Raw genomic sequence first — 53,974 nt, 5'->3', positions numbered from 1 at the left:
GCCCCGGGCGCGGGTCGCGCACACCGCGCCAGGCCACCAGCGCCAGCGCGACCAGCAGCAGCGGGGTGATCGGCAGCAGCTGCCACAGCGCCAGCCGCAGCCCGGCCGCGGCCGCGAACTGCCACGGGTGGCGGTCGACCAGCTGGAAGCGCAGCCCGGCCTCGGCATGCTGCAGGTTCCAGCCCAGCAGCGGCAGCCAGGCCAGCGCGCCGAGCGCGATCGCCAGCCACACCAGCGGCGCGCGCAGCAGTGCACGCCCCTGCCGCACCAGCAGCAGCCCGAGCAGGCCGACCGCGAGCACCGCGCCGAAGCGGTAGTGGGTCAGCCCGCCCAGCACCAGCCCCAGCGCCAGTTCGGCGGCGGCCGCGGGCGTGACCCGCCGCAGCAGGCGCAGCGCGGCGTCCAGGCACAGCAGGCTGGCCAGCAGCAGCGGTACGTCCGGCAGCGCCAGCAGGCCGAGGCTGCCGGCCAGCGGCAGCAGCAGGGCGAGGCTGCCCGCCTGCCAGCCGGCGCGCGCACCGGCCTCGCGCCGCGCGATCACCACCACCAGCCCCGGCAGCGCCAGCGCGATCAGCAGGAACGGCAGGCGCAGCGCGAACACGCTGCCCGGCGCCAGCACATCCCCGATCCGGGTCAGCCAGGCGGTCAGCCCCGGCAGGTCGGAATAGGCCCAGGCCGGATGCCGGCCCTCCTGCCAGTAGAACGCCTCGTCCACGAACAGCGGCAGGCGCGCGGCCAGCCAGACGCGCAGTGCGGCGGAGGCGACCCATAGGGCCCAGAACGCGCGTCGCGCGGATCGGATCGCGGCCTGCTCCGGCATCTTCGGGGGTCCTCGCTACACTGGGCAACCGCTTCCACCGGATCGGACCCGTGCCCGCCAAGACCGCCGCTGCCGCCGCGATCCTACCCGATGCCCTGCGTGCGGCGCTCGCCGCCGCGCAGGCGCAGGTCAACACCCTGGTGCTGGGCAAGCCGCTGCAGGTGCGGCTGGCGTTCGTGGCGCTGCTGGCCGGCGGCCACCTGCTGCTGGAGGACCTGCCGGGGCTGGGCAAGACCACCCTCGCCCACGCCCTGGCGCGCACGCTCGGGCTGGACTTCGCGCGCGTGCAGTTCACCTCCGACCTGCTGCCGGCGGACGTGCTCGGGGTCTCGGTGTACGACGCGCGCAGCGGTCGCTTCGAGTTCCACCGCGGCCCGGTGTTCACCCAGGTGCTGCTGGCCGACGAGATCAACCGCGCGCCGCCGCGCACCCAGAGCGCGCTGCTGGAGGCGATGGCCGAGCACCAGGTCAGCCTGGACGGCACCACCCATCCGCTGCCGGATCCGTTCCTGGTGATCGCCACCCAGAACCCGGTGGACCTGGCCGGCACCTATCCGCTGCCGGACTCGCAGCTCGACCGCTTCCTGCTGCGGATGGCGCTCGGCTACCCGGACGCGCAGGCCGAACGCGCCCTGCTGGCCGGGCGCGACCGCCGCGACCTGATCGCGGACGCGCCGGCCCGGCTGGATGCGGACGCGGTGCGCGCGCTGCGTACGGCCGCCGCCGAGGTGCACGCCAGCGAGGCGCTGCTGGCCTACGTGCAGGCCCTGCTGGCGCGCAGCCGGCAGCAGCCGGGCGTGCGGGTCGGGCTGTCGCCGCGCGCCGGCCTCGCGCTGCTGCGCGCGGCGCGCGCGCATGCGCTGCTGCTCGGGCGCACGCACGTGCTGCCGGAGGACGTGCAGGCACTGTTCCCGGCGGTCGCCGAGCACCGCCTGGTGGCCGAGGCGGACGTCGCGCCGGCGGCGCTGGCGCGCCAGATCCTGCACGCGGTCGCGGTGGACTGACGGGGCCAGGCATGCGGCCCGCGCGCTGGCTCCAGCGGTTCGCCCGCCCGCGCGGGCCGGAGCCGCTGCCGGTGCGGCTGGACCGGCGCCGGGTGTACGTGCTGCCGACCCGCAGCGGGCTGTTCTTCGCCCTGCTGCTGGCGGTGATGGGCCTGGGCGCGCTCAACTACAACAACAACCCGGCCCTGCTGCTGGCGCTGCTGCTGGCCGGGGCCGCGCATTCGAGCCTGCTGTATGCGCACCTGCAGCTGTCCGGGCTGGTGGTGGAGGCCATCGCCGCCGAGCCGGTGCCCGCCGGCCAGCCGCTGCCGCTGCGGGTCGCGCTGGCCAGCGGCGATGCGCGCGTGCGCCGCGGCCTGCAGCTGGCGGTCGAGGGCGCGCCGCCGGTGTACGCCGAGGTCCTGCCCGAGCGCGGCGGCAGCGCGCTGCTGCGGCTGCCGACCCGGCGGCGCGGCCTGCTGGCCCTGCCGCGGATCACCCTCGCCACGGTCCAGCCGCTCGGGCTGGCGCGCGCCTGGGCCTATGTCTGGCCGGCGCAGTCGGTGCTGGTATATCCGGCCCCGGAGGCGCCGCCGCCGCCGCTGCCGGCCACCACCGGCGCGGACGGCCGCGCGCGCCCGCAGCGCAGCGGCGACGAGCCGCACCACCTGCGCGACTACCAGCCCGGCGACGCCCCGCGCACGGTGGCGTGGAAGGCCTCCGCGCGGCGCGGCCAGCTGCTGGTGCGGCAGTACGAGCAGGCGCAGGCGCGCCAGCTGCGGCTGGCATGGGAGATGACCGCCGGACTGGGGCACGAGCAGCGCATCCAGCGCCTGGCCGCGTGGGTCGAGCAGGCCGAACGCGAGGGACGCCACTACGCCCTGGAACTGCCCGGGCAGGCAGCGATCCCCGCCGGACACGGGCCGCAGCAGCGCCACCGCTGCCTGCGCGCGCTGGCGCTGCTGCCGGGAGGCGGCGATGGCCGCGCCTAGCCCACCGCTCGGCCCGCGCGCGCACCGCCGGGTGCTGCTGGCGGCCGCCGCCTGCCTGCTGCCGCTGCTGCTGCAGTTGCCGCCGCTGCTGGGGTTCGGCTTCGGCGGGCTGGCGCTCGCGGTCGCCGCGGCGAGCTGGCGCCGCCCGTTGCCCGGCCCGCTGCGGCTGCTGCTCGGGCTCTTGGTGATCGCCGCGGTCGCGCTGGTGTTGCCGGGGCTGGGCCGCGATTCGGCCAGCGCGGTGCTGGCCGGGATGCTGGCGGTGAAGTCGGCGGAGACCCACCGCCTGCGCGACGGCCGCAGCCTGCTCGGGTTCGCCCTGTTCGCGCCGTTCGCCACCTTCCTGCTCGACCAGGGGCCGCTCAGCCTGGCGCTGGGGCTGCTCGCGCTGGGCCTGGCCGTGCTGGCGCTGCAGCAGCTGGCCGCCGACGAGGCCGGGCTGGCGGCGCCGACGCTGCCGGTGGAGCTTCGCGCGGCGCTGCGGCTCGTGCTGCTCGGGCTGCCGCTGGCGCTGGCGGCGTTCTGGCTGTTCCCGCGCCTGCCGGCCCCGCTGTGGGGCCTGCCGGAACGCAGCAGCGCGCGCCCCGGGCTGTCGGACAGCATGAGCCCCGGCCAGTGGCAGCGGCTGCTCAACGACGACCGCCCGGCGGCGCGGGTGCGCTTCGCCGGGGCCGAGCCCGCGCGCGACCAGCTGTACTGGCGCGGGCCGGTGCTGTGGGACTTCGACGGCCGCACCTGGCGCACGCTGCAGGGCAGCATCGCCGAACCTGCGACCCCGCTGCGGGCCGGCGCACCGCGCTATGCCTACGTGCTCGAACTGGAGCCGACCGAACGCCACGACCTCATCGCCCTCGACCTGCCGCTGCAGGCGCCGCCCGGCGCGCGCCTGCAGCTGGGCCGCGTGCTGCGCAGCGAGCTGCCGCTGGATGCGGTCAGCCGCTGGACGCTGCAGTCCGCGCCGCCCGGCAGCTTCGTGCAGTCGCTGCCACCCGGCCTGCGCGCGCAGGCGCTGCAGCTGCCGGCCGGCTACAACCCGCGCACGCTCGCCCTCGGCCGCCAGTGGCGGCGCGAGGCCGGGCAGGATGCGGACGGCCGCGCCGACGCGGCGATCGTGGCGCGCGCGCTGGCGATGATCCACCGCGACTTCGCCTACACCCTGGACGTGCCCCTGGCCGGCCGCAACGAGGTGGACGACTTCCTGTTCGACCGCCGCGCCGGCTACTGCGAGCACTTCAGCTCCGCGTTCGCGGTGCTGATGCGCGCCGCCGGCATCCCGACCCGGGTGGTGACCGGCTATGCCGGCGGCTACCGCAACCCGCTCGGCGACTACTGGCTGCTGCGCTATTCCGATGCCCACGCCTGGAACGAGGTCTGGCTGCCGCGGCGCGGCTGGGTGCGGGTGGACCCGACCGCGGCGGTGGCCCCCGAGCGGGTGTTCGATACCCTCGCCGACCGCCAGCCCGGGCGTTTGGGCGGCTTCGCCGGGCTGGCGCCGGTGTTCGACCTCGGCGACTGGCTGCGGCGTGGCTGGAACGACTGGCTGCTCGGCTTCGACGCGCAGCGCCAGCAGGGCCTGCTGGCCTGGGCGGGCGTGCGGCGGCTCTCCCCGGACGCGCTGATCGCGCTGTTCGGCGCGTTGGCCGCCGCCGCGATCGCCGGCATGGCATGGTGGCTGGCGCGCGGCGAGCGCGTGCGCGATCCGCTGCTGCGTGCCTGGCACCGGCTGGAGCGGCGCTACCGCCGGCGCGGCCTCGGCCGCGCCGCGCACGAGCCGGCGCAGGCCTGGGCCGCGCGGGTCGGCGCCGACGTGCCTGCGGCCGGACAGGACCTGCGCACGCTCAGCCGGCGTTTCTCCGACGCACGCTACGCTCCGAGCGACCCCGAGGCCGTGCCGCGCCTGCTGCGCGACCTCGACGCGCATCGGCCATGATCCGCACCACCACCGCAGCCCTGGGAGTCGCCATGTACCGCCCGTCGCCCGCCCGCCTCGCCCTCGCCGGCCTCGCCCTCGCCCTGCTCGCCGGCTGCACCACCCTGCCCAAGCCCCTGCAGGGCAACTACGCGCCGTTGACCGCGCACCAGGCGGTCGAGGGCGACCACATCGGCGCGCAGGTGCGCTGGGGCGGCCGCATCATCCGCACCGAACCGGGCCCGGACCGCACCTGCTTCGAGGTCATCTCCACCCGGCTGGACGCCGATGGCCGCCCGCAGTGGGCCAGCGATGACACCTGGGGCCGCTTCATCGCCTGCCGCCCGGGCTTCTACGACCCGGCGCTGTTCGAACCCAAACGCGAGGTCACCTTCACCGGCCGCATCGACGGCTACGAGGAGCGCCGGATCGACGGCTACACCTACCGCTTCCCGCGGCTGGCGGCCGACGTGGTCTACCTGTGGCCGCCGCGCGAGCGGGTGCGGGTGGTGACCCGCCCGGCGCCGTGGCCCTGGTGGGGCTGGTGGTGAGCGCCGCCTGAGCGCGCGCCCGGCCTCAGCGGCCGGGCACGCCGAAGTGGCCGAGCGGCGCCCCGGCCAGCAGGTGCAGGTGGATCTGGAACACCGTCTGCCCGGCGTCGTGGTTGCAGTTCATCACGATCCGGTAGCCGGACTCGGCGAAGCCCTGCGCCTTGGCGTAGCGCGCGGCGGCGGTCGCCAGCCGGCCGATCACGATCGCGTCCTCCTCCGGCACGTCGTTGAGGGTGGCATAGTCGCGCTTGGGCACGAACAGCACGTGCACCGGGGCCTGCGGGGCGATGTCGCGGAACGCGATCAGGTGCTCGTCCTCGTACACGATGTCGGCGGGCAACTCGCGCCGCAGGATCTTGTGGAAGATGGTGTCGGGCATGGGTGCGCGGCCGGAAGGGCGGGAGACGGGACCGGAGTGTAGGCCAGCCCGTCCCCCCGCTGTACTCACTCCTGCATCTCGCTGCGGCTGCCGAAGGCGTGCGAGAGGGTGCCGCGGTCCACGTATTCCAGCTCGCCGCCCAGCGGCACGCCGTGCGCCAGCCGGGTCGGGCGCACGCCGTGCTGGCGCGCCAGCTGCGCCAGGTAGTGCGCGGTGGCCTCGCCCTCGACCGTGGGGTTGGTGGCGATGATCAGCTCGCGCACCTTGCCTTCCTGCAACCGCCGGGCCAGCAGGTCCAGCCCCAGTTCGCGCGGACCGAGGCCGTCCAGCGGGCTCAGCCGGCCCTGCAGCACGAAGTACAGCCCGCGGTAGCCGGTGGCCTGCTCGATCGCGAGGCGGTCGGCCGGGGTCTCCACCACGCACAGCAGGTGTACGTCGCGCGCGGGGCTGGCGCAGGTCGCGCACAGGGCGTCCTCGCTGAAGTCGCGGCAGCGCGGGCAGTGCCCGATCCGCTCCATCGCCGCGGCCAGCACTGCCGCCAGCCGGCGGCCGCCGTCGCGCTGGCGCTCAAGCAGGTGGTAGGCCATGCGCTGCGCGGACTTCTGGCCGACCCCGGGCAGCACGCGCAGGGCCTCGATCAGCTGGTCGAGCAGGCCGGCGCTCATGCGCGCCGCCCGCCCTGCGCACCCCTCGGGGACACCGCGCGCGGCCTCCGGCTCAGAACAGGCCCGGCAGCTTCATGCCCGGCGGCAGCGGCAGCCCGGCCGTGGCGGCGGCCAGCTTCTCCTGGCTCACGGCGTGGATCTTGTTCACGGCGTCGTTGAACGCGGCCGCCAGCAGGTCCTCGAGCATCTCCGTATCCGCCAGCGCGGCCGGGTCGATGCGCACCTTGCGGCAGTCCATGCGCCCGCCGACGGTCACGCTGACCAGCCCGCCGCCGGCGTTGCCGGTGGCCTCCAGCGCGGCCACTTCCTCCTGCGCGCGCTGCATGTTTTCCTGCATTTTCTGCGCCTGCTGCATCAGCTGGGCGATGTTTCCACGCATGTCGTATCTCCTCGGGGGCCGGCGGCGCCGGCCGGATCAGGGGTCGAGCGGGCGGATCGAGTCGGGCAGGATCCGCGCGCCGTGCTCCTGCACCAGTTGCAGGATCGCCGGGTCGGCCGGGAACGCGCGCTCGGCCTCGGCCTGGCGGGCATCGCGGGTGCGCGCGGCGCGCGCCTGCGCGGTGTCGCCGGGGTTGGTGAGCTCGTAGCGGACCTGCAGCGGCCCGCCCAGCCGCTGCGCCAGCGCGTCCTCCAGTTGCTGCACCAGCTTGGACGAGTGCAGGTGCTCCTGCTCGGGCGCCAGCGCCAGGCGCAGGGTATCGTCGCGGTGGCCGAGGAAGCCGGAGTTCTCGGCCAGCATCCGCGCCGGGCCGCGCAGCAGGCCTTCCTCGGCCAGCGTGGCGACCAGCCCCAGCCAATGCTCGCTGTCGGTCACCAGCTGCGGCGGCGCGGCGGCCGCCGGCAGGCGCGCGGGCCTGCCGGGCGCGGCACCCCCTGTCGTAGCGACGGCGACCGCGTCCACGGCACCCGCCGCGGCGGGTACCGGCGTGGGCCGCGCCGGGCCGGGCACGCGGGCCGGTGCCGGCGACGCCGGTTCGGCCAGGCTCGCGCGCACCGCGGCGGCCGCCTGCGCGCGCGCGCTGCCAGCGGCGCTGGCGGACGCGGCCGTCGGCCGCCCGGGGGACGGCGCGGCCTGGATCGCCCCGTCCGGGCGGAAGGCCAGCATCCGCAGCAGGGTCATCTCGAAGCCGGAGCGCGGCGACGGCGCGTGCGGCAGGTCGCGCCGCCCGTGCAGTGCCATCTGGTACCACAGCTGCACCAGCTCCGGGGCCAGGCGCGCGGCCAGCGCGGCGAGCGCGGCGCCGTCCTCCGGCCGCGCCACCGCGGGCACCAGCTGCTGCACCTGGATCCGGTGCAGGGCCTCGCCCAGCGCATCCAGAATCCGCGCCCAGTCCGGCGAAAACCCGGCCAGCGCCTCGACTTCGCCCAGCAGGCGCGCGCCGTCGCCGTCGGCCAGCGCCTCCAGCAGCGCCTGCACCCGGCTGCGGTCGACCGTGCCCAACATCGCCGCCACGCTCGCCCCGTCCAGCCGGCCGCCGGCATAGGCGATCGCCTGGTCCAGCAGCGACAGCGCATCGCGCAGGCTGCCGTCGGCGGCGCGCGCCAGCTGCGCGATGGCATCCTCGTCCGCGGCGATCGCCTCGGCCGCGAGGATCTTGCGCAGCTGGCCTCCGATCTGCGCCTCGTCCAGGCGCTTGAGGTTGAACTGCAGGCAGCGGCTGAGCACCGTGACCAGCAGCTTCTCCGGATCGGTGGTGGCGAACAGGAACTTGACGTGCGCCGGCGGCTCCTCCAGCGTCTTCAGCAGCGCGTTGAAGGCCGGCTTGGAGAGCATGTGCACTTCGTCGATCAGGTACACCTTGTACTTGCCGCGGCTGGGCATGTACTGGGCGTTCTCGATCAGCTCGCGCACGTTGTCCACGCCGGTGTTGGAGGCGGCGTCGATCTCCAGCAGGTCGATGTAGCGGCCGGCGTCGATCGCCCGGCAGGTCTCGCACTCGCCGCAGGGGTCGGCCGACGTGCCGCGCTCGCAGTTCAGGCTCTTGGCGAAGATGCGCGCGATGGTGGTCTTGCCGACCCCGCGGGTGCCGGTGAACAGGAACGCGTGGTGGATGCGGCCGGTCTCCAGCGCGTTGGTCAGCGCGCGCACCACGTGTTCCTGGCCGACCAGCTCGGCGAAACGCTTGGGGCGCCACTTGCGGGCGAGCACGAGGTAGGACATGCCGGCATTGTGGCATGCGCCGCCCCTGCGGCGCGGCCCCGCCCGGCCGCGCTTGAGCCGCTCGCCCGACGGCCGCTACAATGCTGCGTTCCGGAGAGGTGTCCGAGTGGTTGAAGGAGCACGCCTGGAAAGTGTGTAGGCGGCTAAACCCCGCCTCGGGGGTTCGAATCCCCCTCTCTCCGCCAGATCCACGCGATGCAGTTCCCGGGCCGCGCAGCGCGCGGCCCGCGTCCATGGTGGCCCCGTCGGCCCCTCGCGACGCTAGGTCGAAAACCCCGCCAGGGCCGGAAGGCAGCAACGGTATCGACTGACGCGGGCGCCGAGGCCAGCCGGCGGGGCCGCCGCCTTTTCCGGCCTGCCGCGGCGGCTTCGGCACCGGACCGTGGCGGCAGCCGCGGGGCGCCGCGCCGGTGCCGTGGCCCGGCCGCAGGCCGCAACGGCAACAACTGCCGCGGACGCCGCCCGGCCGGCGGCCTCCATGGCGGCCGCCGCTGGCCGTACCGCGCAGACCCGCCGGCGGCGACCACGTTGGACGATCCGCCGGCCGCGGTGGTGCATGCGCGCGCGGCCGCGGCGTTACCGGCCGCCGCTCAGCGCGGCGCCGGCTCCGGATGCAGCCAGCCGGCGTCACCCTCGCGGTAGTGCTCGTGCTTCCAGATCGGCACCCGCGCCTTGACCTCGTCGATGATCCAGCGGCAGGCCGCGAATGCGGCGTCGCGGTGGGCGGCGGACACCCCGACCCAGACCGCGAGGTCGCCGATCGCCAGCTCGCCGATCCGGTGCACGCACGCCGCCTCGATCACGTCGAAGCGCGCCAGCGCCTCGGCGAGGATCGCCTCGCCTTCGTGCGCGGCCAGCTCCGCATAGGCTTCGTAGCGCAGGCCGCGCACGCCGCGGCCGTCGTTGTGATCGCGCACCCAGCCTTCGAAGCTGGCGCAGGCGCCGGCGCGCGGGTCGCGCAGGCGCGCGGCCAGCGCGGGGATGTCGAGGGGCTGCGCGGACAGGGCGAAGCGGGCCATGGCTCAGCCTCCGCTGACCGGGGGGATGAAGGCGACCGTGCAGCCCTCGCGCGGGGCCTCGTGCCAGCCGGCGAAGCGGCCGTCCACGGCCACCCGCAGGCGCGCGCGCGGCAGCGCCCAGCGATGGCGGGCCTGCAGTTCGTCGTGCAGGGCGGCCAGGTCCGCGGCGTGGGTCTGCACGTCCTCGGCCTCGGTGCCGGCGGCATCGCGCAGGCTGGCGAAATACAGCACGCGCAGGTTCATGCCAGCGTCCCCACGTCGCGCCGCCCGCCGCGCTTGCCGCGCAGGCGCGCGGGCCCGACCACGATCGCGTGGCTGAGCGCCTTGCACATGTCGTAGACGGTGAGCGCGGCGACGGTGGCGCCGGTCAGGGCCTCCATCTCGACCCCGGTGCGGTGGGTGGTGCGCACCCGGCACTCGATCCGCAGGCTGCGCGCGTCGTGCCAGTCCACCGCGAGGCGGCAGCCCTCCAGCGGCAGCGGGTGGCAGAACGGGATCAGCTCGTGGGTGCGCTTGGCGGCCAGGGTGCCGGCGATGATCGCGGTCTCCACGATCCCGCCCTTGGCGCTCTTCAGGCCGCTGCGGCGCAGCTGCTCGGCGACCGCCGGCGGGAACCGCACCCGGCATTCGGCGACGGCCTCGCGCGCGGTCGCCGGCTTGGCCGAGACATCGACCATGGCCGGGCGGCCGGCGGCATCCAGATGGGTCAGGGCGGGCTTGGGCATCGCACAAGGATAGCGCCGGCACGGCCGGCCGCGGCGCGCGCGGCTCAGCCGCCGATCAGGAACATCTCCACGTGCCGGCGCGAGGCCCCGGCCTGGCTGCGGATCTCGCTGTAGCGGTCGGCCCGGCGCGCCCACAGCGCGGCCACGTGCGCCGCCAGCGCCTCCGCGCCCGCGGCCAGCGCCGGGCGCAGGTCGTGGCCGTCGGCGGCGAACAGGCAGGTGTACAGGCGGCCGTCGGCGGACACCCGCGCGCGGTGGCAGTCGCCGCAGAACGGCGCGCTGACGGAACTGACGAAGCCGACCTCGCCGGCGCCGTCGCGGTAGCCGTAGCGCGTGGCGACCTCGCCGCGGTAGTTGGGATCCAGCGGCAGCAGCGGCCAGCGCGCGGCGATGCGGTCGCGCACCTCGGCCGAGGGCACCACCCGCTCGCGCCGCCAGCCGTTGCAGGTGCCGACGTCCATGTACTCGATGTAGCGGGCGACGTCGCCGTGGCGGCGGGCGTAGTCGGCGATCGCCTCGATCGCCTCCTCGTTGACCCCGCGCTGGACCACGCAGTTGAGCTTGATCGGGGCGAACCCGGCCGCGCGTGCCGCATCGAGCCCGGCCAGCACCGGCGCCAGCTCGCCGCGGCCGCCTGACAGCGCACGGAACTGCGCCGGGTCGAGGGTGTCCAGGCTGACCGTGAGCCGGCGCAGGCCGGCCTCGCGCAGGGCCCGCGCCTGCGCGGCCAGCAGGCTGCCGTTGGTGGTCAGGGCCAGGTCCTCGATCCCGGGGATCGCGGCCAGGCGCGCGATCAACGCCGGCAGGCGCTTGCGCAGCAGTGGCTCGCCGCCGGTCAGGCGCAGCTTGCGCACGCCGAGCGCGGCGAACCCGCGCACCAGTGTCTCGATCTGGTCGAACGACAGCCGCCGCGCGGCGTCCAGGCCGTAGTCGTCCGGCACCTGCTCGGCTGGCATGCAGTACGGGCAGCGGAAGTTGCAGGCCTCGATCACCGAGAGGCGCAGGTCGCGCAGCGGGCGGCCGAGGACGTCGCGCGGCGACGACGGCAGCGGCGCACTCATGGCGCCTCCGGCGGCGGCAGCGGCGCGGCCAGCGGCAGCCGCTCCCCCGGCGCGCCGACCCGGTGGCCGCGCGCGCGCAAGGCCACGGCTTCCTCCGCGCTGGCGTAGTGGTACAGCACGCAGCGCGCCAGCAGTTCGGGCGGGTACTCGCGCTCGAGTTCGTCGATCCCGCTGTGCGAGGGGTTGCCGTGCAGCGCGCAGTCGTGCGCGACCAACTCGCCGGCGTCGGCGTGGCGCGCCAGCATCTCCGGGATCGGGCGGGTGTCGCCGGTCCACACCATGCTGCCGCGCAGGCGCAGCCCGAAGGCGCTGTCCGGCCAGTGGTGGCGGACCGGGAACACCTCCAACCGCTGGCCGTCGTGCCAGACATGGTCGTCCACCGGGATCACCCGGAACGCCTCCCAGAAATTCACCCCGCCCTCGGCCAGCACGTTCGGATAGCTGGCCACCCGCCGGTGCAGCAGCGGCAGCAGCGGCACCGGCACGTACAGCCGCACCTCGCCGCGCAGCGCGGCATCGAACCAGGCCGCCACGAACAGCCGCTCGAACCCGGCCACGTGGTCGAGGTGGGCATGGGTCACGAACAAGGCCTGCGGGATGCCGCCATAGGCGGCCTGGTAGGCGGAGAGGCCTTCGCCGCCGCAGTCGATGGTCAGCCACGGGCGGCCGTCGCGCTCGATCACCGCCATTGCCGAGCCCAGCTCGGCGGCCGCGGCGGCATTGCCCACGCCGAGCAGGTGCAAGGTCCAGCCGGACATGCTCAGTACCCCCGCTGCCAGGCCGCGTCGTAGGCCGCGCGCAGGGCGCGAAACCCGGCCTCGACCCGTGCCGGCGCGCGCGCGCCGGCGAGCTTGCGCAGCGAGCGCTGCAGCCGCGCGAGGTTGGCCTCGCGCCAGGCGGTGGCCGGGATGCGCAGGCGCGAGCGGTCCAGGTCCACCAGCCAGCCGCGGCCCTCGGCGTCGAACAGCAGGTTGTGCGCGTTGAGGTCGGCGTGGTCCAGGCCCTGGCGGTGGAAGCGCGCGACCAGTTCCCCGGCCGCCTCCCACGGCGGCGCGTCCTCGCCGAGCAGCGCCGCCAGCGAGCGCACCTCGGGCAGCCACTGCATCAGGATCGCGGCGCGGTAGACCAGCCCCTCGCGCCGGTAGCAGGCGGCATACGGGCGCGGCACCGGCAGCCCGCGCGCGCGCAGCTCGCGCAGCAGGCGGTACTCGCTGAAGCTGCGCACGTGGGCGATGCCGCGCCAGAGGTGGGCGTCGCGGCTGAGCCGCGCGACCAGGCCACCGCGCAGGTACTGGCGCAGGAAGGCCTCGCCGCCATCCATCGCGATCCGCCAGGCGCCGCCGCGCCCCCCCGTGGCGATGGCGTGCGCCGCCGCGCCCCAGTGCCCGGGATCGAACCAGGCCGGGTCGGGTTGCCGCAGCTGTACGCGGTCGAACAGAATCGCGCCGTAGCCGCGCGCGTCGCGGAACGGCGTCAGGTGTTCGTTGGCGTCGAAACCGGCCATCCACGGAGTGTAACAAGCAGGTGCCAGCCGCCGCGCCGCGTTCGATCTGCCTGCTGCGCCTGTCCGCGCTGGGCGACGTCACCCACGTGCTGCCCTTGGTGCACACCCTGCGCGACGCCTGGCCCGGGCTGGAGCTGGCCTGGGTGATCGGGCGCGCCGAGCACCGCCTGCTCGAGGGCCTGCCCGGCGTGCGCTTCGTCGAATACGACAAGCGCAGCGGGCTGGCCGGCATGCGCGCGGTACGGCGCGCGCTCGGGCGGCGCTTCGACGCGTTGCTGCAGCTGCAGCTCTCCGCGCGCGCCAACCTGCTGTCGGCCTTCATCCCTGCGCGCCGCCGGATCGGCTACGACCGTCCGCGCAGCAAGGAAGGGCACGGGCTGGTGGTGCGCGAGCGCATCCCGGCGCGCGCCGGCCAGCACGTACTGGATGCCATGTTGAGCTTCTGCGAGCCACTCGGGCTGGTCCCGGGCGCGGTGCGCTGGGAGCTGCCGGTGCCGGCCGAGGCGCACGCCTGGGCGCACGCGCAGTGGCCGCAGGACGGCCGCCGCACGCTGATGATCTCGCCCTGCTCCAGCCACCGCCTGCGCAACTGGCGGGCCGAGCGCTACGCCGCGCTGGCCAGCCATGCCCAGGCGCAGGGCTGGCGGGTGGTGCTGTGCGGCGGGCGCAGCGCGCTCGAGCGCGAGACCGGGGACGCCATCCTGGCTGCCATGCCCGCGCGCGCGGCCGTCATCGACCTGATCGGCAAGGACACCCTCAAGCAGCTGCCGGCGCTGCTGGCGCGCGCCGACCTGCTGGTCAGCCCCGATTCCGGCCCGATGCACATCGCCAACGCGATGGGGACGCGCGTGCTCGGTCTGCACGCCGCCACCGACCCCAACCGCAGCGGCCCGTATTCCGACCGCCGCTTCTGCGTGGACCGCTACGACGACGCCGCGCGCCGCTACCGCGGCCGGCCCGCCGCGGCGCTGCCATGGGGGACCAAGATCGAGGTCGAGGGCGTCATGGACCTGGTCACCGTCGCGGACGCGATCGCCGCGTTCGAGCGCTTCCGCGCCCTCTGCGGCTAGCGCGGGCGGCTTCAGTCCGCGTGGTGCCGGGCCAGCCGCGGCGCCGCCATCGGCACCGTCAGCAAAGTGCTGGCGACCGCCATCAGCAGCAGCGCGGTGAAGGTGGCGCTGGCGATGATGCCCTTGTCCAGCAGCACGTTGGCGAAGATGATCATGATCAGCGCCTTGGTCTGCAGCAGCCAGCCGACCAGCAGCCCGTCGCCGCGCGGCCAGCCGAGCAGGCGCGCGGCCAGCGCGGTGCCGGCCAGCTTGCCGGCCACCGCCGCCGCCAGCAGCGCGGCCGCCGCCAGCAGCACACCCAGCCCGCCCATCTCCCAGCCGGTGCGCAGGCCGGTGCTGAGGAAGAACACCGGCATCAGCAGCAGCAGCACGTTCTGGCGCAGGCGGTCGCGCGCCGCCTGGTCGAACCAGTCGTGGTCCACCACCACCCCGGCGAGGAAGGCGCCGACCATGTAGTGCAGGCCGGACCAGTCCGCGCCCCAGCCGCAGGCCAGCAGCCAGACCAGCAGCGCGTACCAGCGGTCGCGCGCGGGCAGCGCGCGCAGCAGCCGGCGGAAGGCCAGGCTGGCCAGCGCGAACGCCAGCAGGAACGCGGCCTGGCGGCCGATCCGCTGCCAGTCCATCAGGATCAGCGCCAGCACCCCCCAGATCGCCAGGTCGTCGAGGCTGGCATAGCGCAGGATGCGCTGGCCGAGCGCGCTGCGCAGGATGCCCAACTGCTCCATCAGCAGGATCAGGATCGGCAGCGCGGTCACCGCGCAGGCCATCCCAACCCCGGCCACGAACTGCCAGCGCGCGCCGTGCGGCCCCAGCCAGCCCGGCCAGGCCAGCATCCCCGCAGCCACCGCCGCGCCCAGCAGCAGCGGCGCGCCCAGCGCCAGCGCCGCGGTGACCAGCGTGTCGCGGCGCTGCGCCCAGGCCTGGCGCAGGTCCAGCTCGATCCCGGCCAGCATCACGAACAGCATCACCCCCCACCAGGCGATGCCGTTCAGGGCGCCGATCACCGCCGGGGTGAACACGGCCTGGTAATAGCCGGGGAAGGCCTGCCCGAGCACGCCGGGGCCGAGCAGCACCCCGGTCACGATCTGCACCACCACCAGCGGCGCCACCCGCTCCAGCCGCGCCAGCCGCCACAGCAGCCAGGGCACCAGGAAGATGATCGCCATCGCGACCAGGAACAGCTCGGTCGTGGTCAGGGCGTGCGCCATGTGCGCTGGCGTCGCGTTGCTCGGCGGCTCGGGCTCAGGGCGCGCCCTGGCCGCTGCCGTAGTCCTGGTAGGACTTCTCCTCGACGTAGGCCGAGCCGAGCGCGAGGTTGATGTCCTTCTTGATCCGGGCGCGGGTGTCGTTCTCGAAGTACACCGCGCGCGCCAGCCGGATGAACTCGGCGTCGAAGGCCTGCGCCTTCTCCTTGAGCCGGATCGCGTCCTCGATCTCCCACAGGCGCTCGTTCACCGCCTTCAGCGCGGCGCGCAGGGCGGCGATGTCCTGCGCGGCGGCCGGATGCGCGGCCCAGGTCGCCTCCAGCGCGGCCAGTTCGCGGCGAACGTTGGCCAGCTTGGCCGGATCGGCCATGCGCTCGGACTTGATCTGCAGGATCGCGATCTTGTCCAGCAGCTCGCCGTAGGAGACGGGGACCAGCAATTCGGACATCGTGCAGGGCTTCCGGCGCGGAAAACGGGCGCCAGTGTAGCGCCTTGCCCGCGCCGGGGCGGGCCCGTATCATGCGCAACCCACCCGGAGAGGTGGCAGAGTGGTTGAATGTACCTGACTCGAAATCAGGCGTAGGTGCAAGCCTACCGAGGGTTCGAATCCCTCCCTCTCCGCCAGTCCCGCAGGCCCCCGTTCGCGGGGGCCTGGCGTCTGGGCCGGCCGTTCCCCCGCGGCATCTGCGTTGTCCAAGCCAATCCCGGAGGAGACGCCGCGCGCATGATCGAATTCGGACACCTGACCCATGTGGGCCTGCGCCGGGAACTGAACGAGGACACCTACTACGGCGACAGCGCGCTCGGGCTGTGGCTGGTCGCCGACGGGATGGGCGGGCACGACTACGGCGAGGTCGCCAGCGCGCTGGCGCGTGAGGCGATCGTGCGCGAAGTGCGCGCCGGGCGCAGCCTGCAGGAAGCGATCCGGATCGCGGATGCCGAGATCATCCGCTGCTCGCGCCGGCGCGGCGACAGCCTGCCGATGGGCACCACCGTCGCCGCGGCCCGCATCCAGGGCAACCGCTTCGAAGTGGCCTGGGTCGGCGACAGCCGCATCTACCTGTGGCGCGACGGCCAGCTGACCCAGCTCTCGCACGACCACAGCTACGTGCAGGAGCTGATCGCACAGGGCGCGATCACCGCCGACCAGGCGCGCAGCCACCCGCACCGCAACGTGGTGACCCAGGCCCTGGGCGTCACCGACCCCGAGCAGCTCAACGTCGAGACCCTGTCCGGCGAGCTGCGTCCGGGCATGCAGCTCTTGCTGTGCAGCGACGGCCTGACCGAGGAAGTGGACGATGGCACCATCGCGCGGGTGCTGGCGCACCAGGAATGCAGCGCGCAGGAATGCGTCGACGGGCTGGTGGCGGCGGCGCTGGACGGCGGCGGCTCCGACAACGTCACCGCGATCCTGATCCGCCGCCACTGACCGCTCGACGCCGCGGGCACGCGCCTGCCCGCCCCCCGCCCGCAGGGCGCCGCGCCATGCCTGCCGGGCAATGTGGCGCCGACTGCCGCGCCCGCGCGCGGCGCGCGCACACGGGCCGGGAACCCCAAGGGCCGGCCTGTCGCGCATGCCGCCCCTCACGCTGCGCGGCGATCCGGCCGCGGGCGCCGCGGCCTGCCCGGGCGTCAATCGGACGCGGCCTCCAGCTCCCGCCACAGGCAGCGCCCGGCCTTCTTCTCCAGCGCCGCCAGCCGCGCCTGGTGCGCGGCCAGTTCCTCCGCCTGCACCCGCACCCGCGGCCGTTGTGCCGGATCGCCGGCGAAGGCCGCGGCCGGGATCGTCGTGTCCGCCGCGCGCGCCGCCGGCATCTCGCCAAAGCCGATCTCGCCCTGGCCGGCGGTCAGCGCGAGGTACACCTCGGCCAGCAGCTCCGCGTCCAGCAGCGCGCCGTGCTTGACGCGGTGCGCGTTGTCCACCCCGAGCCGCCGGCACAGCGCATCCAGCGAATTGCGCTGGCCCGGGAAGCGCTGGCGCGCCAGCAGCAGGGTGTCCTCGATGCGGCAGCGGTCCTCAATCCGGCCCAGGCCCGGCAGCCGCTCCAGTTCGGCGTTGAGGAAACCGAGGTCGAACGCCGCGTTGTGGATGATCAGCTCGGCGCCGTCGATGAAGGCGAGGAACTCCTGGGCGATCTCGGCGAAGCGCGGCTTGTCGGCGAGGAACTCGCTGTCCAGGCCGGTGACCTCGCGCGCGCCGTCCTCGAACTCGCGCTCGGGGTTGAGGTAGCAGTGGAACTCGCGCCCGCTGCGCCGCCGCTGCACCAGCTCGATGCAGCCGATCTCGACCACCCGGTTGCCCTTCTGCCACTCCAGGCCGGTGGTCTCGGTGTCCAGCACGATCTGCCGCATCAGCCTGCCTGCTCCTTGAACTTCAGCGCCTGCGCGCGCGCCAGGCGATCCACCCGCTCGTTCTGCGGGTGCCCGGCGTGGCCGCGCACCCAGTGCCACTGCACTGCATGCCGGGCGGCCGCGGCATCCAACCGCTCCCACAGATCGCGGTTCTTGACCGGCTCGCCGCCGGCGGTCTTCCAGCCGCGCCGCCGCCAGCCGGGCAGCCATTCAGTGATGCCCTGGCGCAGGTACTGCGAATCGGTGCTGAGCGCGACCTCGCAGGGCTCCTTGAGCGCCTCCAGCGCGGCGATCGCGGCCATCAGCTCCATCCGGTTGTTGGTGGTGATCGGCTCGCCGCCGGCCAGTTCGCGCTCGACGCCACGCCATTCCAGCAGCGCGGCCCAACCGCCCGGCCCGGGATTGCCCAGGCAGGCACCATCGGTATGCACCTGCACCTGCTTGCGCGCCGCGCTCACGCGGTCGGCTCCGCCTGCCACGCGACGCGCGCCCGCGCCGGGCGCGGGGTCAGCGGCACCCGACGCTTCTCCGCGCGCAGCAGGAACGCCGCGCGCAGGCCGGCGCCGTCCTGTGCCGCCGGGTCCGGAGTCGGCGACCACACCGGCCCCAGGCCGCGGGTGACCGCCTCCGGCTGCAGCCCGACCGCGCGCAGCCGGCGCCGCCAGGCGAACGGCTCGGCGGCACGCGGCCCCTGCCCCTGCCAACGCAGGCGGTAGGGCGAGAGCGGGTTGAGCGCCAGCAACCACAGCTGGCCGCCGTCGGCGAGCACGCGCGCGCATTCCTCCAGCAGCAGCTGCGGCTCGCAGGCGAGATCGCCGAGATGCTGGACCACCACCCGCCCGAAGCGGGCGCTGGCCAACGGCAGCGGCAAGCCGGCGCGCAAGGCCCCCGCGAAGCCGCATTCGGCCGCATGCAGGGCCACGCCGTCGCGGACGGCCGCCGATGGCAGCGGAGACAGCCACAGGCTGGGGCCGGGCGCGCGCTCCGGGATCGCCCCGGCCTCGCTGGCGAGCACCGCCGCGCCGGCCGGCCCGGCGAACCAGGCCGCGACGGCCACCTCGGATTGACGGCGCGGAACCAGTGCGGGCATGGTCGGGATTGTGCGGGAAAGCCCGCCCCCCGTCACCGCGCGCGATGTCCCTGTCCGCCCTGCCCGCCTTCGCCGACAACTACATCTGGCTGCTGCGCGACGGCCGCGGGCGCGCGCTGGTGGTGGATCCGGGCGATGCCGTGCCGGTGCTCGACGCGCTCGCCGACGCGCCGCCGCTGGCGATCCTGCTCACCCACCACCATGGCGACCACATCGGCGGGGTGGACGACCTGCGCGCGGCCTGGCCGGACGTGCCGGTGTACGCGCCGGAGGAGGCGCGCATCCCGCAGGCGACCTGCCGCGTGGCCGACGGCGATCGCCTGGCGCTCGGCGACTGGCGCTTCACCGTGCTGGCCGTGCCGGGGCACACCCGCAGCCACGTCGCCTACCACGGCGAGGGCCTGCTGTTCTGCGGCGACACCCTGTTCAGCCTCGGCTGCGGGCGCCTGTTCGAGGGCACCCCGGCGCAGATGCACGCCTCGCTGGCGCGGCTGGCCGCGCTGCCCGGCGACACCCGCGTGTGCGGCGCGCACGAATACACGCTGGGCAACGCGGCGTTCGCGCTGGCGGTCGATCCCGGCAATCCCGCCCTGCGCGCGCGCGCGGCCGAGGTGCGCGCGCTGCGCGCGGCCGGGCGCCCGACCCTGCCCTCCGCCCTCGCCCAGGAGCGCGCCTGCAACCCGTTCCTGCGCTGCGACGCCCCGGCGGTGCGCGCGGCGGCCGAACGGCACGCCGGGCATCCGCTGGCGGACGCGGTGGCCGTGTTCGCCACCCTGCGCGCCTGGAAGGACGGCTTCCGCGGCTGAGCCGCCGTGCCCGCACTGGCCGCCGCGGGGGCGCGCGAGGCACACTAGAGCATTCGCTCGACGCGCCCTGTGACCACACCGAGGAGACATCCATGGGATTCCTGCAAGGCAAGCGCGCGCTGGTCACCGGCATCGCCAGCCAGCGCTCGATCGCCACCGGCATCGCCGACGCCTTCCACCGCGAGGGTGCCGAGCTGGCGCTGACCTACCAGAACGAGAAGCTCAAATCGCGGGTCGAGGACGCCGCCGCCGGCTACGGCACCGACATCGTGCTGCCGCTGGACGTGGCCTCCGACGCGCAGATCGAGGCCTGCTTCGCGGCGCTGGGCCAGCGCTGGCCGGAGGGCTTCGACATCCTGGTGCACTGCATCGCGTTCGCCCCGCGCGAGGCGATCGAGGGCGATTTCCTCGACGGCATCACCCGCGAGAACTACCACATCGCGCACGACATCAGCGCCTACTCGCTGGCCGCGCTGGGCAAGGCCGCGCGCCCGCTGATGAAGGGCCGCAACGGCAGCATCCTGACCCTGTCCTACCTCGGCGCCGAGCGCGCACTGGCCAACTACAACACGATGGGCGTGGCCAAGGCCTCGCTGGAGGCGATCGTGCGCTACATGGCGATGACGCTCGGCCCCGAAGGCACCCGCGTGAATGCGATCTCGGCCGGCCCGATCCGCACCCTCGCGGCCAGCGGCGTGGCCAACTTCCGCAAGATGCTCAGCCAGTTCGAGGCGGTCGCGCCGCTGCGGCGGGTAGTGACCATCGAGGACGTCGGCAACGCGGCCGCGTTCCTGTGCTCGGACCTGGCCGCCGGCATCACCGGCGAGATCACCTACGTGGATGCCGGCTACAACATCATGGGCATGAGCGGGATCGACTGAGCCCGCGCCTTCCGCTGCCACAGCGGCACGAATGCCCGGCCTGGCCGGGCATTCGCATATTCCGACGGGTCGGATCAGAGGCGGTCGGCGGCCACCTTGATCTGGTAGCGCGCGCGCTCGGCGGCGACGTAGGCCTGCTCGTCGTCCATCCCGAAGGCGCGCGCGAGTTGCTCGCCGAGCTGCTCGCGCTGCCCCTGCGGCAGCTGCGCCGGGTCGCCCGGATGCACCGCCAGCACTTCGAACACGACCTGGCGTCCGTCCGCTGCAACGCGCCCGACCTGGGCCTTCCCGCCCTTGTCCGCGGCCACCGGCTGGGCGAAGAACGCCTCGACCAGCGCGCGCGCCGGCGCCTGCGCGCCGCGCTCGATGCCATCCGCGCGCTCGACCGCCAGCCCGGCCTGCGCCGCGGCGGCCGCCAGGCCCTGCGCGCGTGCCGCCGTGGCCAGCGCCTCGGCGGCCTGCACCGCGGCCTTGCGCGCGCGCTCGGCGCGGACCGCGGCGATCACCTGCTCGCGCACCGCCGCCAGCGGCAGCGCGCGCTCCGGGGTATGCTCCAGCACGCGGATCATCACCATCCGGTTCGGGCCGAGCTCGATCGGATCGCTGGCGGTGCCGTCCTGCACCAGGCTCTCGGAGAACGCCGCGCGCAGCACCTTGGGATCGGCCGCGATGCCCGGCCCGCCGGCGCGGGTGAACGCCGGGGTCTGCTGCACCGCCAGCCCCACGGCCTTCGCCGCCGGCGCCAGCGCGGTCGGGTTCTTGTACACCGCATCCACCAGCTTGCCGCTGGTCTCGTTGAACGCGCGCTCGCGCTCGGACTGGGCCAGCTCCTGCTCCAGCTGCGCGCGCACCGCCTCGAACGGCGGCTGGCTGCCGGCGCGCACCTGGTTGACCTTGATGATGTGCCAGCCGAAGTCGGTCTTGACCGGCCCGCGCACTTCCCCGGGCTGCATCGCGAACGCGGCCTCGGCGAACGCCGGCGGCATGCTGGCGCGGGTCAGCCAGCCGAGGTCGCCGCCCTTGGCCTTGGAGCCGGTGTCGTCCGAATTGGCGCGCGCCAGCGCGGCGAAATCCGCGCCCGGCGCGCGCGCCTCGGCGGCCAGCTTGGCCGCGCGCGCCTCGGCGGCCTGCCTGTCGGCCGCGCTGGCGTTCGCCGGCACCTGCACCAGGATGTGCGAGACCTCGCGCTGCTCGGCGCTGGCGTACTTGGCCGCCTGCTCCTGGTAGCGCTTGCGCACCGCGGCCTCGTCCACCGCCGGCAGCGGGAGCTTGGTCGCATCCACCTCGACGTATTCCAGGCGCACCGTCTCCGGCGCGCGGAAGTCGCGCGGGTGGCCGTCGTACCAGGCCTTGATCTCGGCCTCGCCGACCGGCGCGGTGTCCGCCGGCGGCGGCGGCAGCACCGCCCAGGCCACGTCGCGGCGCTCGCCGAGCAGGCGCAGCACGCGCTCCAACTCGCCCGGGGCGATGAACGAGGACTGCACGATGCGGTTCGGGATCAGGCCCATCTGCAGGTTGTCGCGCACCGTGGCCTGGAACTGCAGCGGGGTCTGCGGCGGCGACTGCGAGGCCAGCACCAGTTGGTAGCGCTCGGGGTTGAACTTGCCGTCCACCTGGAACTGCGGGATGTCCTGGATCGCCTGGCGCACCTCGGCGTCGCTGACCACGATCCCGGCGTCCTTGGCTGCCAGCCGCATGACCTCCTCGTCGATCATCTCGTCCAGCAGCTTGCGCTTGTTCTCGGTGGACTCGAACGCGCGCGCGTCGAAGGCATCGCCCTGCTGGTCGCGGGCGCGCATGCGCGCGGTCTCCAGCCGCTGCCGGAACGCGGCGGCGTCGATGTCATGGTGCTGGTAGAAATAGCTCAGCGGCCACACGTCGGGCATGCCTGGCCACCACGCCGGCGCGCGCGAGATGCGCGCCACGTAGGTTTCCACCCGCTGCGCCATGTACGACTCCACCCCGAAGAAGGCGAACGGGATGATCAGCAGGCCGAGGATCACCGTCGCGATCTTGCCCGAGGTCTTTTCTCGCAGTGTCTGCAGCATGGAGCGCGCTTTCCGAGAGGCGTAGCCAAGTAGTCTAGCGCGCCGCCGGCAGGCGTCGACACGCGCAAAAGACGAAGGGCGCCGTTGCCGGCGCCCTTCGCGGATCGATGGCGGAGTGGACGGGACTCGAACCCGCGACCTCCGGCGTGACAGGCCAGCATTCTAACCGACTGAACTACCACTCCGCCGAGAAGTGAAATTGTAGCGGCCCGGTTCCGGGCGCGCAAGCCTTCGCGCGAGGGCGAAGGCTTGGTGGGCGCTGAGGGGATCGAACCCCCGACCCGCTCCTTGTAAGGGAGCCGCTCTACCGCTGAGCTAAACGCCCGCCGGGCGCCATTATCGCAGCCGCCGGGACGGGCGGGAACCGCCCGCGCCGATGCAACCTGTCGCATGCGGAGCACGCAGTGCCGCCAATGCCCCCCTGCAACGCGAAGGCCCGGCGCTGGGCCGGGCCTCCGTGCGATCGGGCAACCGCGGGAGCGTCAGTTGACCGCGTCCTTGAGCGCCTTGCCAGCCTTGAACGCCGGGTTCTTGGAGGCCTTGATCTTGATGGTGTCGCCGGTGCGCGGGTTGCGGCCGGTGCGCGCGCCACGCTTGCGCACCGAGAAGGTGCCGAAGCCGACCAGGGTCACGGTGTCGCCCTTCTTCAGGGCCTTGGTGATGGCGGCGATCATCGCGTCGACCGCGCGGCCGGCGTCGGCCTTGGTCAGTTCCGCGGCATCGGCGACGGCTTCGACGAATTCGGCTTTGTTCATGTGGTATCGACTCCCTAGGGAATGTGGCGCTTGGTTGTCTGGTGACCGGAACCCGGGGCGCTCCCCTGCCCCTGCCTCCGTGCTGCCGCGGCCGGACGCACCGCGGTTGCCGACCTTATACCAGCCGGGTATGGGGCGCGCAACACGGAAAGCCAATGCTGGCGCGGGTTTCAGGCCGATGCCGACGAACGGATGCCGCATCCGCGACAACGTGCGCGGCACCGCCGGTAGCGTTCAGTGCTTGACGCCAGAGCGAGCCGGCTCGCCCTCCACCGGCGGCGGCAACGCGGTCTCGACGGTCGCGCCCGCCTGCGCCTCGCGGCCCGGCAGCGGGCGCTCCAGCGCCAGATCCAGCACCTCGTCGATCCACTTGACCGGCACGATCTTCAGGCCGCGGGTCACATTGGCCGGGATCTCGGCGAGGTCCTTGCGGTTCTCCTCGGGGATGATCACGGTCTTGATGCCGCCGCGCAGCGCCGCCAGCAGCTTCTCCTTGAGCCCGCCGATCGCGGTCACCCGCCCGCGCAGGGTGATCTCGCCGGTCATCGCCACGTCGTGCCGCACCGGGATGCGGGTCAGCATGGACACCAGCGCGGTCGCCATCGCGATGCCGGCGCTCGGGCCGTCCTTGGGGGTGGCGCCGTCCGGCACGTGCACGTGGATGTCGTGCTTCTGCAGGAAGTCCAGTTCCAGCCCCAGCTGCTCGGTGCGCGCGCGCACCACGCTGAGCGCGGCCGAGGCCGACTCCTTCATCACGTCGCCGAGCTGCCCGGTCAGGATCAGCTGGCCCTTGCCGGGCACCAGCGTGGATTCGATCTGCAGCAGGTCGCCGCCGACCTCGGTCCACGCCAGCCCGGTGACCAGGCCGACCTCGTTCTCGGCCTCGGCGCGGCCGAAGTCGTAGCGGCGCACGCCCAGGTACCTGGCCAGGTTCTTCTCGCTGACCACCACCGGCTTGGGGGCCTCCGCCGCGGCCTTGCTCTTGCCCTTCTTCGCCGGCGCCTGCGGGCCCTTGAGCGCGATGTCCTTGACCACCTTGCGCGCGATCTTGGCGATCTCGCGCTCGAGGTTGCGCACGCCCGACTCGCGCGTGTAGTAGCGCACGATGTCGGTGATCGCGCCCTGGGTGATCTTCAGCTCGCCCTCGCGCAGGCCGTTGGCCTTCAGCTGCTTGGGCACCAGGTAGCGGGTGGCGATGTTGAGCTTCTCCTCCTCGGTGTAGCCGGGGATGCGGATCACCTCCATGCGGTCCAACAGGGGGCCGGGGATGTTGAGCGAGTTGGAGGTGGCCACGAACATCACCTCGGACAGGTCGAGGTCGACCTCGAGGTAGTGGTCGTTGAAGGTATGGTTCTGCTCGGGGTCGAGCACCTCCAGCAGGGCCGAGGACGGGTCGCCGCGGAAATCCATCGACATTTTGTCGATCTCGTCCAGCACGAACAGCGGGTTCTTGGTGCCGGCCTTGTTGAGGTTCTGCACGATCCGCCCCGGCAGCGAGCCGACGTAGGTGCGACGGTGGCCGCGGATCTCGGCCTCGTCGCGCACGCCGCCGAGGGCCATGCGCACGAACTTGCGGTTGGTCGCCTTGGCGATGCTCTGCCCGAGCGAGGTCTTGCCCACGCCCGGCGGGCCGACCAGGCACAAGATCGGGCCCTTCATCTTGCTCACCCGCGCCTGCACCGCGAGGTACTCGAGGATGCGCTCCTTGACCTTCTCCAGGCCGTAATGGTCGGCGTCCAGCACCTGCTCGGCCAGCTTGAGGTCCTTGCGCACCTTGCTGCGCTTCTTCCACGGCACGCCCAGCAGCCAGTCGAGGTAGTTGCGCACCACCCCGGCCTCCGCCGACATCGGCGACATCTGGCGCAGCTTGTTGAGCTCGGACTTGGCCTTGGCCTCGACGGCCTTGGGCATGCCGGCCGCGGCGATCTTCTTGGCGATCTCCTCGAAGTCGTTGGGCGCATCCTCCAGTTCGCCCAGCTCCTTCTGGATCGCCTTCATCTGCTCGTTGAGGTAGTACTCGCGCTGGCTCTTCTCCATCTGCGACTTGACCCGGCCGCGGATGCGCTTCTCCATCTGCTGCACGTCGATCTCGCCGTCGACCAGGCCGACCAGCAGCTCGAGGCGGTCGGCGACGTCGAGCGTCTCCAGCAGGCGCTGCTTGTCGGCCAGGCGCACGCCGAGGTGCGCGGCCACGGTGTCCGCCAGCCGCTCCGGGTCGTCGATGCCGGCCAAGGTCTGCAGCAGCTCCGGCGGCAGCTTGCGGTTGTTCTTGATGTACTGCTCGAACAGCGACATCAGCGAGCGCACGATCGCCTCGACCTCGCGCGGTTCGCGGTGGACGCTGGAGGCCAGCACCTCGCCCTCGCCGTGGAGGGCACCGTCGCGCTCGGCGATCGCCTCCACCCGCGCGCGCGCCAGGCCCTCGACCAGCACCTTGATGGTGCCGTCGGGCAGCTTCAGCAGTTGCAGTACCTGCGCCAGCGTGCCCACCTTGTGCAGGTCGGCGGCGCCGGGATCGTCGATCTCCGCGGACTTCTGCGCGACCAGCAGGATGCGGCGGTCGCCCTCCATCGCCACGTCGAGCGCCCGCACCGACTTGTCGCGCCCGACGAACAGCGGGATCACCATGTGCGGGAACACCACTACGTCGCGCAGCGGCAGCACCGGCAGCGCCAGGCGTTCGGGGGAGGCAAGGGTGGCATCGGTCATGGGGGACTCCTCGGGGCGGCCGGCATGGCCGCCGTTGCCGGGGTTATGGGGGTGGCGGCGAGCGCTTGCAAGCCACGCCCTACGCCAGCCTGAATGCGCCCCAACGCAGACGGGCCGCCGGAGGGCGGCCCGTGGGCGGCGGCGCGGGGCGGCCGGCTCAGTCGGCCGAGGCCGCCTTCGGCAGCGGCGCCTGCGCCGGCGCCTGGTAGATCAGGTAGGGCTCGGACTTCTGCTCGATCACCGCCTCGTCCACCACCACCTTGGCCACGTTCTGCATCGACGGCAGCTCGTACATGGTGTCCAGCAGCACCGACTCGACGATGGTGCGCAGGCCGCGCGCGCCGGTCTTGCGCTTGAGCGCCTTGCGCGCGATCGCCGCCAGCGCGTCCGGTCGGATTTCGAGCTCCACGCCCTCCATCTCGAACAGCTTGCGGAACTGCTTGGTGATGGCGTTCTTGGGCTCGGTCAGGATCTGCACCAGCGCGGCCTCGTCCAGCTCCTCCAGGGTCGCGACCACCGGCAGGCGGCCGACGAACTCGGGGATCAGGCCGTACTTGATCAGGTCCTCGGGCTCCACCTGGGCCAGCACCTGGCCGACGTCGGCCTTGCGCTGGCTGCTCTTGACCTTGGCCCCGAAGCCGATCCCGCCCGACTCGCTGGAGCGCTGCTGGATCACCTTGTCCAGCCCGGCAAACGCACCGCCGCAGATGAACAGGATGTTGCGGGTGTCGACCTGCAGGAACTCCTGCTGCGGGTGCTTGCGCCCGCCCTGCGGCGGCACGCTGGCGACGGTGCCCTCGATCAGCTTCAGCAGGGCCTGCTGCACGCCCTCCCCGGACACGTCGCGGGTGATCGACGGGTTCTCGGACTTGCGGCTGATCTTGTCGATCTCGTCGATGTAGACGATGCCCTGCTGCGCCTTCTCGACGTCGTAGTCGCACTTCTGCAGCAGCTTCTGGATGATGTTCTCCACGTCCTCGCCGACGTAGCCGGCCTCGGTCAGCGTGGTCGCATCGGCCATGGTGAACGGCACGTTCAGCATGCGCGCCAGGGTCTCGGCCAGCAGGGTCTTGCCGGAGCCGGTCGGGCCGATCAGCAGGATGTTGGACTTGGCCAGCTCGACGTCGTCGGACTTCTGGCGGCTCTCGATCCGCTTGTAGTGGTTGTAGACCGCGACCGCGAGCGTCTTCTTGGCGCGCTGCTGGCCGATCACGTACTGGTCGAGGACCTCGAGGATCTCGCGCGGCTTGGGCAGCGAGCTGCGCGTGGACTGGGTCTTCTCCTCGAGTTCCTCGCGGATGATGTCGTTGCACAGGTCCACGCATTCATCGCAGATGAACACGCTGGGGCCGGCGATCAGCTTGCGGACTTCGTGCTGGCTCTTCCCGCAGAACGAGCAGTACAGGATCTTGTTGCTGTCGCCGGGGGTCCGGCCGGAACGGTCTTCGCTCATTGACGGCTCGCTGGCCGCAGGGTCGCGGCCTTGGTTCGAGGATAGCACAGGGCCGCCGCCGGCCGATGCGCACGGGGCGGGTCGCGGGGCGGCGCGCGGCGGCGCCGCGCCCGTCGCCGGGGCTGGGCGTCAGCCGGCCTGGATCGAATCGTCCGGGCGCCGCACCAGCACCTCGTCGACCAGGCCGTAGTCGCGCGCGGCCTGGGCGCTCTTGAAGTTGTCGCGCTCGGTGTCGCGCGCGATCACCTCGATCGACTGCCCGGTGTGGTGGGCGAGGATCTCGTTCAGGCGCTGGCGCATGGCCAGGATCTCGCGCGCCTGGATGTCGATGTCGGTCGCCTGGCCCTGCGCGCCGCCGAGCGGCTGGTGGATCATCACCCGCGAGTTCGGCAGCGCGTAGCGCTTGCCCTTGGCGCCCGCCGCCAGCAGCACCGCGCCCATCGAGGCGGCCTGGCCGACGCAGATGGTGCTCACGTCCGGCTTGATGTACTGCATGGTGTCGTAGATCGCCATCCCGGCGGTGACGATCCCGCCGGGCGAGTTGATGTAGAGGCTGATGTCCTTCTCGGGGTTCTCGGCCTCGAGGAACAGCATCTGCGCCACCACCACGTTGGCGACGTGGTCGTCGATCCCGCCGACCAGGAAGATCACGCGCTCCTTCAGCAGGCGCGAGTAGATGTCGTACGCGCGCTCGCCGCGGCTGGTCTGCTCGACCACCATTGGCACCAGGTTGAGGGCCTTGATCGGATCCATGGGCATTGGGTCTCGTGTGCGTGGGCGGCGCCCGGCGTTACTGGCCGATGGCGTCCTGGAAGCTGAGCGCCTGCTCGGTGTGCTGGGCGCGCTCGGCGATCCAGTCGATCACCTGCTCCTCCATCACCCGGTTCTGCAGGCCCTGCAGCAGTTGGGGGTCGTTGCGGTACAACTCAATGACCTGCTGCGGCTGCTCGTAGGTGGAGGCGATCAGGCGCAGGGTCTCGTTCAGGCGCGCCGGATCCAGCCGCAGCTCGTTGCGGCGCGCGACCTCGGCCACCAGCAGCCCGACCAGCACGCGCTTGCGCGCGGCATCGCGGAAGGCGTCGATCCCGGCGGTCAGCGCCTGCCCCTGGCGACGCGCCTGCTCGGCGGCGTTGGCCAGCAGCGCCTGCGCCTCCTGTTCGACCAGCCGCGGCGGCAGCTCGACGTGGCCGTAGGCGGCGACCAGCTGGTCGCCGACCTCGCGGCGCAGGCGGTTCATCAGCGCGCCCTTGAGCTCGCGCTCGAGGTTGCTGCGGATCTCGGCGCGGAACTGCGCCGGATCGCCGCTCTTGATCCCGAAGCTGCGGATGAAGGCCGCGTCCACCTCCGGCAGCACCTGCTCGGCCAGCCCGACCAGGCGGAAGGTGGAGGTGATGGTCTTGCCGGCGAACTGCGGCACGTGCCAGTCGGCCGGCAGGGTGACGTTGATGGTCTTCTCCTCGCCCGGCAGCATGCCCACGATCGCCGCCTCCACCTCGGGGTAGAGCGCGGCCGAGCCGAGCACGGTGCTGGTCTTCTCGAAGCCCTCGGCCGGCATGCGCTGGCCGTCGACGGTGCTGGCGGTCTCCAGGTCCGCGAGGTCGCCGGCCTGCGCCGCGCGCTCGACCCGGGTCCAGCTGGCGCGCTGCTGGCGCAGGTTCTCCAGCATGCGGTCGATGTCGGCCTCGGTCACCTCGGCGGTGTGGCGCACCACCTGCAGCTTGGCCATGTCCAGATCGCCGAAGTCGGGCACCAGCTCGAGCGCGGCGACGAACTTCAGCTCGCCCTCGCCGGCGGCCTCGTCGCGGCGGATCTCCGGGGCGCCGGCCACGCGCAGGGCGTTCTCGCGCACGGCCTGGTCGAGGCCGCGGCGCAGCAGGTCGTCGAGGATCTCCGCGCGCACCTGCTGGCCATAGCGCTGCTCGACCACGCTGGCCGGCACCTTGCCCGGGCGGAAGCCCTTGATGCGCACGTTCTGCGCGATCTCGCGCAGGCGGCCGCCGACCTGGGCTTCGACGTCGCCGGTGGGCAGGCTGAGGATGACGCGGCGCTCGAGGTTGCCGACCGATTCGACCGAGACTTGCATGGTGCGATGACTCCTGGGCGGGCCGCGCGGCCCGGTTTGCGTGCGTGCGGATGGACGGGCGGCACGGGCGCGCCCATGCCGAACGCGGAAGTTTCGCCGATCCGGGCGCGGCTGTCACGTTCCCGCGCGCCCGCGATTGACAGTACCGGCGCCGGCACCCGACAATGCCGATCCTTATCGTCGTGCTGGTTCGCGGCAGGTCTCGGGTCTTCGGGGTGTAGCTCAGCCTGGTAGAGCGCCTGCTTTGGGAGCAGGAAGTCGCAGGTTCGAATCCTGTCTCCCCGACCATCGCCATCTGCCCGGTGGGCAGGCGCGGCGGCGGATGCCACAATCCGCCGGGGCGCCCGTAGCTCAACCGGATAGAGCACCGGCCTTCTAAGCCGGTGGTTGCAGGTTCGAGTCCTGCCGGGCGCGCCAGACGACGATGACGCGGTTCCGTGGTGGCTGTAGCTCAGTTGGTTAGAGTCCTGGATTGTGATTCCAGTTGTCGGGGGTTCGAGTCCCCTCAGCCACCCCACTTCCCCGGCCGTCCGCCGCAAACGCCTGTTTGCATCGCGCGGATCGGCTGCTACAATTTCTGCTTCACGTGGGCCGTTAGCTCAGTTGGTAGAGCAGCTGACTCTTAATCAGTAGGTCCTAGGTTCGAATCCTAGACGGCCCACCACGCTTTCCCCCGCAGCCCGGCTCCGCGCCGGGCTGCGCCGTTTGGGCGGCCGCCGCCGGCGCATCCGGGAAGGCTAGAGGGAGCGCGGCGCGGTGCTGAAGTAGCCGCCGCCGGTCTCGTACTGCACTCCGCTGCTGGCATTGAACAGCGCCGCCAGCGCCGCGGCGTGGGTGGCGGTCAGGTCGAGCTGGTGGGCCACCGTCTCGCCTTCGAGGGTGTAGTAGAGCCAGTAGCGGCGGTCGGACGGGCGGAATCCGAAGCCGTAGCGGATCACGTTCTTCCAGGCCATGGCGGCTCCGTACCGGGCGGGACTGCCATGGCAAACGGCCACACCCGCCGCGGGCGGCCAACCGGCGCGCGCCGCCCTACAATGCAGGCGCGCGAAAGTGGCGGAATTGGTAGACGCCCTGGATTTAGGTTCCAGTGCCGCAAGGCGTGCGGGTTCGAGTCCCGCCTTTCGCACCACCCTGCCCGCGGCGCATGACGCCGCTTCTCGCCGGCGCTAAGCTGCACGGCACGGCAAGCAGCCGGTCACTGTGGATCCGATCCCCATGCGCAGCGGCAACCCCGTCCTCGGCGACGACACCTTCCTCGACCTCGGCAGTGGCACCCTCGTCCGGCGCGACGCCGGCGCGATGACCCTCAACGGCACCGTGAACAAGACCGCGCTGCTGCTGGTGCTGGCGCTGGCCGGCGCGCTGTTCACCTGGTCGCAGGCCCAGGCCGCGACCGCGGCCGGTAACCCGGGCGCGGTGATGCCCTACGTCTGGGGCGGCGCGCTCGGCGGCTTCGTGGTCGCGCTGGTGACCGTGTTCAAGAAGGCCTGGTCGCCGTTCACCGCGCCGCTGTATGCGGTGCTGGAGGGGCTGTTCCTCGGCGCGATGTCGGCGCTGTTCGAGCAGCGCTACCCCGGCATCGTGATGCAGGCGGTGGCCCTGACCTTCGCCACCCTCGCCGCGCTGCTGCTGGCCTACCGCAGCGGACTGGTGCGCGCCAGCGAGAACTTCAAGCTCGGCGTCGTGGCCGCCACCGGCGGGATCGCGCTGCTGTACCTAGTGCAGCTCGGGCTGAACCTGTTCGGCTTCGCCGGGATGGGCTTCATCAACGGCAGCAGCCCGCTGGGCATCGCGTTCAGCCTGGTGGTGGTGGCGGTGGCGGCGCTGAACCTGGTGCTGGACTTCGATTTCATCGAGCAGGGCGTGGAACAGGGCGCGCCCAAGTACATGGAGTGGTACGGCGCGTTCGGCCTGCTGGTCACGCTGGTCTGGCTGTACCTGGAGCTGCTGCGGCTGCTGTCCAAGCTGCAGTCGCGCAACTGAGGGACGGGCGCGGCGCGCGCGACGCAGCCCCCAACGCCGAAGGGCGCCGCGAGGCGCCCTTCGGCGTTTCCACGCATGCCCTGCTCAGAGCCGGCTGGCGATGGCGCGGGCGAACGAGAGCGTGTTGCCCTCGCCGCCCAGGTCCGGGGTCAGCGCGTCCTTGGCCTCCAGCGTGGCGACGATCGCGCTGCGCAGGCGCTCGGCCTCGTCGCTGCGGCCGAGGTGGTCGAGCATCTGCCCGGCCGCCAGCAGCAGCGCGCAGGGATTGGCGATGCCCTTGCCGGCGATGTCCGGGGCGGAGCCGTGCACCGCCTCGAAGATCGCCGCATCGGCACCGATGTTGGCGCCCGGCGCGAGCCCGAGGCCGCCGACCAGCCCCGCGCACAGGTCGGAGATGATGTCGCCGAACAGGTTGGTGGTCACCAGCACGTCGAATTGCTCCGGCTGCATCACCAGCTTCATGCAGCAGGCATCCACGATCATCTCGTCGCAGGCGATGTCCGGGTATTGCGCGGCCACCTCGCGCGCGGTCTTCAGGAACAGGCCGGAGGTGGACTTGAGGATGTTGGCCTTGTGCACCACCGTGACCTTGCGGCGCCCGGTACTGCGCGCCAGTTCGAACGCATAGCGCACGATCCGCTCGGAACCCTTGCGGGTCACTTTCTGGGTGAGCACCGCGGTCTCGCCGTCGGCGGACACCTCCTGGCCCTCGCCGATGTACGCGCCCTCGGTGTTCTCGCGGACCGTCACCAGGTCCACCTTGCCGGGGAAGCGCGCCTTGGTGTTGGGAAAGCTGCGCGCCGGGCGCACGTTGGCATACAGGTCGAAGCGCTTGCGCAGCTCGACGTTGATCGAGCTGAACCCGCCCCCGACCGGGGTGGTCAGCGGCGACTTCAGGGCGATCCTGTTCCTGCGAATCGACTCCAGGGTGGCGGCCGGCAGCAGCTCGCCGTGGCGCTCGAGGGCGGCGAGGCCGGCATCGGCGAACTCGTAGGACAGCCCGAGCCGCATCGCGTCGAGCACGTGCAGGGTGGCGTCCATGATTTCCGGGCCGATGCCATCGCCGCGGATGACGGTGATCGTGGTCATGCTTGGGGTTCCAGGCGGGCGGGCGCCGCGCTTGGCGCGGCGGGTGGGTCAAAGCCCGGCATTATCGCAGATGCCGCGGCCCGGCCCGCGGCCGGCGTTCACGGCGCGTGCGGGTGCGCGGCGGGCGCCGCGGCCTGGCCCTGTTCCAGCTGGTCGAGGAAATCCACCGCCCGGCGCAGGTGCGGGATCACGATCGAGCCACCCACCACCAGCCCGACCGAGAACGCCTCGAACATCTCCGCGCGGCTGACCCCGGCATCCTTGCACTGCGCCACGTGGTAGCTGATGCAGTCGTCGCAGCGCAGCACCAGCGAGGCCACCAGCCCGCACAGCTCCTTGGTCTTCACGTCCAGCGCGCCGGGCTGGTAGGTCTGGGTGTCGAGCGCGAAGAACCGGCGCACCACCTGATTGGGTTCGTCCAGGATGCGCTTGTTCATGCGCTGGCGAAACTCGGTGAAGGCCCGCACCCGGTCGTCGCCGCCGCTCATGCGCCCTCCCCCTGCAGCAGCGGCTGCAGCCGGCCGGCCCGGTGCAGCGCGATCATGTCGTCGTAGCCGCCGACGTGGACCTCGCCGACGAAGATCTGCGGCACGCTGGTGCGCCCGCTGCGCGCGACCATACGCGCGCGCTCGGCCGGATCGAGGTCCACCCGCACCTCGCGCCAGTCGTCGCGGCCCTGGCTGCGCAGGAAGTTCTTGGCCGCGACGCAGTACGGGCAGATCGCGGTGGTGTAGAGGGTGATGGCAGGCACGTCGGGCACGCGGGTCTCCGGGAAGCCGCCGGCCACCGGGCCGGCGCGGGCGCGGCACACTATGCGGCGGCCGGCGGCGCATTTCCAGCCGCTCAAGCGGCATTCACGCCGGTCGCCGCGCAACGCATCATTCTGCCCGCATGCCCAGACCCGCCCTGCTGCCGCGCCTGCCCCTGCTGCCCCTGCTGCTGGGGCTGGCCGCCTGCCTGCCGGCCGCCGCCCAGCAGGCGCGCCTGCCCGACATCGGCTCCTCCGCCGGCGGCGTGCTGTCGCCGGCCAAGCAGGCCGAATACGGCGCCATGACCCTGGCCCAGCTGCGCAACGCCGGCTACGTGCTGGACGACCCGCTGCTGTCGGGCTGGCTGGACGACGTCGGCCAGCGCCTGGCCGCCGCCAGCGACCGCCCGCAGCAGCGGTTCACCTTCTTCCTGCTGCGCGACCGCCAGATCAACGCGTTCGCCACCCTGGGCGGCTACGTCGGGGTCAACGCCGGGCTGGTGCTGGCGGCGCAGCGCGAGGACGAGGTGGCCGGCGTGCTCGCGCACGAGATCGCCCACGTCACCCAGCAGCACGTGCTGCGCGCGGTGGAGAAGGCGCAGCGCGACAGCATCCCGATCCTGCTGGCCACGCTCGGCGCGATCGTAGCCGCGCAGCAGGCCGGCGGCCCGTCCGGGGCGAACGCCAGCGCCGCGGCGATGATGGGCGGGCTGGGCCTGCTGCAGCAGCGCCAGATCGACTACACCCGCGCCAACGAGGCCGAGGCCGACCGCGTCGGCATCCGCACCCTGGCCGCCGCCGGCTTCGACCCCGAGGCGATGGCGGATTTCTTCCAGACCCTGCAGGGCGTGGTGCGCATGAACCAGGGCGACGAGCGCACCGCCGTGCCCGGCTACCTGCAGACCCATCCACTCACGCTCGACCGCATCAGCGAGGCGCGCGAGCGCGCCGACCGCCTGCAGCGGCAGGCACCGCTGCAGATCAGCGCGGTCAGCACCAACCCGCTGCTGCCGGCCGGGCTGGTGGTGCAGGCGCAGGCGCCGCGCGGGCGCGGCGACACCGGCGATTTCGCCTGGGCCAGGGAGCGCCTGCGCGTGCTCAGCGCCAACACCCCGGCGCAGGCGATCCGCGAATACCAGGCCCTGCAGGCGCGCGCGCCGCTGGACGATGCCCAGCGCTATGGGCTGGCGGTCGCGCGCATGCAGGCCGGGCAGTACGAGGCCGCGCTGCCGGAGCTGCGCGCGCTGCTGGCGCGCCACCCGGACAACCTGTGGCTGGCGATCGGGCTGGGCACCGCCGAATCGCACACCGGGCACGCGGCCGACGCCGACCGCCGGTTCGAGGCGCTGCTGGCGCGCATGCCGACCCACCGCGCGCTGGCGCTGAGCTACGCGCAGCTGCTGGCAGAGCGCAACCAGCCGGCCGCCGGCGCGCGCGCGGTGGCGGTCCTGCGCCCGCTGCTGGCGACCAGCGCCGGCGACGTGCTGTTCCAGCAGGCCTATGCGCGCGCCAACGAGGTCGCCGGCGATCCGGTGCGCGCCGGCGAGGCGTGGGCGGAAGCCGCCTACCTCAGCGGCCGTCCGGAGCAGGCGCTGATGCAGCTCAACAACCTCAAGAAGCGCCCGGACCTGGACTTCTACGCGCGCAGCCGGATCGACGCGCGGATCGCCGCGATCACCCCGGAGGTGCTGGACCTGCGCCGGCAGGGCGTGCGCGACCCGGACGCCGCCAATCCTTGAGGCCGGCGGGCCGCGCTATGGTTTGGTGACAGCGTCACCCAAGCGTCACAAAACGGTCGTGTAATGGCAGCATGGTGCCGCGCCGCACCGTCCCCGCCGCCAGCCACGACGTGCCATGCACAAGCGCATCCTGATCGTTGAAGACGAGCCCGCGATCCGCGACATGGTCGCCTACGCCCTGCGCAAGGGCGAATTCGAGCCGGTCACCGCCAGCGACGGGCGCGAGGCGCAGGCGGCGATCGCGGAGCGGGTGCCGGACCTGATCCTGCTCGACTGGATGCTGCCGGGCACCAGCGGGCTGGAGCTGGCGCGGCGCTGGCGGCGCGAAGTGCTGACCCGCGACGTGCCGATCATCATGCTGACCGCGCGCGGCGAGGAGAACGACCGCGTCGGCGGGCTCGAGGCCGGGGTCGACGACTACGTGGTCAAGCCGTTCTCCGCGCGCGAGCTGCTGGCGCGCATCCGCGCGGTGATGCGGCGCTCGCGCGAGGACGACGAGGACGGCAGCGTGCAGGTCGGCGGGCTGCGCATCGACGGCGCCGCGCACCGGGTGTTCGCCGAGGCCGACAGCCAGTCCACCGCGATCCACATCGGCCCGACCGAGTACCGCCTGCTGCACTTCTTCATGACCCACCCGGACCGGGTGTACAGCCGCTCGCAGCTGCTCGACCACGTGTGGGGCGGCAGCGTGTACGTGGAGGAGCGCACGGTCGACGTGCACATCCGCCGCCTGCGCAAGACCCTCGAGCCGCACGGGCTGGACGGGATGGTGCAGACCGTGCGCGGGGCCGGCTACCGGTTCTCCGCGGCGTCCTGACCGCGCCGGCGGCGGCTCGCCGGGCGCGGCGCGAACATGGATACTCCGCGCATGTCGCCGAACGCGCGCTCCGCCTGGTTCCGCACCCTCGGCCAGCTGCTGCTGGTGCTGGCGCTCGGGCTGGCCGCGGGCCTGCTGCTCGGACAGCCGTGGCCGGCGCTGACCGCTGCCGCGCTCGGCGTGGTGGCCTGGCACTACTGGCGCCTGCGCGGGGTGCTGCTGCGGCTGACCGCGCGCCAGCGCCTGGCGCCGCCCAGCGGCGAGGGCGTGTGGAACGAGCTGGACCGCCTGCTCTACCGCAGCCAGGCCGAGATGCGCACGCGCAAGCGCCGCCTGCTGGCGATGCTGCGCGCCTACCGCGCCGCCGCGGCGGCGCTGCCGGACGCGATCGTGGTGGTCGACCGCGACACCCAGCGCGTACTGTGGTTCAACGAGGCGGCGACCCCGCTGCTCGGGCTGCACTACCCGCGCCACCAGGGCGCCGCGCTGGTGGCCGCGCTGCGCCCGCTGCCGCTGGCGCAGTGGCTGGCCGCCGGGCGCAACGCCGAGCCGCTGACCGACGTCGCCTCACCGGTGGATCCGGGGATGCGCCTGAACCTGCGCCTGATCCCGTATTCGGAGGAGCTGTGGCTGCTGGTCGCGCGCGACGTGACCCGCACCATGCGCCTGGAGCACATGCGCCGCGACTTCGTGGCGAATGTCTCGCACGAGCTGCGCACCCCGCTGACCGTGATCCACGGCTACCTGGAGATGCTCGACCCGGACGACAAGCCGGACTGGGCGCCGATGCTGGCGGAGATGCAGCGGCAGTCGCAGCGCATGAACCAGCTGGTCGAGGACCTGCTCACGCTGTCGCGGCTGGAGGCGCAGGACCACCTGCCGGAGGAGCACGTGGCGATGGGGCCGATGCTGGCCACCCTGCGCCGCGAGGCGGAGGCGCTCAGCCAGGGCCGGCACCGGATCAGCGCGGTCGACGAGGTCGGCCTCGACCTGCTCGGCTCCAACAAGGAGCTGCACAGCGCGTTCTCCAACCTGGTCAGCAATGCGATCCGCTACACCCCGGCCGGCGGCGAGATCGTGATCCGCTTCGCGCGCGAGCCGGAGGGCTGCGCCAGCCTGTCGGTGCGCGACACCGGCTACGGCATCCCGGCCGCGCACCTGCCGCGCATCACCGAGCGCTTCTACCGAGTGTCCAACAGCCGCTCGCGCGAGTCCGGCGGCACCGGCCTCGGGCTGGCCATCGTCAAGCACGTCCTCGGGCTGCATCATGCGCGCCTGGAGATCGCCAGCGAGGTCGGCAAAGGCAGCGTGTTCGCCTGCCGCTTCGGCCCCGAGCGGCTCCTGCCCCGTGATTCCCGGCACGCCGACGCCAGCGCCGCATGAGCGACCACCCCCAGCCACCGCCGTCCCTGCGCGACCCCAGCCTGTACGCCAACCGCGAGCTCGGCCAGCTCGACTTCAACTTCCGGGTACTGGCGCAGGCGCGCGACCCCAACGTGCCGCTGCTGGAGCGGCTGCGCTACCTGTGCATCAGCTGCACCAACCTCGACGAGTTCTTCGAGATCCGCGGCGGCTCGGTGCGCCACGCGATCGACCTCAACCTGCCGCCGGCCGCCGACGGGCTGGCCCCGGCGACCGTGCTGGCGCGCATCCACGAGCGCGCGGCCGAACTGGTGGAGGCGCAGTACCGCTGCTTCTACGAGGAGCTGCGCCCGGCGCTGTGGGAGGAGGGCATCCGCCTGCTGCAGCGCGAGCAGTGGACCCCGGAGCAGGCGGCCTGGCTGCGCGACTACTTCCGCGACGAGATCATGCCGGTGCTGTCGCCGCTGGCGCTGGATCCGGCGCACCCGTTCCCGAAGATCCTCAACAAGTCGCTGAACGTGGTGGTGCTGCTGGAAGGCCGCGACGCCTTCGGCCGCGAGGGCCACATGGCGATCGTGCGCGCCCCGCGCTCGCTGCCGCGCATCATCCGCCTGCCGGCGCAGGACGGCCGCGAGGACTGCCACGACTTCGTGTTCCTCAGCTCGGTGCTGTCGGCGTTCGTGGACGAGCTGTTCCCCGGCATGCAGGTCAAGGGCGCACACCAGTTCCGGGTCACCCGCAACTCCGAGCTGATCGTGGACGAGGACGACGTCGACAACCTCGCCCTCGCCCTGCGCGACGAGCTGCTCGGCCGCGGCTACCTGCGCGCGGTGCGGCTGGAGATCGACGAGCGCTGCCCGCCCGAGGTGGTGCGCATGCTGCTGGACAACTTCGACCTGCCGGCGAACGCGGTCTACAAGATCAACGGCCCGGTCAACCTCAACCGGGTGGTGCAGGTGTACGACATGGTGGCGCGCCCGGACCTCAAGTTCCGGCCGTTCCAGCCGCGCCTGGTGCGCGAGCTGGAGACCATGTTCGACGCCATCCGCCAGGGCGACATCCTGCTGCACCACCCCTACGACGCGTTCGTCCCGGTGCTGGAGCTGATCCGCCAGGCCGCGGAGGACCCGAACGTGCTGGCGATCAAGCAGACCCTGTACCGCACCGGCAAGGACTCGCCGATCGTCGAGCACCTGATCCAGGCCGCGCGCAACGGCAAGGACGTGACCGTGGTGGTGGAGCTGCGCGCGCGCTTCGACGAGGAGGCCAACCTCGGCCTCGCCGACCGCCTGCAGGACGCCGGGGTGCAGGTGGTGTACGGCGTGGTCGGCTACAAGACCCACGCCAAGATGCTGCTGATCGTGCGCCGCGAGGGCAACCGCCTGCGCCGCTACGTGCACCTGGGCACCGGCAACTACCACAGCGGCACCGCGCGCGCCTACACCGACTTCAGCCTGATGACCGCCGACCCGGACATCGGCCAGGACGTGCACCTGATCTTCCAGCAGCTGTCCGGGCTGTCGGCGCCGCTCAAGCTCAAGCGCCTGCTCGAGGCCCCGTTCACCCTGCACCGCGGGGTACTCGAGCGGATCGCGCGCGAGGCGGAGCTGGCGCGCGCCGGCCGCCCGGGACGGATCCTGGCCAAGATGAACGCGCTCAACGAGCCGCAGGTGGTGGAGGCGCTGTACGCCGCCTCGCAGGCCGGGGTCGAGATCGACTTGATCGTGCGCGGCGCGTGCACCCTGCGCCCCGGCATCCCCGGGGTGTCCGAGCGGATCCGGGTGCGCTCGATCGTCGGCCGCTTCCTCGAGCACCACCGGGTCTGGTGGTTCGGCAACGACGGCCACCCGGAGCTGTTCTGCTCCTCCGCCGACTGGCTGGAGCGCAACCTGCTGCGCCGGGTCGAGGCCGCGTTCCCGATCCTGGACCCGCAGTTGGCCGCGCGCGTGCACCGCGAGGGCCTGCTGCACTACCTGGCCGACAACCAGAACGCCTGGGAGCTGCACGCCGACGGGCAGTACCGGCGCTGCCAGCCCAAACAGGGCGAAGCGCCGTTCTCGGCGCAACTGGCGCTGCTCGAAGGGCTGTACGCGTGAGCGCGGGCGCCGGCGATAATCCGCGCATGCCGCCCTGCCCACCGCCGCCCGCGAGGTGCCGCCGATGAGGACGCCCCCGCGCCGGCGCGGCGCGCGGGTGGCGCCGCTGCCGCTGCGCGACGGCGACCGCCTGGCCGCGCTCGATCTCGGCTCCAACAGCTTCCACATGGTGGTCGCGCAGCGCGTGCTCGGGCAGTACCGGGTGATCGACCGCCTGCGCGAGACCGTGCGCCTGGCCGAGGGCCTGGACGCCGCGGGCGGGCTGGCCCCGGAGGTGCGCGACCGCGCGCTGGCTTGCCTCGCGCGCTTCGGCCAGCGCGTGGCCGACCTGCCGCCGCACCACGTGCGCGCGGTGGCGACCAACACCGTGCGCCAGCTGCGCGACCCGGAGGCCTTCCTGCGCCCGGCCGAGGCTGCGCTCGGGCACGCCATCGAGGTGATCTCCGGGCGCGAGGAGGCGCGCCTGGTCTACCTGGGCGTGGCGCATGCGCAGCCGCCGCGTCCCGGCCGCCTGCGGCTGGTGATCGACATCGGCGGCGGCTCGACCGAATGCATCATCGGCTCCGGGTTCGAGCCGCTCGAGCGCGAGAGCCTGCAGGCCGGCTGCGTCGCCAGCACCCGCCGCTTCTTCCCGACCGGCAAGCTCGGGCGCAAGCGCTGGCAGGCGGCGCTGACCGAGATCACCGCCGAGTTCCAGCAGTTCGCGGCGACCTACCGCAACCTCGGCTGGGACGAGGCCATCGGCTCCTCCGGCACGATCAAGGCGATCGGCGAGATCTGCGCCGCGCTGCGCCTGACCAAGGGCGCGATCACCGCGGAGGCGCTGCCGCAGGTGCGCGACCGCCTGCTGCAGGCGGAGCGGATCGAGGCGATCGACCTGCCGACCCTGTCGGCCGACCGCCGCCCGATCATCGCCGGCGGCCTGCTGGTGCTGGAGGCGGTGTTCAACGCGCTCGGCCTGCAGCGCATGCAGGTGAGCAAGGCCGCCCTGCGCGAGGGCGTGCTGCACGACCTCGCCGGCCGCGGCGGCGCCGACGACCCGCGCGAGGCCTCGATCGCGGCGCTGATGCAGCGCTACGGCGTGGACCAGGAGCAGGCACGCCGGGTCGAGGCCACCGCGCTGCGGCTGTTCGACCAGGTCGCGCGCGACTGGGCACTGGAGGCCGACGACCGCGCGATGCTGGCGCGCGCGGCGCGCGTGCACGAGGTCGGGCTGGCGATCGCGCACAGCGGCCACCACGTGCACGGCGCCTACATCCTCGAGCACTCGGACATCGCCGGGTTCTCGCAGCAGGAGCAGCGGGTGCTGGCCGCGCTGGTGCGGGTGCACCGGCGCAGCGTGCCCAAGTCCGCGTTCGAGATGATCCCCGACCGCCTGCTGGCGGCGACCCGCCGCAGCGCCGCCCTGCTGCGGCTGGCGGTGCTGCTGCACCGCTCGCACGAGGCCGACCCGATCCCGCTGCTGCGGCTGCAGGCCGAGGGCGAGCGCCTGCACCTGGCGCTCGACCGCGGCTGGCTGCAGGCGCGCCCGCTGCTGCGCGCGGACCTGGCCGGCGAGCCGGAGGACATGCTCGGCCTCGGCGTGCAGCTGCAGATCGACCCGGCCTGAACCGCCGCGCCCGGCGCGCTGCCGGGCACGCGCGCGGGCATCGGATCGCGCGGCCGCCGCGTGTGCCCCCGGCCGGCGGCGCTGTCACCCCGCGGTCACCCCCGCGCCATGCGCGCGTCACCGCGCGTGCGCACGCTGCCGCAAACCCGGACGCCGCGCATGCGCTACAGCATCGTCACCGAGACCTACCCGCCGGAAGTCAACGGCGTGGCCATGACCGTGCAGGGGCTGGAACAGGGCCTGCGCGCGCGCGGGCACGAGGTGCTGCTGGTGCGCCCGCGGCAGGCGACGGACCCGGACCTGGTGCCGCACACCCTGCTGGTGCGCGGCGCCGCGCTGCCGCGCTACCCGGGCCTGAAGTTCGGCCTGCCGGCGACCCGCCGCCTGCGCCAGCGCTGGCGGCAGGCGCGTCCGGACGCGATCTACGTGGCGACCGAGGGCCCGCTCGGCTGGTCCGCGCTGCGCGCCGCGCGCCAGCTCGGCATCCCCGCCGCGACCGGCTTCCACACCCGCTTCGACGACTACATGCGCGACTATGGCGCGCCGTGGCTGCAGGGCACCGCGCTGCGCTGGATGCGCCGCTTCCACAACCGCGCACAGGCGACCCTGGTGCCGACCCGCGAGCTGCAGCAGTTCCTGCAGGGGATCGGCTTTCAGAACGTGGTGCGGCTGGCGCGCGCGGTGGACACCGAGCTGTTCGATCCCGCGCGGCGCGACCGCGCCCTGCGCGCGCAGTGGGGCCTGCACGACGACGCCCCGGCCGCGATCTACGTCGGCCGGATCGCGGCCGAGAAGAACCTGCCGCTGGCGGTGCGCGCCTTCCGCGCCCTGCAGGCACGGCGCCCGGACGCGCGCTTCGTGTGGGTCGGCGACGGCCCGGTGCGCGAGGCGCTGCAGCGCGAGAACCCGGACTTCATCTTCTGCGGCGTGCAGCGCGGGGAAGCCCTGGCGCGCCATTTCGCCAGCGGCGACCTGTTCCTGTTCCCTAGCCACAGCGAGACCTTCGGTAACGTCACCCTGGAGGCGCTGGCCAGCGGCGTGCCGACGGTCGCGTTCGACTATGGCGCCGCGCGCGAGGTGCTGCGCGACGGCGAGCACGGCGCGGCGATCGCCGCCGGCGACGATGCCGGCTTCGTCGCCGCCGCGGTCCGGATCGCCGCCGACGATGCGCGGCGCGCGCGCATGCGCGCCGCCTGCCGCACGGCGGTGGCGGCGCTGCGCCCGGCCCAGGTCGCGGCGGACTTCGACCACATCCTGCGCACGCTCACGCTGCCCGGAGGCGCGCATGTCGCGACCGCTGCCCGCTGACCGCTGGCTGGCCGCCGAGCGCAGCTGGTGCGTGCGCGCCAACCGCCTGTGCGGCTGCCGCGGCATCCTGCGCTACTTCGCCGCGGTCAGCCGGCTCGGCGACGGGGTGTTCTGGTACCTGCTGATGGCCGCGCTGGTCGCCGCCGACGGCTGGGCCGGCCTGCGCGCCAGCCTGCACCTGGCCGCCACCGGGCTGCTCGCGCTGCTGCTGTACAAGGCGCTCAAGCGCTGGACCCGGCGTCCGCGGCCGTTCGCCAGCGACCTGCGCATCCGCGCCTGGGTGGCGCCCTTGGACGAGTTCAGTTTCCCCTCCGGGCACACCCTGCACGCGGTGGCCTTCAGCCTGGTGGCGATGGCGCACTATCCCGCGCTGGCCTGGCTGCTGGTGCCGTTCACCGCCAGCGTGGCCGCCTCGCGGGTGGTGCTGGGCCTGCACTACCCCAGCGACGTGCTCGCCGCGACCGCGATCGGCAGCGGGCTGGCGGGGCTGTCGCTGTGGCTGGTGCCGGGCGTGAGCCTGCTCGGCTGAGCCGCCACCTGCCAGTGCATACGGAATCTTTCACCACAAGGAGAGCCCGCATGTCCCGCATCGCGATCCCGACCCTGTCCTTGCTGCTGCTGGCCGCCGCCGCGCACGCGCAGAGCGTGCAGGTGGACGCCACCGGCGTACGCGTGCACGGCGCCGGCGCGCAGGTGCAGGTCGACACCCGGGCCGGCGCCACCCGCGCCGAGGCCGGCACCGCCGCCTCCACCGCCACCTCCACCGCCACGTCCGCCGGCAGGCCCGCCGCCCAAGCGGCGTCCAAGCGCCAGCCGGCCGGCAAGCGCCACGTCAACACCGAGCTGGACGGCCACGACTTCCGCAACGCCGACCTGCGGCATGCCAAGTTCACCAACACCAGCGCACGCCGCGCGGTGTTCGCCGGCGCCGACCTGACCGGCGCCCGCTTCACCAACGCCGAACTGGGCGAGGCCGACTTCCGCAAGGCGCGGATCGCCGCGCAGTTCACCAACACCGACCTGACCGGCGCCGACTTCCGCGACGCCGACCTGCGCGGCTCCAAGCTGGTCAACGTGGACCTGGAAGGGGCCGACTTCAGCGGCGCGACCTGGACCGACGGCCGCCGCTGCGGCAGCGGTTCCTCCGGGCGCTGCCGCTGACGCCTCAGGGGCGCAGCAGGCGGGCGCGGCGCAGGCCGGGGCGGCACTGCCCCGGCCAGTCGCGGTCGCAGGCCACCTGCGCGCGCGCGCGGCTGGCCTCGAGCAGGGCGAAATCCAGCGTCGCCAGCGCCCAGGCATCGGCATCGCCGGGCTCTCCATCAGCGCCGCCCGCGGTCTGCGCCAGCACGCCGTCGGCCGGCAGGCCTGCGTCCATCGGCGCCAGCAGCGCGGCACGCCCGGTGTTCACGTCCAGCGCCGGACTCCAGTCGGCACGCCCGGCGGTCACCGCCTGCGCCACGTAGATCCGGTTCTCCAGCGCGCGCGCGAGGCACCCCACCCGCACCCGGGTGGCGCCGGCGTCGGTGTCGGTGCAGCTGGGCACCAGCAGGAGCTGCATGCCGGCCTCGCGCTGGGCGCGCACCGGCAGCGGGAACTCGCTGTCGTAGCAGACCGCGATCCCCACCCGCACGCCGTCCAGCGCCATCACGTGCAGGGCATCGCCGGGTTCGATCACCCGCGCCTGGCGCTCGAAGCCGGTCAGCTGCAGCTTGTCCTGCCACAGGTGCGCGCCGTCGGCGGTGAACAGGTCGCTGCGGTTGCGGTAGCGCCCCGGGGCGGTCTCCAGCAGGAAGCTGCCGGCCACGACGTGCAGCCCGAGCCGCCGCGCGAGCGACGCGAACAGCGCGATCCAGTCGCCGCGCAGCGCCTGCAGCGCGGCCAGCGAGGCGTGCAGGTCGGCGTGGACCGGCGACGGAAACACCGCGGCCAGCTCCAGCGCCAGGTACTCCGGCAGCACGGCCAGGCGTGCGCCCTGCGCCTTGGCCTGCGCCAGCAGCGCCTCGATGCGCGCGGCGAAGGCGGAAAAATCGGCCGGCCTGCCGACCGCATAGCGGCAGGCGGCGACCTTCATGCCACCTCCAGCGGGCGCAGCCAGAAGGTCAGCGCATGCCCGGTCTCGCCCACGCCGACCTCGTTCCAGTGCAGGTGCATCGTCATGCCCGGCTGGCGCACGTAGCCGCGCTTGGCCCAGAACGCCGCGTGGCCGCGGTGGCCGGGCGGCCGCCGCGGATCGTCGTCGGCGCGGTCCACCGCCGCGAACGCGGTCCAGTCGAACCCGCCGAGCGCACGCGCATGCGCCTCGCGCGCGTCGAAGAACGCATGCCCGATGCCGCGCCCGCGGTAGGCCGGCAGCAGCACCGACTCGCCGCAGTAGAACACCCGCGCCGGGTCGATCCCGCGCGCGTGGAACGGCGCCCGGAACGCGGCGCCGTCCTCCGCCAGCGGCAGGCCGGTGCTGGCGCCGACCACGTGCGCGCCGTCCACGGCCAGCACCACGACGCTGCGCGGGCAGTCGGCGTAGGCGCGCAGGTACTCGCGCTCGTAGCCGGCGTCGCCGTCGTACAGGTAGGGCCAGTCGCGGAACACCGCGATCCGCAGCGCGGCGATCGCGTCCAGGTGCGGCACGATGGCCGCGCCGACGAGGGTGCGAAGCGTGATGCCCGGGGTCATGCGCGGAGTGTAGTGCGCCGCGCCGCGGCACGGCCGGCCCGCGCCTCGGTGCGAGAATGCGCGGATGAACTACCGCCACGCCTTCCATGCCGGCAACCACGCGGACGTGCTCAAGCACGTGGTGGTGCTGGCCCTGTGCGAGGCGCTCGCCGCCAAGCCGGCGCCCTGCTTCGCGCTGGACACCCACGGCGGGCGCGGGCTGTACCGGCTGGACGGCGAGGCCGCGCAGAAGACCGGCGAGGCGCAGGACGGCATCGCCCGGCTGCAGGCGCAGGCCCCGCGCGATCCCGCGGTCCAGCGCTACCTGGCGGCGGTGCGCGCCTGCCGCGCCCAGCACGGCGCGCAGGCCTATCCCGGCTCGCCCTGGCTGCTGGCGCACGCGCTGCGCGCGCAGGACCGGATCGTGGCCTGCGAGCTGCACCCGGAGGAAGCGCAGCTGCTGCGCAGCCGCTTCGCCGGCGATCCGCGGGTGGCGGTGCACGCCGGCGACGGCTACGCCGCGCTCAAGGCGCTGCTGCCGCCGCGCCACGGCGCGCAACGCTACGCGCGCGGGCTGGTGCTGATCGATCCTCCCTACGAGACCCAACTGGCCGAGTTCGATGCCGCGCTGGCGGCCCTGCGCGAAGGCCTCCTGCGCTGGCCGCAGGGCACCTTCGCGCTGTGGTATCCGATCAAGCAGGGCCGCGCGCTGCAGCCGTTCCGGCGCGCCGCCGCCGCGTTGCCGGCCAAGTCCGCGCTACGGCTGGAGCTGTTGGTGCGGCCGGACGACTCGCCGCTGCGGATGAACGGCAGCGGCATGCTGGTCCTCAATGCGCCGTGGCAGTTCGATGCCGCCATGCGCCCGGCGCTGGACGCGCTGCGCGCGGCGCTGGGCGATGCCGGGGCCGCCGCCTGCGTGGACTGGCTGCGCCCGCCGCCCTGACTGGCGGCCCGCGCGGGCGGTCCCTAAGCTCGCGATTCCGTCCGTGCCGGCCGCGCCCGATGCCCTCCAGCTTCTTCGCCCTGTTCGACGACATCGCCACGATCCTCGACGACGTGGCGACGATGACCAAGGTCGCCACCAAGAAGACCGCCGGGGTGCTCGGCGACGACCTGGCGCTCAACGCGCAGCAGGTGACCGGCACCCGCGCCGACCGCGAGCTGCCGGTGGTCTGGGCGGTCGCCAAGGGCTCGCTGGTGAACAAGGCCATCCTGGTCCCGGCGGCGCTGGCGATCGCCGCGCTCGAGGCGTGGCTGCACGCGCGCGGCTGGCGCGTGCCGCTGATCCTGCCGCTGCTGATGGTCGGCGGTGCCTACCTGTGCTACGAGGGCGCGGAGAAGCTGGTGCACCGGCTGCTGCATCCGGGGGCCGCCGCGGCGCGCCAGGCCGAACTGGCGCGTGCCCTCGCCGACCCGGCCACCGACCTGCGCGCGTTCGAGCGCGACAAGATCCGCGGCGCGGTGCGCACCGACTTCATCCTGTCGGCGGAGATCATCGTGATCGCGCTCGGCACCGTGGCGGCGCAGCCGTTTCCCACCCAGCTTGCGGTGCTGGTGGCGATCGGGCTGGTGATGACCGCTGGGGTGTATGGCCTGGTGGCGGTGATCGTCAAGCTGGACGACGCCGGCCTGCACCTGCGCGCGCGCGGCGGGCTGCGTGCCTGGCTCGGGCGCGCGCTGCTGGCGCTGGCCCCGCGCCTGATGCGGCTGCTGTCGGTGGCCGGGACGCTGGCGATGTTCCTGGTCGGCGGCGGCATCCTGGTGCACGGGGTGCCGGCCCTGCACCACCTGGCCCAGGCGCTGCACGCGCACCCGCCGGGCTGGCTGTGGGAGAGCCTGTTCAATGCCGGCATCGGGCTGTTGGCCGGGCTGCTGCTCGTCGCGGCGGTGCTCGCGTGGCAGCGGCGGCGCGGGGCGACGCCGAACGCGCACTGAACCGGCCAGCCACCCGGCGTTCATTTTTTTAACACCGCGGCGGCCATCATCGCGGCCATGGCTGCCCGCAACCGCTTGCCGCCCTGGCACGAGCACATGCGCCTGCGCAACGGACGCGAGGTGTTGATCCGCCCGATCCGGCCCGAGGACGCGGTGCCGCTGCGCGCGGGCTTTGCCCTGCTGCAGCCGGAGGAGGTGCGCCAGCGCTTCCTGCACCCGGTCAAGGAACTGTCGGTGGAGATGGCCGAGCGCCTGACCCGCCCGGACCCGCGCCGCGAGTTCGCGCTGGTCGCGGCCGAACCGCTGCCCCCGGGCGAGGCGCTGGTCGGCGCGGTCGCGCGGCTGGCGGTGGATGCCAGCGACACCGACGCCGAATTCGCGATCCTGGTCAGCCACTACGTGGCGGGCATGGGCCTGGGCCGCCACCTGATGCGCCGGCTGGTGCGCTGGGCGCGCGGCCGCCGCCTGCGCCGGCTGTACGGCGACGTGCTGGAGAGCAACCAGCCGATGCTGGGGCTGGCGGCCTCGCTGGCGTTCCGCCGCGAATCCGCGCCGACCCCGGGGCTGGTGCGGATGGTGCTGGAGCTGCCGCCACCGAAGCCGCGTGCGCCGCTGGTCGCGACGGTCTGAGCGCGGCGCGGCGCGGGACGGCGCACGCCAGCCGCTACAATCCCCCGCCCGGTTTTCCCGTTCCGGCGCCCTGCGCCTCCCCTGCCTTCCTCTGCGCCGGCCGTGACCCGCGCCCGGCGCCCCTGCCGTCGATGCCGCCGTCCGCCGTTCTGCCCGATTTCCGCGTCCCACTGCCCCGCACCGGCCAAGCCCGCGCCTGGTGGCGCGCGCCGGCCAACGGCACCGCGCTGGCATTCGCCGCGCTCGCCGCGGCGCGCCAGCACCCCGGCCCGCTGCTGCTGGTGGCGCGCGACAACCACGCCGCGCACCAGCTGGAGGCCGACCTGCGCACCCTCGCCGGCGGCGACCCGGCGCTGCCGGTGCTGGGCTTCCCGGACTGGGAGACCCTGCCCTACGACCGCTTCAGCCCGCATCCGGACATCACCAGCCAGCGCCTGGCGACGCTGGCGCGGCTGCCGGCGCTGGCGCGCGGCATCGTGGTGGTGCCGGCGGCCACCCTGCTGCAGCGGCTGGCACCGCCGGAACACGTGCTCGGGCAGCGCTTCGACTTGCGCCTCGGCCAGCGCCTCGACCTCGGCGCCGAGCTGCGCCGGCTGGAGGCCGCCGGCTACCGCCACGTGCCGCAGGTGTACGACCCCGGCGACTTCGCCGTGCGCGGCGGGCTGCTCGACGTGTACCCGATGGGTGCCGAGGCGCCGTTCCGGGTGGAGTTGCTGGATGACGAGATCGACAGCATCCGCCTGTTCGACCCGGAGACCCAGCGCTCGCTCGACCGCTGCGATGCGATCGACCTGCTGCCCGGGCGCGAGGTGCCGCTCGAGCCGGAGCGGGTGCAGGCCGCGCTGCAGGCGCTGCGCGAGCGCTTCGACGTGGACACCCGGCGCAGCGGGCTGGTGCAGGACCTGAAGGCCGGGCTGGCCCCGGCCGGGATCGAGTACTACCTGCCGCTGTTCCATCCGCGCACCGCGACCCTGTTCGACTACCTGCCCGCAGGCCACCTGCCGCTGCTGGAGGACGGCGCGCTGGAGGCGGCCGAGCAGGCATGGGCGCGGATCGGCGAGCGCCACGAGCTGCTGCGCCACGACCTGGAACGCCCGCTGTTGCCGCCGGCCGAGCTGTGGCTGCCGCCGGAGGCGCTGCGCGAGCGCCTGAACCAGGGCAGCCGGATCGAGGTCTGCGCCAGCGCGCATCCGCGCCATGGCGAGGCCCACGCGCTGCCGCTACAGCCCGCACCGAGCCTGCCCTTGGCCGCGCGCGACCACGCCCCCGGCGAGGCACTGCGCGGCTTCCTGGCGCAGTATCCGGGGCGCGTGCTGGTCGCGGCGGATTCGCCCGGCCGCCGCGAGGCGCTGCTGGAGCTGTTGCAGGCGGCGGACCTGGCGCCGGAGGTGGTCGAAGGCTGGCCGGCGTTCGTCGCCGGCGGCGCCCGCTTCGCGATCGCGGTGGCCGCGCTGGACGACGGCTTCGCGCTGGACGCCCCGGCGCTGTGCGTGCTCACCGAGCGCCAGCTGTTCCCCGAACGCGCCAGCCAGCCGCGCCGGCGCAAGCGCGCCGGGCGCGAGCCGGAGGCGGTGATCCGCGACCTCGGCGAGCTGAGCGAGGGCGCGCCGATCGTGCACGAGGACCACGGCGTCGGCCGCTACCGCGGGCTGGTGGCGATGGACGTGGGCGGCCTACCCGGCGAGTTCCTCGAGATCGAATACGCCAAGGGCGACCGCCTGTACGTGCCGGTGGCGCAGCTGGACCGCATCAGCCGCTATTCCGGCGCCAACCCGGACACCGCGCCGCTGCACAACCTCGGCGGCGAACAGTGGGCCAAGGCGAAGAAGAAGGCGGCCGAGAAGGTCCGCGACGTGGCCGCCGAATTGCTGGAGATCCAGGCCAAGCGGCACGCGCGCCAGGGCCTGGCGATCGCGCTGGACCGCGCGCTGTACGAACCGTTCGCGGCCAGTTTCCCGTTCGAGGAGACCCCCGACCAGCACGCCGCGATCGAGGCGGTGCTGCGCGACCTGCAATCCAGCCTGCCGATGGACCGCGTGGTCTGCGGCGACGTCGGCTTCGGCAAGACCGAAGTGGCGGTGCGCGCCGCGTTCGCCGCCGCCAGCAGCGGCAAGCAGGTGGCGGTGCTGGTGCCGACCACGCTGCTGGCCGAGCAGCACTACCGCAACTTCCGCGACCGCTTCGCCGACTGGCCGCTGCGGGTGGAGGTGCTGTCGCGCTTCAAGAGCAAGAAAGAGATCGAGGCGGAGCTGCACAAGCTGGCCGAGGGCAAGCTCGACGTGATCGTGGGCACCCACCGCCTGCTGCAGCCGGACGTGAAGTTCGCGGACCTGGGCCTGGTGATCGTGGACGAGGAGCAGCGCTTCGGCGTGCGCCAGAAGGAGGCGCTGAAGAAGCTGCGCGCGAACGTGCACCTGCTCACCCTGACCGCCACGCCGATCCCGCGCACGCTGAACATGGCGATGAGCGGGCTGCGCGACCTCTCCATCATCGCCACCCCGCCGGCCAACCGGCTGGCGGTGCAGACCTTCGTGCACGCCTGGGACGAGGCGCTGCTGCGCGAGGCGTTCGCGCGCGAGCTCTCGCGCGGCGGCCAGGTGTACTTCCTGCACAACGACGTGGAGAGCATCGGGCGCATGCACGAGACGCTGCAGGCGCTGGTGCCGGAGGCGCGCATCGGCATCGCCCACGGCCAGATGCCGGAGCGCGAGCTGGAACGGGTGATGCTGGATTTCCACAAGCAGCGCTTCAACGTGCTGCTGTGCACCACCATCATCGAATCCGGCATCGACATCCCCAACGCCAACACCATCATCATCCACCGCGCCGACAAGTTCGGCCTGGCCCAGCTGCACCAGCTGCGCGGGCGCGTCGGCCGCAGCCACCACCGCGCCTACGCCTACCTGCTGATCCCCGACCGCCGCAGCATCACCGAGGACGCCCGCAAGCGGCTGGACGCGATCAGCGCGATGGACGAGCTCGGCGCCGGCTTCACCCTGGCCACCCATGACCTGGAGATCCGCGGCGCCGGCGAGCTGCTGGGCGAGGACCAGAGCGGGCAGATGGCCGAGGTCGGCTTCAGCCTGTACACCGAGCTGCTGGAGCGCGCGGTGCGCAGCATCAAGCAGGGCAAGCTGCCGGACGTGGACGCGCCCGAGCACCACGGCGCCGACGTGGACCTGCACCTGCCCGCGCTGATCCCGGACGACTACCTGCCCGACCCGCACACCCGCCTGACCCTGTACAAGCGCATCAGCGCCGCGCGCGACGAGGCCGCCCTGCGCGAGCTGCAGGTGGAGATGATCGACCGCTTCGGCCTGCTGCCCGACCCCGCCAAGCACCTGTTCGCGGTGGCCGAGCTGAAGCTGGCGGCGACCCGGCTGGGCATCCGCAAGCTCGACCTCGGCGCCGGCGGCGGCCGCCTGCAGTTCGTCGAGAAACCCAACGTCGATCCGATGGCGGTGATCCGCCTGATCCAGGGCCAGCCCAAGCACTACCGCATGGACGGCCCGGACAAGCTGCGCATCAGCCTCGACCTGCCGGAGCCGGCGGCCCGCCTGCAGGCCGCACGCGGCCTGCTGACCGCATTGCATCCGGGCCCGTAGCCGTTGGTGGTGAGCCCCTCCCGTTCGTGGTGAGCCTGTCCAACCACGGACGGGGGCAAGGCCCGCGCCCCGTCCTTACAATCCCCGCATGAACGCTCCTGCGCCTGCTTGCATCCCCGACTGGACCGGCGACACCGCCGCGCTGCGCGCGGAGCAGGAGGCACTGGCGCGCCGGGTGGTGCTGCGCGACGACTTCCGCAAACCGCTGCGCACCGTGGCCGGGTTCGACGTCGGCTTCGAGGACGACGGCGCCACCACCCGCGCTGCCGCGGTGCTGCTGGATGCCGACACCCTGGACGTGCTCGATGCGCAGGTGGCGCGCCTGCCCACCCGCATGCCCTACGTGCCGGGCCTGCTGAGCTTCCGCGAGTTGCCGGCGCTGCTGGCCGCGCTCGCCCTGCTGCCGACCGCGCCGGACCTGGCCCTGATCGACGGCCAGGGCATCGCCCATCCGCGCCGGCTGGGCGTGGCCGCGCATTTCGGCGTCCTCAGCGGCCTGCCCAGCATCGGCGTGGCCAAGTCGGTGCTGGTGGGCGAGGCGCGCCTGGCCCTGCACGACATGCGCGGCGCATTCACCCCGCTGCGCGACGGCCGCGAACAGATCGGCTGGCTGCTGCGCAGCAAGCCCGGCTGCCTGCCGCTGGTGGTCTCGCCGGGGCACCGGGTGGCCATGCCCTCGGCCCCGGAGCTGGTGATGCGCTTCACCGCCGGCTACCGCCTGCCCGAACCGACCCGGCTGGCCGACCGCCTGGCCTCGCGCCGCGACGCCGACGCCTGAACCGCTGCGCGCCCGCCGCGGCGCGTGCTATACCGGTGGCAACCGCGTGGAGCCCCCGCATGCCCCCGTCCCGCCGCATCCCCCCGGTCGCCGCTGCCGTGCTTGCCGCCGCGCTCGCACCGGCCCTGCTCGGCGGCTGCGCCGCCGCGCCGCCCGCATCCTCCCCGCCCGAGGCGCCCATGTCCCCGTCGACTCCACCGACTCCGCCGCCGGCCGCGGCCGCGCGCACCCTCGTCCTCGACGTCGGCGAAACCGCCACCCTGGACGACGGCAGCCGCCTGACCTACCTGCGCCTGGTCAACGACTCGCGCTGCCCGCCCGGCGTACAGTGCATCTGGGCCGGCGATGCCGAGATCGCGCTGCGCTGGCAGCCGGCGCGCGGCCCTGCGCAGGAGGCCAGCCTGCACACCAGCCCGTTGCAGGGCCGCGCGACCGCGACCACCTTCGGCCCATGGCAGGTGCGCCTGGAGGATCTCGCGCGCGGCGATGCCCCCAAAGCGACCCTGCATATCGCCCCGGCCGGCGGCTGAGGCAATCACGCCGCATCCAGCGGGCTGCGCACCCCATGCCCGCCACGGTTGAGCACGTGGGTGTAGATCTGGGTGGTGGTCACGTCCTTGTGGCCCAGCAGTTCCTGGATTGTGCGCAGGTCGTAGCCGGCCTCCAACAAGTGGGTGGCGAAGGAATGGCGCAAGGTGTGGGCGCTCAACGGCTTGTGCAGCCCCGCCCGTGCCCGCGCCCGCTTCAACGCGCGCGCCAGCACCGCATCGTCCACGTGGTGGCGATGCACGCCGCCGCCGCGCGGATCCTGCGACCGGCGCTCCGCCGGAAACACGAACTGCCAGCCGAAGTCGCGCTGTGCGCCCGGGTACTTGCGCGCCAGCGCGTGCGGCAACACGGTCGCACCGAACCCTTCGGCCAGATCCCGCGCATGCAGCACCCGCGCGCGTTCGATCTCCCGTCGCAGCGGCTCCTCCAGCGTGCGCGGCAGCACCGTGCGGCGGTCCTTGCCGCCCTTGCCATCGCGCACCAAGATCTCGCCCCGCGCGAAGTCCACGTCCTTTACCCGCAGCCGCAGGCATTCCATCAGGCGTATGCCCGTCCCGTAGAGCAGGCTGGCCATCAGCCAGGCGCGACCCTCCAGCATCGCCAACAACCGGCGCACCTCGTCCACCGACAGCACCGAGGGCAACCGCTGCGGCCGCTTCGCCCGCACCACAGACTCCATCCAAGGCAACTGGATGCCCAGGACCTCCCGGTACAGGAACAGCAGCGCCGACAGCGCCTGATTCTGGGTGCTGGCCGCCACATGGCGCTCCACCGCCAACCGGGTGAGGAACGCCTCGACCTCGGCCCCGCCCAGCGTCCGCGGGTGGCGCATGCCATTGGCCACGATGAATTGCCGTATCCACCCCAGATACGCCTGCTCCGTGCGCAAACTGTAATGCCGGGCACGGATCCTGGCCCGAACTTCGTCCATCAGGCGCACTTTGTGCTCACCACCACCCGCCCTTGCTACGCCCCGCTTTGCAAGCGTCTGTTCCATTACACCCCCGCCTCTGGGTTCCATGCGGGAACGTTCAGCCAAGCGAGGCTGGCGCGCCATGCGCAATCGATTGAATTTGCAGTAGGAATTTGCCTTGACGGCGTTCCCGGGGCGTAGCACCATCCGGCTACGCCTCGGATTCGGGGTCTACTTGGTGTTAGGCAACAGACATGGCTTACACGTTAACCGGCTGCCTCGAAGAGCCCGACTACCGCTACTCCCTTGTTGCTAGAACAAGTGCGGCCGGAAACAAGTCGCTCGCGGTCATTCAATGCAATCCGAGTCGTGCTTCCGGTACCCGCTCAGACCCAACCGTGGGAAAGGTGTCGTATTGGGCTGAAGAGCATGGGTTTAGTTCGGTTACGTTCCTCAACTTGTTTGCGCGCCGCAGCCCGCAGGTCCATGAGATCAGCCATCTCTCCTATGCCGAGCTTGTAGGTCCGAGAAACAATGAGACTCTCGCACATCACGCTTCTGGCACCTCAACGCTAGTCTTGGCTTGGGGCGGCTCGCTGCCTGTTCCAGATGAGCTGTATCGCAAACGTCTTGCTGAGCTGCGCGAGCTACTGGCCGGGCGGCAAGTGCATCGGGTCGGCCCCCTGTCGGGCGGTCGCTACCCGCGCCACGGCAGAATGTGGAACGCTGGCAATCGAAAGCTTGAGCCCTTGGAGTGGACCGAGCTGTTGCCTAACAATTCGTCCAAGCCGACGCCGCTTCGCGGCGCGGCTTAACTCAGGGGTTAGCTCTCATGGTCAGAACTCTTGCGCTCTTCGTATTTCTGACGGTCTTCGCCACCGCCTGTTCCAGCGCACCCAAGGCTGAGAAGCGAGAGGTCGGATTCCTGGCTGACGGTGCTGTC

At 73.2% G+C, this 53,974-nt stretch carries 53 protein-coding genes, 9 tRNA genes and 1 other RNA gene (1 of these 63 cut by a window edge); 32 read left to right on the top strand and 31 right to left on the bottom strand.

All coding sequences use genetic code 11. The features are described 5' to 3' along the window. Positions 1-820: the 5' end (the start) of a glycosyltransferase family 39 protein gene (locus tag ML340_RS11545; protein ID WP_240099789.1), read on the bottom strand. 1,031 nt of this gene lie to the left of the window's left edge; only the first 820 of its 1,851 coding nucleotides appear in the window; the start codon lies at positions 818-820; its stop codon lies beyond the left edge, outside the window. A gap of 50 nt (positions 821-870) precedes the next feature. Here ML340_RS11545 and ML340_RS11540 point away from each other — a divergent pair, with 50 nt between their 5' ends. The 4 genes from ML340_RS11540 to ML340_RS11525 are packed head-to-tail and all read left to right on the top strand — an operon-like array spanning position 871 to position 5,255. Continuing rightward, entirely contained in the window at positions 871-1,824 is a 954-nt protein-coding gene (locus ML340_RS11540; RefSeq protein WP_240099787.1) for an AAA family ATPase, read from the top strand. Between the two features lie 11 nt (positions 1,825-1,835). Continuing rightward, positions 1,836-2,795, top strand: coding sequence for a DUF58 domain-containing protein (locus tag ML340_RS11535; protein ID WP_240099785.1), 960 nt, complete (start codon positions 1,836-1,838; stop codon positions 2,793-2,795). After that, positions 2,782-4,725, top strand: a complete 1,944-nt coding sequence (locus tag ML340_RS11530) for a transglutaminase TgpA family protein (RefSeq protein ID WP_240099783.1) — start codon at positions 2,782-2,784, stop codon at positions 4,723-4,725. The genes ML340_RS11535 and ML340_RS11530 overlap by 14 nt, the downstream gene beginning before the upstream one ends. A 32-nt stretch (positions 4,726-4,757) precedes the next feature. After that, positions 4,758-5,255 carry a Slp family lipoprotein gene (locus ML340_RS11525; protein ID WP_240099781.1) on the top strand — a complete coding sequence of 166 codons (498 nt, stop codon included), beginning with the start codon at positions 4,758-4,760 and terminating at the stop codon, positions 5,253-5,255. 25 nt (positions 5,256-5,280) lie between these two features. Here the strand turns inward: ML340_RS11525 and ML340_RS11520 are convergent, their stop codons facing one another. From ML340_RS11520 to dnaX, 4 genes are all read right to left on the bottom strand, one after another. Further along, positions 5,281-5,634, bottom strand: a complete 354-nt coding sequence (locus ML340_RS11520) for a histidine triad nucleotide-binding protein (RefSeq protein ID WP_240099779.1) — start codon at positions 5,632-5,634, stop codon at positions 5,281-5,283. A gap of 65 nt (positions 5,635-5,699) precedes the next feature. Next, positions 5,700-6,299, bottom strand: coding sequence for a recombination mediator RecR (gene recR / locus ML340_RS11515; RefSeq protein ID WP_240099777.1), 600 nt, complete (start codon positions 6,297-6,299; stop codon positions 5,700-5,702). Positions 6,300-6,351: 52 nt separating this feature from the next. Further along, on the bottom strand, positions 6,352-6,678 hold the full coding sequence (locus ML340_RS11510; RefSeq protein WP_240099775.1) for a YbaB/EbfC family nucleoid-associated protein: 327 nt from the start codon (positions 6,676-6,678) through the stop codon (positions 6,352-6,354). Between the two features lie 36 nt (positions 6,679-6,714). Next, positions 6,715-8,460: a DNA polymerase III subunit gamma/tau gene (gene dnaX / locus ML340_RS11505; protein ID WP_240099773.1), complete on the bottom strand. Its 1,746-nt coding sequence runs from the start codon at positions 8,458-8,460 to the stop codon at positions 6,715-6,717. 92 nt (positions 8,461-8,552) lie between these two features. On the opposite strand from dnaX, the gene ML340_RS11500 reads away from it, so the two are divergent. Both ML340_RS11500 and ffs read left to right on the top strand, forming a co-directional pair. Then, positions 8,553-8,645: transfer RNA gene (locus ML340_RS11500), tRNA-Ser, on the top strand. Between the two features lie 57 nt (positions 8,646-8,702). Further along, positions 8,703-8,793: signal recognition particle sRNA small type (gene ffs / locus ML340_RS11495), an RNA gene on the top strand. 257 nt (positions 8,794-9,050) lie between these two features. Here the strand turns inward: ffs and ML340_RS11490 are convergent. The 6 genes from ML340_RS11490 to ML340_RS11465 are packed head-to-tail and all read right to left on the bottom strand — an operon-like array spanning position 9,051 to position 12,769. After that, on the bottom strand, positions 9,051-9,479 hold the full coding sequence (locus tag ML340_RS11490) for a molybdenum cofactor biosynthesis protein MoaE (protein ID WP_240099771.1): 429 nt from the start codon (positions 9,477-9,479) through the stop codon (positions 9,051-9,053). Positions 9,480-9,482: 3 nt separating this feature from the next. Next, positions 9,483-9,722 (bottom strand): molybdopterin converting factor subunit 1, encoded by a 240-nt coding sequence (moaD, locus tag ML340_RS11485; RefSeq protein ID WP_240099769.1) that lies wholly within the window; start codon positions 9,720-9,722, stop codon positions 9,483-9,485. Then, the gene (gene moaC / locus ML340_RS11480) at positions 9,719-10,204 is read right to left on the bottom strand and encodes a cyclic pyranopterin monophosphate synthase MoaC (RefSeq protein WP_240099767.1); all 486 of its coding nucleotides are present in this window, start codon (positions 10,202-10,204) and stop codon (positions 9,719-9,721) included. The genes moaD and moaC overlap by 4 nt, the downstream gene beginning before the upstream one ends. Before the next feature lie 44 nt (positions 10,205-10,248). Beyond that, positions 10,249-11,265: a GTP 3',8-cyclase MoaA gene (gene moaA / locus ML340_RS11475; protein ID WP_240099765.1), complete on the bottom strand. Its 1,017-nt coding sequence runs from the start codon at positions 11,263-11,265 to the stop codon at positions 10,249-10,251. Further along, entirely contained in the window at positions 11,262-12,023 is a 762-nt protein-coding gene (locus ML340_RS11470; RefSeq protein ID WP_240099763.1) for an MBL fold metallo-hydrolase, read from the bottom strand. Before ML340_RS11470 ends, moaA begins: the two co-directional genes overlap by 4 nt. A 2-nt stretch (positions 12,024-12,025) precedes the next feature. Beyond that, complete coding sequence (locus tag ML340_RS11465; protein WP_240099761.1) at positions 12,026-12,769, bottom strand: 3-deoxy-D-manno-octulosonic acid kinase; 744 nt, start codon at positions 12,767-12,769, stop codon at positions 12,026-12,028. Positions 12,770-12,789: 20 nt separating this feature from the next. Between ML340_RS11465 and ML340_RS11460 the strand changes: the two genes are divergently transcribed. Then, complete coding sequence (locus ML340_RS11460) at positions 12,790-13,839, top strand: glycosyltransferase family 9 protein (RefSeq protein ID WP_240099759.1); 1,050 nt, start codon at positions 12,790-12,792, stop codon at positions 13,837-13,839. An 11-nt stretch (positions 13,840-13,850) separates the two neighbouring features. On the opposite strand, the gene ML340_RS11455 is transcribed toward ML340_RS11460, so the two are convergent. Both ML340_RS11455 and ML340_RS11450 read right to left on the bottom strand, forming a co-directional pair. Beyond that, positions 13,851-15,047: a cation:proton antiporter gene (locus tag ML340_RS11455; protein ID WP_240099757.1), complete on the bottom strand. Its 1,197-nt coding sequence runs from the start codon at positions 15,045-15,047 to the stop codon at positions 13,851-13,853. Between the two features lie 34 nt (positions 15,048-15,081). Next, on the bottom strand, positions 15,082-15,492 hold the full coding sequence (locus tag ML340_RS11450; protein WP_240099755.1) for a DUF6165 family protein: 411 nt from the start codon (positions 15,490-15,492) through the stop codon (positions 15,082-15,084). Positions 15,493-15,578: 86 nt separating this feature from the next. Here ML340_RS11450 and ML340_RS11445 point away from each other — a divergent pair. Together ML340_RS11445 and ML340_RS11440 are read left to right on the top strand one after the other, a co-directional pair. After that, a tRNA-Ser gene (locus ML340_RS11445) sits at positions 15,579-15,668 on the top strand. A gap of 100 nt (positions 15,669-15,768) precedes the next feature. Next, positions 15,769-16,473 carry a PP2C family protein-serine/threonine phosphatase gene (locus ML340_RS11440; protein ID WP_240099753.1) on the top strand — a complete coding sequence of 235 codons (705 nt, stop codon included), beginning with the start codon at positions 15,769-15,771 and terminating at the stop codon, positions 16,471-16,473. A 203-nt stretch (positions 16,474-16,676) separates the two neighbouring features. Here the strand turns inward: ML340_RS11440 and dnaQ are convergent, their stop codons facing one another. From dnaQ to ML340_RS11425, 3 genes are read right to left on the bottom strand one after another with little or no spacing between them, the layout of a single operon-like run. After that, the gene (dnaQ, locus tag ML340_RS11435) at positions 16,677-17,396 is read right to left on the bottom strand and encodes a DNA polymerase III subunit epsilon (RefSeq protein ID WP_240099751.1); all 720 of its coding nucleotides are present in this window, start codon (positions 17,394-17,396) and stop codon (positions 16,677-16,679) included. Beyond that, entirely contained in the window at positions 17,396-17,854 is a 459-nt protein-coding gene (rnhA, locus tag ML340_RS11430; protein WP_240099749.1) for a ribonuclease HI, read from the bottom strand. The genes dnaQ and rnhA overlap by 1 nt, the downstream gene beginning before the upstream one ends. Continuing rightward, on the bottom strand, positions 17,851-18,486 hold the full coding sequence (locus tag ML340_RS11425) for a hypothetical protein (RefSeq protein WP_240099747.1): 636 nt from the start codon (positions 18,484-18,486) through the stop codon (positions 17,851-17,853). Before ML340_RS11425 ends, rnhA begins: the two co-directional genes overlap by 4 nt. A gap of 44 nt (positions 18,487-18,530) precedes the next feature. Here ML340_RS11425 and gloB point away from each other — a divergent pair, with 44 nt between their 5' ends. Both gloB and ML340_RS11415 read left to right on the top strand, forming a co-directional pair. Then, positions 18,531-19,292, top strand: coding sequence for a hydroxyacylglutathione hydrolase (gene gloB, locus ML340_RS11420; protein WP_240099745.1), 762 nt, complete (start codon positions 18,531-18,533; stop codon positions 19,290-19,292). Positions 19,293-19,384: 92 nt separating this feature from the next. Further along, positions 19,385-20,173: an enoyl-ACP reductase FabI gene (locus ML340_RS11415; RefSeq protein WP_240099743.1), complete on the top strand. Its 789-nt coding sequence runs from the start codon at positions 19,385-19,387 to the stop codon at positions 20,171-20,173. A 74-nt stretch (positions 20,174-20,247) separates the two neighbouring features. Here ML340_RS11415 and ML340_RS11410 read toward each other — a convergent pair whose 3' ends face one another. From ML340_RS11410 to tig, 8 genes are all read right to left on the bottom strand, one after another. Next, positions 20,248-22,221 carry a SurA N-terminal domain-containing protein gene (locus ML340_RS11410; RefSeq protein WP_240099741.1) on the bottom strand — a complete coding sequence of 658 codons (1,974 nt, stop codon included), beginning with the start codon at positions 22,219-22,221 and terminating at the stop codon, positions 20,248-20,250. 108 nt (positions 22,222-22,329) lie between these two features. Beyond that, positions 22,330-22,406 (bottom strand) — tRNA-Asp (locus ML340_RS11405). 65 nt (positions 22,407-22,471) lie between these two features. Next, a tRNA-Val gene (locus ML340_RS11400) sits at positions 22,472-22,546 on the bottom strand. A 157-nt stretch (positions 22,547-22,703) separates the two neighbouring features. Continuing rightward, a complete protein-coding gene (locus tag ML340_RS11395; RefSeq protein WP_240099739.1) occupies positions 22,704-22,976 on the bottom strand; it encodes an HU family DNA-binding protein in 273 nt (90 codons plus the stop codon). 234 nt (positions 22,977-23,210) lie between these two features. Then, complete coding sequence (lon, locus tag ML340_RS11390) at positions 23,211-25,685, bottom strand: endopeptidase La (protein WP_240099737.1); 2,475 nt, start codon at positions 25,683-25,685, stop codon at positions 23,211-23,213. Positions 25,686-25,842: 157 nt separating this feature from the next. After that, positions 25,843-27,138 carry an ATP-dependent Clp protease ATP-binding subunit ClpX gene (gene clpX / locus ML340_RS11385; protein ID WP_240099735.1) on the bottom strand — a complete coding sequence of 432 codons (1,296 nt, stop codon included), beginning with the start codon at positions 27,136-27,138 and terminating at the stop codon, positions 25,843-25,845. A gap of 129 nt (positions 27,139-27,267) precedes the next feature. After that, on the bottom strand, positions 27,268-27,891 hold the full coding sequence (gene clpP / locus ML340_RS11380) for an ATP-dependent Clp endopeptidase proteolytic subunit ClpP (protein WP_240099733.1): 624 nt from the start codon (positions 27,889-27,891) through the stop codon (positions 27,268-27,270). A gap of 37 nt (positions 27,892-27,928) precedes the next feature. After that, on the bottom strand, positions 27,929-29,221 hold the full coding sequence (gene tig, locus ML340_RS11375) for a trigger factor (RefSeq protein ID WP_240099731.1): 1,293 nt from the start codon (positions 29,219-29,221) through the stop codon (positions 27,929-27,931). Between the two features lie 211 nt (positions 29,222-29,432). Here tig and ML340_RS11370 point away from each other — a divergent pair. The 4 genes from ML340_RS11370 to ML340_RS11355 all read left to right on the top strand — a co-directional run bounded on the left by ML340_RS11370 (position 29,433) and on the right by ML340_RS11355 (position 29,885). Next, a tRNA-Pro gene (locus tag ML340_RS11370) sits at positions 29,433-29,509 on the top strand. A gap of 52 nt (positions 29,510-29,561) precedes the next feature. Next, positions 29,562-29,638, top strand: a tRNA-Arg gene (locus tag ML340_RS11365). Positions 29,639-29,661: 23 nt separating this feature from the next. Next, positions 29,662-29,738 (top strand) — tRNA-His (locus tag ML340_RS11360). Between the two features lie 71 nt (positions 29,739-29,809). Next, positions 29,810-29,885 (top strand) — tRNA-Lys (locus ML340_RS11355). A 73-nt stretch (positions 29,886-29,958) separates the two neighbouring features. On the opposite strand, the gene ML340_RS11350 is transcribed toward ML340_RS11355, so the two are convergent. After that, positions 29,959-30,174 carry a hypothetical protein gene (locus ML340_RS11350; protein ID WP_240099729.1) on the bottom strand — a complete coding sequence of 72 codons (216 nt, stop codon included), beginning with the start codon at positions 30,172-30,174 and terminating at the stop codon, positions 29,959-29,961. A 91-nt stretch (positions 30,175-30,265) separates the two neighbouring features. On the opposite strand from ML340_RS11350, the gene ML340_RS11345 reads away from it, so the two are divergent. Together ML340_RS11345 and ML340_RS11340 are read left to right on the top strand one after the other, a co-directional pair. Next, a tRNA-Leu gene (locus ML340_RS11345) sits at positions 30,266-30,350 on the top strand. Positions 30,351-30,436: 86 nt separating this feature from the next. Then, entirely contained in the window at positions 30,437-31,204 is a 768-nt protein-coding gene (locus tag ML340_RS11340; protein ID WP_240099727.1) for a Bax inhibitor-1/YccA family protein, read from the top strand. A gap of 84 nt (positions 31,205-31,288) precedes the next feature. Here ML340_RS11340 and ML340_RS11335 read toward each other — a convergent pair whose 3' ends face one another. The 3 genes from ML340_RS11335 to grxC all read right to left on the bottom strand — a co-directional run bounded on the left by ML340_RS11335 (position 31,289) and on the right by grxC (position 33,080). Further along, complete coding sequence (locus ML340_RS11335) at positions 31,289-32,293, bottom strand: isocitrate dehydrogenase (RefSeq protein ID WP_240099725.1); 1,005 nt, start codon at positions 32,291-32,293, stop codon at positions 31,289-31,291. 98 nt (positions 32,294-32,391) lie between these two features. Further along, entirely contained in the window at positions 32,392-32,781 is a 390-nt protein-coding gene (locus ML340_RS11330; RefSeq protein ID WP_240099723.1) for a carboxymuconolactone decarboxylase family protein, read from the bottom strand. Further along, positions 32,778-33,080: a glutaredoxin 3 gene (gene grxC, locus ML340_RS11325; RefSeq protein ID WP_425608316.1), complete on the bottom strand. Its 303-nt coding sequence runs from the start codon at positions 33,078-33,080 to the stop codon at positions 32,778-32,780. The genes ML340_RS11330 and grxC overlap by 4 nt, the downstream gene beginning before the upstream one ends. Positions 33,081-33,184: 104 nt before the next feature. On the opposite strand from grxC, the gene ML340_RS11320 reads away from it, so the two are divergent. From ML340_RS11320 to ML340_RS11285, 8 genes are all read left to right on the top strand, one after another. Beyond that, the gene (locus ML340_RS11320; protein ID WP_240099718.1) at positions 33,185-34,780 is read left to right on the top strand and encodes a M48 family metalloprotease; all 1,596 of its coding nucleotides are present in this window, start codon (positions 33,185-33,187) and stop codon (positions 34,778-34,780) included. 115 nt (positions 34,781-34,895) lie between these two features. Further along, complete coding sequence (phoB, locus tag ML340_RS11315) at positions 34,896-35,597, top strand: phosphate regulon transcriptional regulator PhoB (RefSeq protein ID WP_240099716.1); 702 nt, start codon at positions 34,896-34,898, stop codon at positions 35,595-35,597. A gap of 51 nt (positions 35,598-35,648) precedes the next feature. Further along, positions 35,649-36,980 carry a phosphate regulon sensor histidine kinase PhoR gene (gene phoR, locus ML340_RS11310; protein WP_240099714.1) on the top strand — a complete coding sequence of 444 codons (1,332 nt, stop codon included), beginning with the start codon at positions 35,649-35,651 and terminating at the stop codon, positions 36,978-36,980. Then, positions 36,977-39,055 carry a polyphosphate kinase 1 gene (gene ppk1, locus ML340_RS11305; protein ID WP_240099712.1) on the top strand — a complete coding sequence of 693 codons (2,079 nt, stop codon included), beginning with the start codon at positions 36,977-36,979 and terminating at the stop codon, positions 39,053-39,055. Before phoR ends, ppk1 begins: the two co-directional genes overlap by 4 nt. A gap of 64 nt (positions 39,056-39,119) precedes the next feature. Next, on the top strand, positions 39,120-40,664 hold the full coding sequence (gene ppx / locus ML340_RS11300) for an exopolyphosphatase (protein WP_240099710.1): 1,545 nt from the start codon (positions 39,120-39,122) through the stop codon (positions 40,662-40,664). Positions 40,665-40,823: 159 nt separating this feature from the next. After that, a complete protein-coding gene (locus ML340_RS11295; RefSeq protein ID WP_240099708.1) occupies positions 40,824-41,972 on the top strand; it encodes a glycosyltransferase family 4 protein in 1,149 nt (382 codons plus the stop codon). Next, complete coding sequence (locus ML340_RS11290) at positions 41,950-42,501, top strand: phosphatase PAP2 family protein (protein WP_240099705.1); 552 nt, start codon at positions 41,950-41,952, stop codon at positions 42,499-42,501. The genes ML340_RS11295 and ML340_RS11290 overlap by 23 nt, the downstream gene beginning before the upstream one ends. A gap of 50 nt (positions 42,502-42,551) precedes the next feature. Then, the gene (locus ML340_RS11285; protein ID WP_240099703.1) at positions 42,552-43,133 is read left to right on the top strand and encodes a pentapeptide repeat-containing protein; all 582 of its coding nucleotides are present in this window, start codon (positions 42,552-42,554) and stop codon (positions 43,131-43,133) included. A 4-nt stretch (positions 43,134-43,137) separates the two neighbouring features. On the opposite strand, the gene ML340_RS11280 is transcribed toward ML340_RS11285, so the two are convergent. Together ML340_RS11280 and ML340_RS11275 are read right to left on the bottom strand one after the other, a co-directional pair. Beyond that, the gene (locus ML340_RS11280) at positions 43,138-44,043 is read right to left on the bottom strand and encodes a carbon-nitrogen hydrolase family protein (protein WP_240099701.1); all 906 of its coding nucleotides are present in this window, start codon (positions 44,041-44,043) and stop codon (positions 43,138-43,140) included. Further along, positions 44,040-44,642 carry a GNAT family N-acetyltransferase gene (locus ML340_RS11275; protein ID WP_240099699.1) on the bottom strand — a complete coding sequence of 201 codons (603 nt, stop codon included), beginning with the start codon at positions 44,640-44,642 and terminating at the stop codon, positions 44,040-44,042. The genes ML340_RS11280 and ML340_RS11275 overlap by 4 nt, the downstream gene beginning before the upstream one ends. Before the next feature lie 64 nt (positions 44,643-44,706). Here ML340_RS11275 and ML340_RS11270 point away from each other — a divergent pair, with 64 nt between their 5' ends. From ML340_RS11270 to ML340_RS11245, 6 genes are all read left to right on the top strand, one after another. Then, positions 44,707-45,564, top strand: a complete 858-nt coding sequence (locus ML340_RS11270) for a 23S rRNA (adenine(2030)-N(6))-methyltransferase RlmJ (protein WP_240099697.1) — start codon at positions 44,707-44,709, stop codon at positions 45,562-45,564. A gap of 59 nt (positions 45,565-45,623) precedes the next feature. Further along, entirely contained in the window at positions 45,624-46,556 is a 933-nt protein-coding gene (locus tag ML340_RS11265) for a DUF808 domain-containing protein (protein ID WP_240099695.1), read from the top strand. Positions 46,557-46,613: 57 nt separating this feature from the next. Next, positions 46,614-47,186 (top strand): GNAT family N-acetyltransferase, encoded by a 573-nt coding sequence (locus ML340_RS11260; RefSeq protein WP_240099693.1) that lies wholly within the window; start codon positions 46,614-46,616, stop codon positions 47,184-47,186. Between the two features lie 131 nt (positions 47,187-47,317). Then, positions 47,318-50,791: a transcription-repair coupling factor gene (gene mfd, locus ML340_RS11255; RefSeq protein ID WP_240099690.1), complete on the top strand. Its 3,474-nt coding sequence runs from the start codon at positions 47,318-47,320 to the stop codon at positions 50,789-50,791. A gap of 88 nt (positions 50,792-50,879) precedes the next feature. Next, positions 50,880-51,569, top strand: a complete 690-nt coding sequence (nfi, locus tag ML340_RS11250) for a deoxyribonuclease V (RefSeq protein ID WP_240099688.1) — start codon at positions 50,880-50,882, stop codon at positions 51,567-51,569. Positions 51,570-51,748: 179 nt separating this feature from the next. Then, positions 51,749-52,099 (top strand): hypothetical protein, encoded by a 351-nt coding sequence (locus tag ML340_RS11245; RefSeq protein WP_240099686.1) that lies wholly within the window; start codon positions 51,749-51,751, stop codon positions 52,097-52,099. 5 nt (positions 52,100-52,104) lie between these two features. Here the strand turns inward: ML340_RS11245 and ML340_RS11240 are convergent, their stop codons facing one another. After that, positions 52,105-53,049: an integron integrase gene (locus ML340_RS11240; protein WP_240099822.1), complete on the bottom strand. Its 945-nt coding sequence runs from the start codon at positions 53,047-53,049 to the stop codon at positions 52,105-52,107. Between the two features lie 236 nt (positions 53,050-53,285). Between ML340_RS11240 and ML340_RS11235 the strand changes: the two genes are divergently transcribed. After that, on the top strand, positions 53,286-53,846 hold the full coding sequence (locus ML340_RS11235) for a DUF1643 domain-containing protein (protein WP_240099684.1): 561 nt from the start codon (positions 53,286-53,288) through the stop codon (positions 53,844-53,846). Positions 53,847-53,974 lie beyond the last annotated feature (128 nt).

Origin of the sequence: Thermomonas flagellata, assembly GCF_022419185.1 — a bacterium.
In the GTDB taxonomy this organism is placed as follows: domain Bacteria; phylum Pseudomonadota; class Gammaproteobacteria; order Xanthomonadales; family Xanthomonadaceae; genus Thermomonas; species Thermomonas flagellata.
This window is presented reverse-complemented; position numbering and strand designations above follow the sequence as displayed.

Coding starts and splice junctions, on each gene's coding strand:
- ML340_RS11535 (WP_240099785.1), top strand. CDS start 1,836: ATGCGGCCCGCGCGCTGGCTCCAGCGGTTCGCCCGCCCGCGCGGGCCG.
- ML340_RS11530 (WP_240099783.1), top strand. CDS start 2,782: ATGGCCGCGCCTAGCCCACCGCTCGGCCCGCGCGCGCACCGCCGGGTG.
- ML340_RS11525 (WP_240099781.1), top strand. CDS start 4,758: ATGTACCGCCCGTCGCCCGCCCGCCTCGCCCTCGCCGGCCTCGCCCTC.
- ML340_RS11520 (WP_240099779.1), bottom strand. CDS start 5,634: ATGCCCGACACCATCTTCCACAAGATCCTGCGGCGCGAGTTGCCCGCC.
- recR (WP_240099777.1), bottom strand. CDS start 6,299: ATGAGCGCCGGCCTGCTCGACCAGCTGATCGAGGCCCTGCGCGTGCTG.
- ML340_RS11510 (WP_240099775.1), bottom strand. CDS start 6,678: ATGCGTGGAAACATCGCCCAGCTGATGCAGCAGGCGCAGAAAATGCAG.
- dnaX (WP_240099773.1), bottom strand. CDS start 8,460: ATGTCCTACCTCGTGCTCGCCCGCAAGTGGCGCCCCAAGCGTTTCGCC.
- ML340_RS11490 (WP_240099771.1), bottom strand. CDS start 9,479: ATGGCCCGCTTCGCCCTGTCCGCGCAGCCCCTCGACATCCCCGCGCTG.
- moaD (WP_240099769.1), bottom strand. CDS start 9,722: ATGAACCTGCGCGTGCTGTATTTCGCCAGCCTGCGCGATGCCGCCGGC.
- moaC (WP_240099767.1), bottom strand. CDS start 10,204: ATGCCCAAGCCCGCCCTGACCCATCTGGATGCCGCCGGCCGCCCGGCC.
- moaA (WP_240099765.1), bottom strand. CDS start 11,265: ATGAGTGCGCCGCTGCCGTCGTCGCCGCGCGACGTCCTCGGCCGCCCG.
- ML340_RS11470 (WP_240099763.1), bottom strand. CDS start 12,023: ATGTCCGGCTGGACCTTGCACCTGCTCGGCGTGGGCAATGCCGCCGCG.
- ML340_RS11465 (WP_240099761.1), bottom strand. CDS start 12,769: ATGGCCGGTTTCGACGCCAACGAACACCTGACGCCGTTCCGCGACGCG.
- ML340_RS11455 (WP_240099757.1), bottom strand. CDS start 15,047: ATGGCGCACGCCCTGACCACGACCGAGCTGTTCCTGGTCGCGATGGCG.
- ML340_RS11450 (WP_240099755.1), bottom strand. CDS start 15,492: ATGTCCGAATTGCTGGTCCCCGTCTCCTACGGCGAGCTGCTGGACAAG.
- ML340_RS11440 (WP_240099753.1), top strand. CDS start 15,769: ATGATCGAATTCGGACACCTGACCCATGTGGGCCTGCGCCGGGAACTG.
- dnaQ (WP_240099751.1), bottom strand. CDS start 17,396: ATGCGGCAGATCGTGCTGGACACCGAGACCACCGGCCTGGAGTGGCAG.
- ML340_RS11425 (WP_240099747.1), bottom strand. CDS start 18,486: ATGCCCGCACTGGTTCCGCGCCGTCAATCCGAGGTGGCCGTCGCGGCC.
- gloB (WP_240099745.1), top strand. CDS start 18,531: ATGTCCCTGTCCGCCCTGCCCGCCTTCGCCGACAACTACATCTGGCTG.
- ML340_RS11415 (WP_240099743.1), top strand. CDS start 19,385: ATGGGATTCCTGCAAGGCAAGCGCGCGCTGGTCACCGGCATCGCCAGC.
- ML340_RS11410 (WP_240099741.1), bottom strand. CDS start 22,221: ATGCTGCAGACACTGCGAGAAAAGACCTCGGGCAAGATCGCGACGGTG.
- ML340_RS11395 (WP_240099739.1), bottom strand. CDS start 22,976: ATGAACAAAGCCGAATTCGTCGAAGCCGTCGCCGATGCCGCGGAACTG.
- lon (WP_240099737.1), bottom strand. CDS start 25,685: ATGACCGATGCCACCCTTGCCTCCCCCGAACGCCTGGCGCTGCCGGTG.
- clpX (WP_240099735.1), bottom strand. CDS start 27,138: ATGAGCGAAGACCGTTCCGGCCGGACCCCCGGCGACAGCAACAAGATC.
- clpP (WP_240099733.1), bottom strand. CDS start 27,891: ATGGATCCGATCAAGGCCCTCAACCTGGTGCCAATGGTGGTCGAGCAG.
- tig (WP_240099731.1), bottom strand. CDS start 29,221: ATGCAAGTCTCGGTCGAATCGGTCGGCAACCTCGAGCGCCGCGTCATC.
- ML340_RS11350 (WP_240099729.1), bottom strand. CDS start 30,174: ATGGCCTGGAAGAACGTGATCCGCTACGGCTTCGGATTCCGCCCGTCC.
- ML340_RS11340 (WP_240099727.1), top strand. CDS start 30,437: ATGCGCAGCGGCAACCCCGTCCTCGGCGACGACACCTTCCTCGACCTC.
- ML340_RS11335 (WP_240099725.1), bottom strand. CDS start 32,293: ATGACCACGATCACCGTCATCCGCGGCGATGGCATCGGCCCGGAAATC.
- ML340_RS11330 (WP_240099723.1), bottom strand. CDS start 32,781: ATGAGCGGCGGCGACGACCGGGTGCGGGCCTTCACCGAGTTTCGCCAG.
- ML340_RS11320 (WP_240099718.1), top strand. CDS start 33,185: ATGCCCAGACCCGCCCTGCTGCCGCGCCTGCCCCTGCTGCCCCTGCTG.
- phoB (WP_240099716.1), top strand. CDS start 34,896: ATGCACAAGCGCATCCTGATCGTTGAAGACGAGCCCGCGATCCGCGAC.
- phoR (WP_240099714.1), top strand. CDS start 35,649: ATGTCGCCGAACGCGCGCTCCGCCTGGTTCCGCACCCTCGGCCAGCTG.
- ppk1 (WP_240099712.1), top strand. CDS start 36,977: ATGAGCGACCACCCCCAGCCACCGCCGTCCCTGCGCGACCCCAGCCTG.
- ppx (WP_240099710.1), top strand. CDS start 39,120: ATGAGGACGCCCCCGCGCCGGCGCGGCGCGCGGGTGGCGCCGCTGCCG.
- ML340_RS11295 (WP_240099708.1), top strand. CDS start 40,824: ATGCGCTACAGCATCGTCACCGAGACCTACCCGCCGGAAGTCAACGGC.
- ML340_RS11290 (WP_240099705.1), top strand. CDS start 41,950: ATGTCGCGACCGCTGCCCGCTGACCGCTGGCTGGCCGCCGAGCGCAGC.
- ML340_RS11285 (WP_240099703.1), top strand. CDS start 42,552: ATGTCCCGCATCGCGATCCCGACCCTGTCCTTGCTGCTGCTGGCCGCC.
- ML340_RS11280 (WP_240099701.1), bottom strand. CDS start 44,043: ATGAAGGTCGCCGCCTGCCGCTATGCGGTCGGCAGGCCGGCCGATTTT.
- ML340_RS11275 (WP_240099699.1), bottom strand. CDS start 44,642: ATGACCCCGGGCATCACGCTTCGCACCCTCGTCGGCGCGGCCATCGTG.
- ML340_RS11270 (WP_240099697.1), top strand. CDS start 44,707: ATGAACTACCGCCACGCCTTCCATGCCGGCAACCACGCGGACGTGCTC.
- ML340_RS11265 (WP_240099695.1), top strand. CDS start 45,624: ATGCCCTCCAGCTTCTTCGCCCTGTTCGACGACATCGCCACGATCCTC.
- ML340_RS11260 (WP_240099693.1), top strand. CDS start 46,614: ATGGCTGCCCGCAACCGCTTGCCGCCCTGGCACGAGCACATGCGCCTG.
- mfd (WP_240099690.1), top strand. CDS start 47,318: ATGCCGCCGTCCGCCGTTCTGCCCGATTTCCGCGTCCCACTGCCCCGC.
- nfi (WP_240099688.1), top strand. CDS start 50,880: ATGAACGCTCCTGCGCCTGCTTGCATCCCCGACTGGACCGGCGACACC.
- ML340_RS11245 (WP_240099686.1), top strand. CDS start 51,749: ATGTCCCCGTCGACTCCACCGACTCCGCCGCCGGCCGCGGCCGCGCGC.
- ML340_RS11240 (WP_240099822.1), bottom strand. CDS start 53,049: ATGGACGAAGTTCGGGCCAGGATCCGTGCCCGGCATTACAGTTTGCGC.
- ML340_RS11235 (WP_240099684.1), top strand. CDS start 53,286: ATGGCTTACACGTTAACCGGCTGCCTCGAAGAGCCCGACTACCGCTAC.